General features: G+C 43.8%; 43 protein-coding genes and 2 tRNA genes (2 of these 45 running past the window's edge). 23 read left to right on the top strand and 22 right to left on the bottom strand.

The features are described from left to right. Together ade and EMP01_RS07820 are read left to right on the top strand one after the other, a co-directional pair. A protein-coding gene (gene ade, locus EMP01_RS07815; RefSeq protein ID WP_129020950.1) for an adenine deaminase crosses the window boundary here: on the top strand, positions 1-1,138 show its 3' portion. The gene continues 515 nt to the left of window position 1, outside the view; only the last 1,138 of its 1,653 coding nucleotides appear in the window; the start codon falls outside the window, past its left edge; its stop codon occupies positions 1,136-1,138. Between the two features lie 12 nt (positions 1,139-1,150). Next, on the top strand, positions 1,151-1,561 hold the full coding sequence (locus EMP01_RS07820; protein WP_129020951.1) for an energy transducer TonB: 411 nt from the start codon (positions 1,151-1,153) through the stop codon (positions 1,559-1,561). A 104-nt stretch (positions 1,562-1,665) separates the two neighbouring features. On the opposite strand, the gene EMP01_RS07825 is transcribed toward EMP01_RS07820, so the two are convergent. From EMP01_RS07825 to EMP01_RS07840, 4 genes are all read right to left on the bottom strand, one after another. Continuing rightward, on the bottom strand, positions 1,666-1,923 hold the full coding sequence (locus EMP01_RS07825) for a phosphopantetheine-binding protein (RefSeq protein WP_129020952.1): 258 nt from the start codon (positions 1,921-1,923) through the stop codon (positions 1,666-1,668). Positions 1,924-1,961: 38 nt separating this feature from the next. Beyond that, positions 1,962-4,340 (bottom strand): alpha-ketoacid dehydrogenase subunit alpha/beta, encoded by a 2,379-nt coding sequence (locus EMP01_RS07830; RefSeq protein WP_237559500.1) that lies wholly within the window; start codon positions 4,338-4,340, stop codon positions 1,962-1,964. 107 nt (positions 4,341-4,447) lie between these two features. Next, a complete protein-coding gene (locus EMP01_RS07835; RefSeq protein ID WP_129020954.1) occupies positions 4,448-5,737 on the bottom strand; it encodes an acetyl-CoA hydrolase/transferase family protein in 1,290 nt (429 codons plus the stop codon). 96 nt (positions 5,738-5,833) lie between these two features. After that, positions 5,834-11,134: a S8 family peptidase gene (locus EMP01_RS07840; RefSeq protein ID WP_161971256.1), complete on the bottom strand. Its 5,301-nt coding sequence runs from the start codon at positions 11,132-11,134 to the stop codon at positions 5,834-5,836. A gap of 179 nt (positions 11,135-11,313) precedes the next feature. Between EMP01_RS07840 and EMP01_RS07845 the strand changes: the two genes are divergently transcribed. Together EMP01_RS07845 and EMP01_RS07850 are read left to right on the top strand one after the other, a co-directional pair. Then, positions 11,314-11,784 (top strand): hypothetical protein, encoded by a 471-nt coding sequence (locus tag EMP01_RS07845; RefSeq protein WP_129020956.1) that lies wholly within the window; start codon positions 11,314-11,316, stop codon positions 11,782-11,784. A 55-nt stretch (positions 11,785-11,839) separates the two neighbouring features. Continuing rightward, positions 11,840-12,844, top strand: coding sequence for a tetratricopeptide repeat protein (locus EMP01_RS07850; protein WP_129020957.1), 1,005 nt, complete (start codon positions 11,840-11,842; stop codon positions 12,842-12,844). A 5-nt stretch (positions 12,845-12,849) separates the two neighbouring features. On the opposite strand, the gene EMP01_RS07855 is transcribed toward EMP01_RS07850, so the two are convergent. The 3 genes from EMP01_RS07855 to mltG are packed head-to-tail and all read right to left on the bottom strand — an operon-like array spanning position 12,850 to position 15,971. Next, a complete protein-coding gene (locus tag EMP01_RS07855; protein WP_129020958.1) occupies positions 12,850-13,458 on the bottom strand; it encodes a thermonuclease family protein in 609 nt (202 codons plus the stop codon). Positions 13,459-13,467: 9 nt separating this feature from the next. Next, positions 13,468-14,949 carry an FAD-binding oxidoreductase gene (locus EMP01_RS07860; protein ID WP_129020959.1) on the bottom strand — a complete coding sequence of 494 codons (1,482 nt, stop codon included), beginning with the start codon at positions 14,947-14,949 and terminating at the stop codon, positions 13,468-13,470. Between the two features lie 8 nt (positions 14,950-14,957). After that, positions 14,958-15,971 (bottom strand): endolytic transglycosylase MltG, encoded by a 1,014-nt coding sequence (gene mltG, locus EMP01_RS07865; protein WP_129020960.1) that lies wholly within the window; start codon positions 15,969-15,971, stop codon positions 14,958-14,960. Between the two features lie 207 nt (positions 15,972-16,178). Here mltG and EMP01_RS07870 point away from each other — a divergent pair, with 207 nt between their 5' ends. Further along, positions 16,179-16,739: a DUF4956 domain-containing protein gene (locus EMP01_RS07870; RefSeq protein WP_129020961.1), complete on the top strand. Its 561-nt coding sequence runs from the start codon at positions 16,179-16,181 to the stop codon at positions 16,737-16,739. A 4-nt stretch (positions 16,740-16,743) separates the two neighbouring features. Here the strand turns inward: EMP01_RS07870 and EMP01_RS07875 are convergent, their stop codons facing one another. Then, the gene (locus EMP01_RS07875; protein WP_161971257.1) at positions 16,744-18,555 is read right to left on the bottom strand and encodes a PEP/pyruvate-binding domain-containing protein; all 1,812 of its coding nucleotides are present in this window, start codon (positions 18,553-18,555) and stop codon (positions 16,744-16,746) included. Between the two features lie 238 nt (positions 18,556-18,793). Here EMP01_RS07875 and EMP01_RS07880 point away from each other — a divergent pair, with 238 nt between their 5' ends. After that, on the top strand, positions 18,794-19,285 hold the full coding sequence (locus EMP01_RS07880; RefSeq protein WP_129020963.1) for a DinB family protein: 492 nt from the start codon (positions 18,794-18,796) through the stop codon (positions 19,283-19,285). Between the two features lie 46 nt (positions 19,286-19,331). Here EMP01_RS07880 and EMP01_RS07885 read toward each other — a convergent pair whose 3' ends face one another. Beyond that, positions 19,332-20,300 (bottom strand): helix-turn-helix transcriptional regulator, encoded by a 969-nt coding sequence (locus EMP01_RS07885; RefSeq protein ID WP_129020964.1) that lies wholly within the window; start codon positions 20,298-20,300, stop codon positions 19,332-19,334. 97 nt (positions 20,301-20,397) lie between these two features. Here EMP01_RS07885 and EMP01_RS07890 point away from each other — a divergent pair, with 97 nt between their 5' ends. Further along, a complete protein-coding gene (locus EMP01_RS07890) occupies positions 20,398-20,877 on the top strand; it encodes a GyrI-like domain-containing protein (protein WP_161971259.1) in 480 nt (159 codons plus the stop codon). Between the two features lie 41 nt (positions 20,878-20,918). Here the strand turns inward: EMP01_RS07890 and gmk are convergent, their stop codons facing one another. The 4 genes from gmk to fmt form a co-directional block, all read right to left on the bottom strand. Then, on the bottom strand, positions 20,919-21,482 hold the full coding sequence (gmk, locus tag EMP01_RS07895) for a guanylate kinase (protein WP_129020966.1): 564 nt from the start codon (positions 21,480-21,482) through the stop codon (positions 20,919-20,921). Between the two features lie 20 nt (positions 21,483-21,502). Then, on the bottom strand, positions 21,503-22,057 hold the full coding sequence (locus EMP01_RS07900; RefSeq protein WP_129020967.1) for a TlpA family protein disulfide reductase: 555 nt from the start codon (positions 22,055-22,057) through the stop codon (positions 21,503-21,505). A 47-nt stretch (positions 22,058-22,104) separates the two neighbouring features. Then, positions 22,105-23,586, bottom strand: a complete 1,482-nt coding sequence (locus EMP01_RS07905) for a hypothetical protein (RefSeq protein WP_129020968.1) — start codon at positions 23,584-23,586, stop codon at positions 22,105-22,107. A 65-nt stretch (positions 23,587-23,651) separates the two neighbouring features. After that, the gene (gene fmt / locus EMP01_RS07910; RefSeq protein ID WP_129020969.1) at positions 23,652-24,578 is read right to left on the bottom strand and encodes a methionyl-tRNA formyltransferase; all 927 of its coding nucleotides are present in this window, start codon (positions 24,576-24,578) and stop codon (positions 23,652-23,654) included. 158 nt (positions 24,579-24,736) lie between these two features. Here fmt and EMP01_RS07915 point away from each other — a divergent pair, with 158 nt between their 5' ends. Continuing rightward, on the top strand, positions 24,737-26,305 hold the full coding sequence (locus EMP01_RS07915; protein ID WP_129020970.1) for an NAD(P)/FAD-dependent oxidoreductase: 1,569 nt from the start codon (positions 24,737-24,739) through the stop codon (positions 26,303-26,305). Positions 26,306-27,273: 968 nt separating this feature from the next. On the opposite strand, the gene EMP01_RS07920 is transcribed toward EMP01_RS07915, so the two are convergent. After that, positions 27,274-31,113: a trifunctional MMPL family transporter/lysophospholipid acyltransferase/class I SAM-dependent methyltransferase gene (locus EMP01_RS07920; protein WP_129020971.1), complete on the bottom strand. Its 3,840-nt coding sequence runs from the start codon at positions 31,111-31,113 to the stop codon at positions 27,274-27,276. Positions 31,114-31,260: 147 nt separating this feature from the next. Between EMP01_RS07920 and EMP01_RS07925 the strand changes: the two genes are divergently transcribed. The 4 genes from EMP01_RS07925 (at position 31,261) to EMP01_RS07940 (ending at position 37,384) form a co-directional block, all read left to right on the top strand. Then, positions 31,261-31,878: a deoxynucleoside kinase gene (locus tag EMP01_RS07925; protein ID WP_129020972.1), complete on the top strand. Its 618-nt coding sequence runs from the start codon at positions 31,261-31,263 to the stop codon at positions 31,876-31,878. A 106-nt stretch (positions 31,879-31,984) separates the two neighbouring features. After that, positions 31,985-34,114: a S46 family peptidase gene (locus EMP01_RS07930; protein WP_129020973.1), complete on the top strand. Its 2,130-nt coding sequence runs from the start codon at positions 31,985-31,987 to the stop codon at positions 34,112-34,114. Positions 34,115-34,194: 80 nt separating this feature from the next. After that, entirely contained in the window at positions 34,195-36,327 is a 2,133-nt protein-coding gene (locus tag EMP01_RS07935) for a S9 family peptidase (RefSeq protein WP_129020974.1), read from the top strand. Positions 36,328-36,697: 370 nt separating this feature from the next. Then, positions 36,698-37,384 carry a response regulator transcription factor gene (locus EMP01_RS07940; RefSeq protein ID WP_129020975.1) on the top strand — a complete coding sequence of 229 codons (687 nt, stop codon included), beginning with the start codon at positions 36,698-36,700 and terminating at the stop codon, positions 37,382-37,384. Between the two features lie 72 nt (positions 37,385-37,456). Here the strand turns inward: EMP01_RS07940 and EMP01_RS07945 are convergent, their stop codons facing one another. Further along, the gene (locus EMP01_RS07945; protein WP_129020976.1) at positions 37,457-39,097 is read right to left on the bottom strand and encodes an RICIN domain-containing protein; all 1,641 of its coding nucleotides are present in this window, start codon (positions 39,095-39,097) and stop codon (positions 37,457-37,459) included. A 397-nt stretch (positions 39,098-39,494) separates the two neighbouring features. On the opposite strand from EMP01_RS07945, the gene EMP01_RS07950 reads away from it, so the two are divergent. Further along, entirely contained in the window at positions 39,495-39,857 is a 363-nt protein-coding gene (locus EMP01_RS07950; protein ID WP_129020977.1) for a hypothetical protein, read from the top strand. Positions 39,858-39,987: 130 nt separating this feature from the next. On the opposite strand, the gene EMP01_RS07955 is transcribed toward EMP01_RS07950, so the two are convergent. After that, positions 39,988-42,498 (bottom strand): bifunctional UDP-N-acetylmuramoyl-tripeptide:D-alanyl-D-alanine ligase/alanine racemase, encoded by a 2,511-nt coding sequence (locus tag EMP01_RS07955; RefSeq protein WP_129020978.1) that lies wholly within the window; start codon positions 42,496-42,498, stop codon positions 39,988-39,990. Between the two features lie 186 nt (positions 42,499-42,684). Between EMP01_RS07955 and EMP01_RS07960 the strand changes: the two genes are divergently transcribed. The 5 genes from EMP01_RS07960 (at position 42,685) to EMP01_RS07980 (ending at position 46,379) form a co-directional block, all read left to right on the top strand. After that, entirely contained in the window at positions 42,685-43,437 is a 753-nt protein-coding gene (locus EMP01_RS07960) for a 5'-nucleotidase C-terminal domain-containing protein (RefSeq protein ID WP_161971260.1), read from the top strand. After that, positions 43,427-44,344, top strand: a complete 918-nt coding sequence (locus EMP01_RS07965) for a bifunctional metallophosphatase/5'-nucleotidase (protein ID WP_129020980.1) — start codon at positions 43,427-43,429, stop codon at positions 44,342-44,344. The genes EMP01_RS07960 and EMP01_RS07965 overlap by 11 nt, the downstream gene beginning before the upstream one ends. A 273-nt stretch (positions 44,345-44,617) precedes the next feature. Next, positions 44,618-46,090 carry a chromosomal replication initiator protein DnaA gene (dnaA, locus tag EMP01_RS07970; protein ID WP_129020981.1) on the top strand — a complete coding sequence of 491 codons (1,473 nt, stop codon included), beginning with the start codon at positions 44,618-44,620 and terminating at the stop codon, positions 46,088-46,090. Positions 46,091-46,187: 97 nt separating this feature from the next. Beyond that, positions 46,188-46,276, top strand: a tRNA-Ser gene (locus tag EMP01_RS07975). A gap of 29 nt (positions 46,277-46,305) precedes the next feature. Further along, a tRNA-Pro gene (locus EMP01_RS07980) sits at positions 46,306-46,379 on the top strand. A 300-nt stretch (positions 46,380-46,679) separates the two neighbouring features. Here the strand turns inward: EMP01_RS07980 and EMP01_RS07985 are convergent. Continuing rightward, the gene (locus EMP01_RS07985) at positions 46,680-47,186 is read right to left on the bottom strand and encodes a DUF2004 domain-containing protein (RefSeq protein ID WP_129020982.1); all 507 of its coding nucleotides are present in this window, start codon (positions 47,184-47,186) and stop codon (positions 46,680-46,682) included. 350 nt (positions 47,187-47,536) lie between these two features. On the opposite strand from EMP01_RS07985, the gene EMP01_RS15515 reads away from it, so the two are divergent. Then, a complete protein-coding gene (locus EMP01_RS15515; protein WP_161971262.1) occupies positions 47,537-47,680 on the top strand; it encodes a hypothetical protein in 144 nt (47 codons plus the stop codon). A 197-nt stretch (positions 47,681-47,877) separates the two neighbouring features. Here EMP01_RS15515 and EMP01_RS07990 read toward each other — a convergent pair whose 3' ends face one another. From EMP01_RS07990 to EMP01_RS08010, 5 genes are all read right to left on the bottom strand, one after another. After that, a complete protein-coding gene (locus EMP01_RS07990; protein ID WP_129020983.1) occupies positions 47,878-48,954 on the bottom strand; it encodes a cytochrome-c peroxidase in 1,077 nt (358 codons plus the stop codon). Beyond that, positions 48,947-49,921 carry a cytochrome-c peroxidase gene (locus tag EMP01_RS07995; RefSeq protein WP_202616025.1) on the bottom strand — a complete coding sequence of 325 codons (975 nt, stop codon included), beginning with the start codon at positions 49,919-49,921 and terminating at the stop codon, positions 48,947-48,949. The genes EMP01_RS07990 and EMP01_RS07995 overlap by 8 nt, the downstream gene beginning before the upstream one ends. Positions 49,922-49,985: 64 nt before the next feature. Continuing rightward, the gene (locus tag EMP01_RS08000) at positions 49,986-50,942 is read right to left on the bottom strand and encodes an MbnP family protein (protein WP_129020985.1); all 957 of its coding nucleotides are present in this window, start codon (positions 50,940-50,942) and stop codon (positions 49,986-49,988) included. Positions 50,943-51,089: 147 nt separating this feature from the next. Further along, the gene (locus tag EMP01_RS08005; RefSeq protein WP_129020986.1) at positions 51,090-51,431 is read right to left on the bottom strand and encodes a hypothetical protein; all 342 of its coding nucleotides are present in this window, start codon (positions 51,429-51,431) and stop codon (positions 51,090-51,092) included. A gap of 380 nt (positions 51,432-51,811) precedes the next feature. Continuing rightward, positions 51,812-52,393 carry a hypothetical protein gene (locus tag EMP01_RS08010; protein ID WP_129020987.1) on the bottom strand — a complete coding sequence of 194 codons (582 nt, stop codon included), beginning with the start codon at positions 52,391-52,393 and terminating at the stop codon, positions 51,812-51,814. A 1,306-nt stretch (positions 52,394-53,699) separates the two neighbouring features. Here EMP01_RS08010 and EMP01_RS08015 point away from each other — a divergent pair. The 4 genes from EMP01_RS08015 to EMP01_RS08030 form a co-directional block, all read left to right on the top strand. After that, positions 53,700-54,341, top strand: coding sequence for a response regulator transcription factor (locus EMP01_RS08015; RefSeq protein WP_129020988.1), 642 nt, complete (start codon positions 53,700-53,702; stop codon positions 54,339-54,341). Positions 54,342-54,595: 254 nt separating this feature from the next. Continuing rightward, positions 54,596-56,428, top strand: a complete 1,833-nt coding sequence (locus EMP01_RS08020) for a sensor histidine kinase (protein ID WP_161971263.1) — start codon at positions 54,596-54,598, stop codon at positions 56,426-56,428. Positions 56,429-56,437: 9 nt separating this feature from the next. Next, a complete protein-coding gene (locus EMP01_RS08025) occupies positions 56,438-57,073 on the top strand; it encodes a response regulator transcription factor (protein ID WP_129020990.1) in 636 nt (211 codons plus the stop codon). A 145-nt stretch (positions 57,074-57,218) separates the two neighbouring features. Beyond that, positions 57,219-57,671: the 5' portion of a TetR/AcrR family transcriptional regulator gene (locus tag EMP01_RS08030; protein ID WP_161971265.1), read on the top strand. The gene runs 105 nt beyond the window's last position; 453 of the gene's 558 nt are visible here — the first part of the coding sequence; its start codon is at positions 57,219-57,221; the stop codon falls past the right edge of the window.

The following is a 57,671-nucleotide window of genomic DNA, read 5'->3' on the forward strand; positions in this document are numbered from 1 at the left end:
TAAGCCGGTTGATGGTCATGCACCGCAGATGCCGGAAGATGATGTGATCCGCTATGCCGGAGCCGGTATCACTACCGACCATGAATGCACCACACTGGAAGAAGCTTTGTATAAGATAAAGCATGGAATGAAAATCCTGATCAGGGAGGGTAGTGCGGCTAAAAACTTTGAGGCACTGGTGCCTTTGTTTGCCACACATCCCGATCAGCTGATGTTCTGTAGTGATGATAAACATCCCGATGAACTGGTGAGGGGACATATCAATCAGCTGGTTGCCCGTGCGGTGGCCAAAGGATATGATGTGTATGATGTATTGTTTGCAGCCTGTATTGCCCCGGTAAGACATTATAAATTAGAAGTGGGGCAGTTGCGTCCAGGAGATCCGGCAGACTTTATCGTTGTGGAAGATCTGGTCGATTTTACCGTATTGCAAACTTATATTGATGGTCACCTGGTTGTAAAAGGGGGCATTAATTTCGAGAACGTGTATGTCCCCGAAATTATTAACCAGTTTAATTGTCTTCCTGTGGTGGCTTCAGATTTTGCAATCGAAGCCACAGAAGAAGCGCTGCAACCGGTGCAGGTAATCGAGGCCCTGGATGGCCAGCTGATCACCACTGCAGGTACCGCAAATCTACCCGTCAACAATGGCGTTATCTGTACCGATACGGTGCAGGATGTGCTGAAAATTGCTGTGGTAAACCGTTATGCCCCGGCCCCGCCGGCTATTGGTTTTATCCGCAATTTTGGATTAAAGGCCGGAGCTATTGCCTCTACTGTTGCGCATGACAGCCATAATATCGTCGTGGTCGGTGTAGATGATGAGGCCATTGCAGAGGTTGTCAATGCCTTGATTACAGTACAGGGCGGTATCGCCGTTACCGGTGGGGGGCGTACAGAAGTCATGCCTTTGCCGATTGCCGGACTGATTACCGATATGCAGGCCGATGCTGCAGCAGCTGCATATGTAAAGCTGGATGCAGCAGCCAAAGCCCTGGGCAGTACCCTGGCGGCACCCTTTATGACCTTGTCATTTATGGCGCTTCCCGTCATACCATCTTTAAAGATGACCGATAAAGGACTATTTAATGTAGATTCCTTTAACTTTACAACAGTGATAGAGTCTAAACAATTATAAACAGAAGAATTTATGTTAGATCGTAGCAAGTTGAAAAAAGTATTACTGATAGGTGCATTATTGCTCCCGGCTGTAGTGGCTACACAGACAATATATGCACAGTCCAAATCGGCTAAAAAAGACCTGGATCCGGAACCCGAATTTGTAGGTGGTAAACCAGAATTACAACGTTATATAGATGCAAACCTGCGCTATCCCGAAAAGGCTAAAACATCCCGGAAAGAAGGGGTGGTATACGTATCCTTCACGGTAAGTGAAACCGGCAAAATAGAAAATGCCAAGATCGTACGCAGCATTGGTATGGGTTGTGATGAAGAGGCTTTAAGACTGATCAATGAAATGCCGGTATGGACACCGGGTAAAGAAGACGGGGTGGTAAAAGCCTTACCTGTCGTGATTCCTATTGCATTCCGTTTACCCTAGAACGTTTGGGGTATTGAATAAACAACAAAGAAGCGCACCGTTACCGGTGCGCTTCTTTGTTGTAATGGTTGTATCGTACAACGCTTTTATAATAAATAACAAGATTATCCCTGTTGTTTAGACTGGATATATTCTGCCATAGATTGTACCGAACTCAGGATATTACGGCTCTCTTTAGGATCTTCCAGTTTGATGCCGTAGTTTCTTTCCAGCAATACGATCAGCTCCAGGGAGTCGATGCTGTCCAGGCCCAGACCATCACCAAATAAAGGTGCATTGTCGTCAATATCTTCAGGTTTCATATCCTGAAGGTTCAGCGATTCGATGATTTGCTGTTTTAATTTAAGCTTTAACTCTTCCATGTTGTGTTTTGGTATAATAAATAAGTTGATTAATAAAATTATTCAGCCATCATTTCCTCAATAGCCGCTGCGATTTCTTCTGCATTAGGTTTAGAGAAATAATCGCCATCCGTTGCATAAGCAGGGCGGTGCGCTTTTGCAGAAAGTGTGCGTGGCGCCACATCCAGCCATTTGTAACCACCTTGCAGCTCCATTACCTGCTGGAACATATAGGCGCTGGCACCTCCCGGTACATCCTCGTCAATGAAGATTATACGGTTGGTTTTTTCCAGAGACTTCACAATGGTATGTGTCGTGTCAAATGGCAGTAAAGTACGTACATCCACTACTTCACAGCTGATACCTTGCGGAGCCAGATACAGATCAATCGCTTCCTGGATCACTCTCAGTGTAGAACCATAAGAAACGATGGTAATGTCTTCCCCTTGCTGAATTACTTCAGGTATACCTAATGGAATGGTAAATTCGTTCAGGTTGTCCGGTTTGCGCTCTTTCAGACGGTAGCCGTTCAGACACTCGATCAATACTGCAGGCTCATCACTTTTCAGTAAGGTATTGTACATACCGGCAGCCTGTACCATGTTACGAGGCACACAAATATTAATACCTCTCAGGGCATTAATGATCATACCCATAGGAGAACCACTGTGCCAGATACCTTCCAGACGGTGTCCGCGGGTACGGATGATCAGCGGGCATTTTTGTCCACCTTTGGTACGGTATTGCAGTGTAGCCACATCATCACTTAAGGTCTGCAGACCATACAACAGGTAATCCAGGTACTGGATCTCTGCAATTGGTCTTAAACCACGCAGTGCCATACCTAATCCTTGTCCTACAATAGTAGCCTCACGGATACCGGTATCACTTACGCGCAGCGGGCCGTATTTTTCCTGTAAACCGGCAAAAGCCTGGTTTACGTCACCGATCTTACCTACATCCTCACCAAAGGCAAATACCGCAGGGTTAGTCGCTAATAAATTATCGAAATATTGGTTCAGTACTTCAAATCCGTTCAGCACCGGGCTGTTGTCAGAATAAGCTGCAGCAACTTCTTGCACATTGCTTACTGCATATTTAGACTGAGAGGTGAGGTGAGAATTGAATGTATCCTGTGCCTGTTTGCCCAGATCATCATAAAAATTACGCAGGTTACGTACCGCCTGGCTGTTTGTACCACCGGACAGTTTCAGTACACGTTGTACGGTACGGAATACATCTTTACGGATCGGTTCTTTAATGTTTTGTAATTCCTGTGCAAGTGCCGCGATCTGCTGCCCTTCAGCGTGACCTTCCATCACTACTTGCTGGATCAGCTGAGCACTTTGTGCAATCTGCGCTTTGATCGGTTCAATGAAATTGCTCCAGGCAGATTGTTTAGCGGTACGCGCTACATCTTTCGCTTTCTCTTCAATCGCAATCAGCTCCTCTTCGGTTCCGATAGCATTATCCAGGATAAACTGGCGCAGTTTGCGCACACAATCCATTTCCTTTTCCCATTCCAGGCGCTCTTTAGATTTGTAACGCTCGTGAGAGCCAGATGTAGAGTGGCCTTGCGGCTGTGTTACTTCCTGGATATGGAACAGGGCAGGAATATGATTTTCTCTTACGCGGGCAATACCTTCTTCAAAAGATTTTACCAGGCTGGCATAATCCCATCCTTTTACACGATATATTTCTACACCGCTTTCCAGTTTTTCATCATACTGGAAGCCGGCAGTAGCTTCAGATATTGAATTCTTAGTTGTCTGGTACTTACGTGGTACAGAAATGCCGTATCCGTCATCCCATACACAGATTGCCAGAGGTACTTTTAATACAGCAGCAGCATTCAGGGTCTCCCAGAAATGTCCTTCAGAAGTAGAGGCATCACCGATTGTACAGAAGCTGACTTCATTACCATTATTGGTGAATTTCTCAAAACCCTCTTTCAGGTTTTCGCTGTTGCGGTATAATTTAGAAGCAAAAGCCACACCCAGGGCACGCACCATTTGTCCTGCAGTAGGAGAAATGTCACTTGTTGAGTTAGGTTGCGCCATCAGGTTTTTCCACTCGCCGTTTTCATCCAGCCAGCGGGTAGCATAGTGACCATTCATCATGCGGCCTGCAGAAGAAGGTTCCAGTTCCGGATTCGGATTGGCGTATAACTGTGCAAAGAACTGCTCCACATCAGACATACCGGTTGCAAACATTAACGTCTGGTCGCGATAGTAGCCAGAACGGTAATCGCCCGGCTGGAATGTCTTGGCCAGAGCAATCTGCGCCAATTCTTTACCATCACCGAAAATGCCGAACTTGGCTTTTCCGGTCAATACTTCCTTTCTACCAATAAGACTGGCTTCACGGCTCATCACCGCCAACTCATAATCTTTTAATACTTCGCCTTTCATCTCATCAAACGAGATTTGAGCTTCCATGTCTTTGGTCTTGTTTTTTGTGGCCATATTATGTATCAAAAATAATGCGACAAATATACAGTTTTGTTTGTATACTGCCTTTGAGCTATGTAATTAATGGGTAAAAACTACAAAAATACTTTAAATCTCTCATATGCCTGTTGATGGAGCATAGCCCGGTCATCAGGGTGAGCGAGATCGATCAGGGCTTTGGCACGCTGGCGCAGATTCTTACCGAAAAGATTGGTGATCCCGTATTCTGTAACTACATACTGGATATGCCCGCGGGTAGTTACTACACCGGCACCCGGTTTCAGGGTAGGTACAATACGGGGCAAGCCTTTCTTCGTCCTGCTGTTTACGGCAATAATCGGTTTGCCACCTCTGCTCAGGGCTGCACCACGCATGAAGTCCATCTGGCCGCCGATACCGCTGTACTGATATGTACCGATACTGTCAGCACAAACCTGCCCGGTCAGGTCGATTTCTACACAGGAGTTGATCGCTACAACCTGATCGTTTTTAGCAATAATGGTTGGGTTATTGACATAATCTATATCCAGAAACGTCAGGCCTGGATTATCATCCAGGAAGTCATACAGTCTTTTGGTGCCCAGCGCAAAACTGGTCACAATACGGTTGGGATGCAGATTTTTGTAACGATTATCGATAACATCTTTTTCAAAAAGATCAATCACCCCGTCACTGAGCATTTCGGTATGCACACCCAGGTGTTTATGATTGCCCAGGTAGCTGAGTACCGCATCGGGAATGGTACCGATGCCCATTTGCAAAGTTGAACGATCCTCGATCAGCCCGGCTACATAAGCACCGATCTTACGGTCAATATCAGTAACCTTTGCCGAATAGTCAACTTCCGGTAGGGGCGCTTCGTGAAAGACCATTTTGCTAAAATAAGTATGGTGCACCAGGCCATCGCCATGGGTACGCGGCATCCTCGGATTAATGAGCCCGATTACCGCTTTAGCCGTATTTACCGCCGAGCGGGCCACGTCTATAGAGGTGCCTAAAGAACAATAGCCATGGCGGTCGGGTGGAGATACCTGAACGATGGCTACGTCTAAGGGGAGAATCTGGTTGTTGAAGAGGTCGGGAATGTCGCTGAGAAATACAGGCACAAAATCGGCATATCCCTCGTTTACAGCACTGCGTACTGGTTCCGATACAAAAAGGCTGTTTACATGAAACGATTCGCGGTATTCCGGTTTGTAGATCTCTACGCTCTTGCCTTGCTGTGTAATAGAAACCAGTTCTACATTACGCAAGCGGGGCGCTTCGTGTACTAATTCGTTCAAAAGGTAGGTTGGGGTGCAGGCACTACCGTGTATAAAGACACGGTCGCCACTCTGAATGAGTGATAATGCTTCTGCGGCTGAAACATAATTGTACGTACTCATATAAAAAGCAATGGTTAAAAAAGCAGGGCAAAGATAAGACTTATTGCCGGGCAATTTTAACCATTACTGTATTAGATCCCACTGGGAAACATTCGTTTATCTTGGATCGTAAACGATTTTATACTCCTGGGTCTGGCCACCGCTGTTCACCTTGATGATGTAGATGCCGGATGCGCCTCCCATGTTTTTAAGCGATATTTTTTCTGAGCTGTTGAAGTCAGACTGGTCTACCCATCCGGTACGGATACGCTGACCGATTACATTATATAATTCCCAGCTAAAGCCTGATTGCTGAGGGTTATACCATTTGAAAACGATATCACCATCATGCGTCGGGTTAGGGTACACCTCAAAGGTTACCGGCAAACCACTCCAGGTTACTTTCTTGACAATACTATAGAACACACTACCGTCAAAGCTGGTATACCTTACACGGTATAAAGCATATGGAGCATCCAGCACAGGAGTGTCCGTATAACTGTACTCATGTCCATTGACAGCAATGGCTGCCTCGGTATGTACCGTTCTGAACACACCGTCTTTACCGGCGCGCTGCACATTATAATGGAGTACATCGGTGTCCACCGTATTAGACCAGCGGATCTTCGCTGTACGCTCATCATTTTTAACCGCATCGAAGGTGAGCGTATTCAATGGTAGCGGGTTATTGCGGGTAATGCCACCATCATTAAACCAGTATTCACCTGCCTTGTCGGTACGGAATTGTGCATAATAGCCATTTGCATAAGGAATCCACAATACACTGTCCCGAGGTATGTAGCTGAATACACCGTTTGTATCATCGGCCAGGGTATGATTGAGTACCGCAGTATTATTGTCTGTATAGGTGGTGACACCCAGCTGGTACACTTCTTTTGGATGAGACGTGCAGGACGTACAGTTTGTGGCATTACGTACTACAGCCATCAGGGAATCCTTCACGAATAATTGCATCAGCACCGGAGCCGCTGGGGCGCTGGTCGTAACAAAGGCAAAGTTTCTCGGCAGGAAATACTGTTGTGCATCCGGGCTTATATAATCTGTATGCTTGTAAGACTGGAATTTTGCATTGGTAAATGATTGAGACAGCGGATCTATGTTGGCAGATATTTCTGTTGGTGTGCCGAATGCAGTATTCGCATTAAGCGTAACAACCGGTGCCGTAGCAAAGCTATCCTGGTCAAAAACAGTTTTCTGCAGGTCAAAAATATGTATGTCATCAATGGCCAGGCCTCCGAATTCCGCTCCCGGATCACTTTTTAATACCCATCTGAAGGTAATACTGCTGACTACCGGTAAGGGTATACTGGCAACAGTCCAGTAGTTATTGGTTGCAGTTGCCCAGATATTTTCCGTAGCATTGTCATACCAGTTATACCCTTGACCGCTGGCACCCAGTTTCTGCCAGTTCAGGCCACCGTTCGTAGAGTATTCCATATACCCGCGATCAAAAATCTCTGCACCGTTAGGAGCCTCAATTTCACGGAAGAAACTGAAACTGAGCATAGGATTGCTGAGACTGCTTAGATTAAAGCAGGGACTGTAGAGATAAGAAAACTCATTAGAATTATAAGCGCCGGTAAGGTTCGTTTTCCAGGCTTTCGTGCCATTTGCTGCATGCGTAATGCCGATTGCGTTTGGCGTACCATATGCCCAGGAGTTGTTCGTTCCTTCGCTGTAATAATAGCCATCATTAAGCTCAAACCCTTCCAGATAAGGGAAGCTGCTGATGACAGGCTGATTGTGTAGTTCAATATTGCTCAGCGTATCATTCAGGTGGTAATTGTCGCTGCTGTAGCTTACCCATACCTTAACCAGGTGCTTGCCCGGTGCAGAAAGGTTCATGGCCTGCGCAAAGTTATGCGTGATGGTATCTTTTGCGTTAATGCTTGCAATGGTCTCCGTCACGATAGATTGCTGATCTACCTGGTAGCTGATGCTGATCGTATTGATCGCATGATTGACCAGGTTCGCTACATCTACACTCAGCGGTACAGCATTACTCAACCCGCAGTTGAATTTTATAATATTATTGGCTTTGATCAGTGCGATATCATCCTGAACCTCGTACAATTTAAAATTATCCACCGTCAGACCATTTCCGTAACCAATACTACTGATCAGGGAGGTGTCTTTCTGCTGGATCATAATCTGTGTCGTGGCAGAGAATGTCTGTCCATTGGCCAGTAAAAGATCATTGATCGATAAAGAGCCATAATTCCGGTCAGTGCCTACATAGTTGGTGTCAAAAGGAGCGATGGTGATCCAGGAAGCCAGATCATTACCCCTGATCATTACTTTGTTATCACTGTAGAATTTTGGTTTGCCGTGCAGGACATAGTCAAAGTCAAACCGGATCTCATTATTGCTTATGTTATATGTAGACAGGTTGAAGGTGCCGGCCAGTGTATTAACACTGCTGGCGTTAATATCAGCCTTTTGATTTATTTTATTATCAAGGCTTATAGATTTGTTGCCGCCAATGGTAATATCTCCATCCACAAATGTGCGCATACGACCGTTGATACCACTGAGGTCAAAGTCGAAGCGGTCTGCATTTGGAATCGCAAAAACAGCCTGTGTACTTTCTGCAGGAGCAGCGGTTTCAAAACCCTCATTAAATGCCGTAGCCAGGTTCATCGGTGGGTTAGCAACATGTCTTACCACTACCGTTTGGGTATCATTCATTATCAAAGGATCGGTAAGGGCAAGATTGCGCACATAAGCATCAATAGTATAGCTGCCTGTAGCACTTAGGTTTAGTCCCGGTACAGACAAGATAGTATTGCCTCCTGCATTAATGGAGGTGCTAAAATTGTTGATTATCCAGGAACCACCATTTACACGGTAGCCCACCTGGTAGTTATTGGCGACTGCATTATCCATGTTTAATACGCGTACAGTAAGTGTATTGCCTATAGGATTTGAACTGAAGGCACGGGCACTTACAGGGCTTAAAATACGGGTCAGTGCAAGGTCTCCGTGGTTGGTGATATTGTTACAGTTGCCATCATTAGGCATTCTGTTCAGAGCCAGTGCACGGATACCTTTCGCTCCGTTAGCGCTCGCTGCAACAGATACCCAATAAGTACTGTCTACAGATAACCCGCTGAATGTATAACTGGTGCCAGCTGTAGAATCCACAACCGCCATTACAGGTCCAATTTTGCGGTACAGGTAATATTTACTTACACCACTGATCGCTGTCCAGTTAATGCTGATATTGCCAGGGCACTGATCTGTCGCTAAGGTTGCAACAGGGCGGGCAATTACGGCAAATGTTTCGGATACGGCACTACCTGCATTCTGGCTTACGCGTATTTTGCATAATCCGGAATTAATACCGGCTGGTACAGCCCATGTTACAAATCGCTTGTCATTCGTTGTACTGGCAATGCTGTTCCAGCTGCCGCCATTGTCCGTACTGTATTCTACAGTATAGTTTCCGGTGGCGGTTGGTGCAGCCCAGTGTACGTATATGGTTGATCCCGCTTCCACTTTTGTGCCGGGACCGGGATAGGTTACTTTAATATCATTGGTTACAAACTGGTATACCACACGGTAAGACTGGCTTCCTGTTGGCACATTAAAGCCTGTTACATTGATAGTGTAATTACCAGCGGCCGGATTGTTGATCACTACCTGCTCTACATTGTTCAGGTGGTCGGCACCCTCAACAGCAGTATCAGTCACATGCGCTGCTTCCGGGTTCAGTACCAGCGGAAATCGGGTGGGGCCGGATGGCGGACTCACATTCAGGTCCAGGTCATTGACCAGTGCTTTGGCATTGACAGGAGAGGCCGGTGCATCGTTCCAGTACAGCATGATTTTAAGCTGAGAAAGATTGGCCGGTACCGTAAGGGCATGATTTTGCTGCGCGGCATGTGCAACCGTTTGCGACATATAGCGGCTGTTATTAATAATCTCCAGGGCCTGGCCCACATCCATGCGGCCGAATCCGTAGCGGAAATCCGGTCCGGGATTGCCCAGATCAGTAGCGCTGTTCATCAATATGGCTTTAAGCAGATCACTTGGAGGATACTGCCCGCCATTCACTTGTTTGTATCGTTGTTGCAATAAAGCCGCTGCACCGGTCACGTTCGGACAAGCCATACTGGTGCCGGTCGACAGGCCGTAGCCATTATTGAATACGGTAGACATAATCTGTACACCGGTAGCGGTAATCTCTGGTTTCAGGCGGCCATCCTTTGCCGGGCCACGGCTGCTGCCTGCACTGAGGATGTCTCCATTCTTACCGGTATTGGCCACCACCAGGGTATTCTTCGCAGCCTGGTAAGAACCTCCAACCGTTGCATAGCTTTGGGGATATGCACCGCAGGTGAGCAAGCCATCATTTCCGGCTGCAAATATGTTCAATAGCTGGGGTGAATTTAAGGCCAGTTGATCCAGGTACTGAGACGCCGCATCATAGGTGCCTGCATAGCCACAGTTACCTACAATAGCTGCATAAGAGTTATTGGTCAGCTTCATATTGAAGTCCTGCTCATAGCGCGGGGCCTGGGTAATGATCTGGCTGAAAAAATTATCGACCAGTGTTGCCCTTGGAGCAAAACCCTGGTACGATTCATTTACAATACCACCGCCACCTACAGTCCCTGTAGTATGCAGTCCGTGAGAACTGCTCAGCATCGGGTTGTAGTTCTTTATGCGGTCATCATAGTCTATATGTGAAGGCTGGCTATCATCACCAACACCGACAGTAATGCCATCTCCCGTCAGGTTGAATCCTGTTGTATTCCGGGCCTGTTCTGCATCAGCGACGGCTATGGCACCATCATTGAGGCTTCTGTCCTCAAATTTGGGCTCTATAGTCAGTATCGCCGGAGTAGCGGCAAGTGTCGTTAGCTGGTTATAAGCAACGGAAACAATCCATTTGCGCTGGTTTTTCCAGTCCTGCTGAGGCAGTACGGTTGCAGATACTCTTTTCAGTACAGCATCGATATCTTTTATATCCTGTCCCGCAGCCAGTGTAAGAAAAACATTGACCTGTTCATTAGTGTTCTTACTAGCCAAGTACGGACTGATCTTGTCATCGGCTGCAACTACAGCCCAGTAATCAATCACATTCTTCAATGCACTCAGGTCCTTACTTTTGGTGACGATTGCTGAGAATGTATTATTGCCGATATATTCCTGCAATTGAATGCCGGATGCAGCAAGTTTCTCCCGCGAAGGCGGTTTCTTGAACTGGAGGTATAACTGCACCGTTTCTCCTGCTGGAGTAGCAGAAAATAATTTGTCCAGTCCGTTGCGTGCAGATTGTACCGATACGATTCTGTTGCGTAAAGATACCGGCTGCTGTGCTGTAGCCGTTATATAGCTACCCAGCAGGACTGCACTTAAAAGAAATAATCCGGGTTTTGTGTATATTTTCATGGCCATAGACCGTTCTTAATTTTAATAGTAAATATAATCTTTATATACGAATCGGGGCAGGATATGCGGTAAATATGTTATTGTATGATTAAAAAGATTATGGGTATTGCAATTCTTATTTCAAAATATTATATTTGTTAGGAGTATGTTTTTAATAATTACTTAAAATCATTTTATTTATGATATTTAATACTACCTCACGAATTAAATCAAAGTTTTCCCCTGACGCCATTAAAGATAAATTACTGGGACAAAGGGTGATGGTTCATCATTTAGATTTTGAAGTACTGGAGTCTAACGGTATGTTGAAAGTGATTCCTCATGCTGAAAATATAGACGGATTAAAAACATTACCTATTACCCACATCGAAATGCACCCCCAGACTGCAGAGACAACCATTACCATTAGCAGCAAACCCCGCAAGATTGATGTCGGCGGTTTGTACCTGATCTTAGCCTTTGTCTTGTTTATGTTTGCGGTAGCGGTATATTTCTGGAAGGCTTATCCCGATGAGACGTTTATCGTACCATTATCCCTGTTGGGTGTGGGTGTCATTATTTTCATTGTATTCATGATACGTATGCAATCAGGGTACTATGATTATGTACGTAAAATCAGACATTTTTTACAGAGTAAGGTGAATTCCTAAACAACTCTTTTTAAAAAGAAATAGAATTTGTTCTTTTGTAACTCAATTGCGTTACATGAGAAACATTTTCTATTTTTTTTTATGCCTGGTCGTATTGAGTTCCTGCGGGGATAATGATGATGCCGGCACACAGCAGCAACAGCAGCTACCGGCTGCACTGGTCAATCCGATGATAAGACCGCTGACAGAAGCCATAGCCGCAGATACGGGCAATGCAAAGCTATATTACCAGCGTAGCCTGGAACTGAATAAAATGGGGCAGGATAGCCTCACGCTGCAGGATCTGATGAAAGCAGTAGCATTGGCACCTGATAATATAGTGTACCGCGAATCGCTTACTTTTTTCCTGATTGATAAGAAGAAGGCTGCGCAGGCTATGGAGCAGGTAAAAATACTACAGCAGAAAAATCCGAAGAATGCAACCTATACCTTACTGGAAGCAGAAGCACATATGGCCGGTAATGAGTTGGCTAAGGCAGAAATAATCCTGAACGACCTGATGGCCCGTATGCCGGGAGAACCTGATGTATTGCTGGATGCATCGCGTCTGAAAGCTGCACAGAAAGATACTGCACAGGCAATTGATTATGCAAAAAAAGTCCTGGAAGTAACCCCTAACTTCTTTGACGGATTGTACCAGCTGGCCGATCTGTACAGCGCAACCGGCAATGCAGAAGCATTGAAGTGGTATGATAAAATTTACAGGCTGGATACTTTAAATCCTAACCCCCTGTATGATGCTGCTTTGTTCTATCAGCAAAAAGGCGATCTGACTGCCGCAAAAAAGTATTTTGTGAAAACAATTTATGTAGACAAAGACTTCACCGATGCATATATTCAATATGGTAAAATATTACTGACACAGGATTCCGTAAGCAAAGCTGAGCGCCAGTTTAACATTGCCATAGAGGTAGCACCTAACAGTGCGGAAGCATACTATCTGAAAGGACTGACGCTGTTGAAACAAAATAAGAAAGCGGAAGCGAAAAACCTGTTTAATCAGGCGCTGGTATTTAACCGCAACCATACCGCTGCACAGGCAGCTTTGAAAGAATTATAAGCCGGTTATTTATCGGCCTGGTACAGGCGCAGCGCCGGATTGTGCTCCTGCTGCATTTTACGGTATTCCGCATCTGAGATGCCTGCGCGCCTGTACTTTCTTACCACCCATGGTGGTGTAGGTTTGGGCTCAGCCCATAAGCCCTTCTTTGCAGTACGCGCCTGCGCTGCCAGATCAGCAAGATACTGTTCCTTGTTGTATTGAATATAATGCCAGGCAAGACCTGCATGAAGCATCAGCTCAGAAATATCAGTTTTTCTTCCTTCCTGCATAATATATACCCTGGCCACAAACCGATTGTACTGGTCCGTTTTGCGGATCTCGCAGCGGACAGACTGGTTCAGCAACAGATCTGCCAGGTATTGTTTGGCCACCTTGTAATAGGGCATCCCTTTTTCCGGAGCATCGATTCCGTCCAGTCGGATATGATATTGTTTTTTATCAGTAGTAAGTAGCGTAAAGGTATCGCCATCCGATACAGAAACCGATTTACCGGTATACACTTTCTTCTCCGGTGCCGGTTGTTGCTGTGTTTTGCGTTGTTGGGCAGGAACAGGTAAGGTCGCAAAAAGGCTGGTAATGCAGAGCAGGGAACTAATAAATCTTCGGGTCATGTTATGTTATCAGGGTAAGCTAATCGCTTGCGGGTACTGGAATATATTTTCAGGATCGTATTGTTGTTTTATTTTCTGCAAAGCAGCATAATTATCGCCATAGTAAGCCTGCTGCCAGTTTTTGAAATTAATATCCGGGTAGTTGCGGTACTGTGCCGTAATACCGGCATCCAGTATCATATCCTGTATCTCCTGGAAGGCTTTCAATAATGGCGCTTCACGCGCTGGTTGCTCCCAGTAAGCCTGCAGCTCGCTCAGGTAGGGCAGTGCGCGGTGCGGATAGCAGGATGCCTGCTCCATAGCAGTATTATTGATTGCGCCACCCAGTGTATTGATCTGGTAGATCAGCCCTTTGTTCTGTACCACTTTATTAAAGATACTTGTGGCTATCTGTTTAATGTCGTCAAAGTTGCGGTAAAGGCCAGCACTCGCATTTTTAAACAAGATAGGTCCCTTGCGGCCATAGTAGCGTTTCATGGCCAGTGGCAGGTTCTGGTCCATTGTTCGGCTTACACTATCTGCAATTGTAACAATAGGTTTAATCGCCGCCTCTAGCTGACTGTTCGAACCATACGTAGTAGCCAGTACTGTAAGGGTGCTGCCATTGAGTACAAAGGCAGAGAAAGCCTCCTGCGCCAGTGTTTCTGAAACGGTAAACCAGGTAGAAATTGCTTCTGTAAAACGTTCCGGTGTAAGGTTTCTGAATTTCAGCACAATACTGGTGAACGTTGCCGGCATAGGATGTGTTTTGAAGGTCAGTTTAGTGATCACCCCATAGTTTCCGTTACCACCGCCACGGCAGGCCCAGAGCAGTTTGTCATCTGCGGTATAGGATTTACCATCGCCGGCTACCATCTGCACTTTTTTAAGGCTGTCGCAGGTAAGGCCATATTTACGGCTGAAGAAGCCATAGCCGCCACCAAGTGTAAGCCCTGAGATACCTACAGTTCCACAGCTGCCGGAGGGTATCAGTTGTCTTTTGGCAAAGAGTGCCGCCTGTACTTCCTCCAGTACACAACCTGGTTCTATAGTCACCACATCATTCGCTTCCCAGGTCACTTTTTTCATCTGTGATACATTGATCACCATACCGCCGTCATTACCTGAAAAACCTTCAAAACTGTGCCCACCGCTCTTTACCGCCACTGGCATTTTTTGCTGTTTTGCATAATTTACGGCAAGGCTTACCCCTTTTTCTGTTTTACACAGGGCAATGTATTTAGGCATTTTTTTGACCCTTGCATTGAATGCTTTATTGAACACCGCATAATCCTTGTCCGAACGGGTGAGCAGGAGTACATCTGCCGGATCAGCCTTGGTCAGGTCTATGGTTTCTTCGCTCTTTTCTGGCAGCTTGCTGCCGGAAGGGTCGGGCTTTCCGGTTGTTTTGGTTTCGTTATTATTTCCGTTGCCGAAGCAGGAGATGAATGGCATAAAAGCAATGCCCAGTCCCATCATGCGGAGAAATTCTCTTTTGGTGTATGTTTTCATAAGGTATGCTATTTGATATTGTGTTCATCCAGCCAGGCACGATAACGGGCGGCATTCTGCTCCTGCTCTGCAAGGGTACGCGCAAACCAGTGGTAGCCCGGCTTTTGCGGATCAGCAACGAAATAGATGTAATCATGTTTTACCGGATTCAGTACCGCATCTATAGCCGATGGATTAGGCATACAGATCGGGCTGGGTGGTAAACCCCGGTTTAAATAAGTATTATATGGCGAAACGATCTTCAGGTCATTATAATAAACCCTTGAAATTTTAGTGCGGAAACCGGACTGCATTTTCTTGATAAAGATGATGGTAGGATCGGCATCCAGCTTCATGCCTATGCGCAGACGATTAAGGTAGAGCCCAGCCACTTTGGCCTGCTCATCTTCTTTTGAAGACTCCAGTTGTACTATAGATGCTAGGGTGATCACTTCTTCAGTACTCATGCCAGCAGCCTGTGCCTTAGCCTGGCGATCACTCGTCCAGAACTGGTCGAACTCTTTTTTCATTTTTTGTGCAAAATCAGCACCGGAAGTATTCCAATGAAAGTTGTACGTATTCGGCATGAAAAAGTGGAGCATAGAAGGCGTGTCTACCCCTTGCGTATAAGCTGCCGTAGCAATGCTCTCCACGATTTGAGCAGAATCAGCCTCCAGAAATGGGGCTACCTTTCCGGCCAGCTCATAAATACTGGCATAGTTGCCGATGCGTATAGCTATTTCATCCTGCTTGCCCTGCTTGATCATATTGACGATCTCGGCATTACTCATGCCTGGCTTCAGGGTATAGCGTCCAGGATAAAAATGCTGATCCAGCCCCTTCTGCCTGGCCACTTGTTTAAAGGTCGCATTACTTTTCAGTAAGGGTTGCACCGAATCCAGTATCTGCTCGAAGCGTGCACCGGTAGGAATAAACAGGTAACCTTTCTGTGCTACATTATTGGCATAACGCAGCATATAAAAATAGCCCCCTGCAGCCAGGGCGGCGACAGCAATAATGCCGATCAGGATTTTTTTCTTCATTGTAAAAATGTATCGGAAATACGATACTCAAAAATAAGGTAAAATAGTACGCATATGATAGCTGTTATAAATTTTAAACAGTCCTTTGGCAACTGATTTTATGCTATAGATGGCAGCAGGATAATTTTATATATACTGTTTGTTCTAAATGTTGCAGGAAAAAAGTAATATTACTACCGTATTTATTTTATCACCGAACATTTATTTATGGCAATCCAGGAAATTATTGAACGCTTTGCCCTGCTCCTCATTTCTATAGGGATCATTTATTTTTTTACCAACAGAAATCGTACGGTCAAGTTACATCCTATGGTAAATCTTCTCAGTATCTGCACTTTTTTTATGTGCTACGTATTTACACGTATAGAAGTAAGTGTAGGTATAGGTTTTGGTTTGTTTGCTATATTCTCTATACTGCGCTTTCGAACAGATTCTTTTTCTATTCAGACAACTATTTTCATTTTTGTATCTATTACCTTATCAATGCTAGATATTCTCCTGCCTCTGGACAGAATTATATTTCTTGCAGCAATCAATATGGTAATTGTTTTAGCATTTGTCGGACTTAATTATTTTGAGAAAAAAGATGAATCGTTTAACGATAAAAAATATGCAGATATTATTGTTGGGACAGAAGTATTTCTAGTCCTTGATGAAGAGGCTAAACGAGCATTTGTGCGCGAGAAAACGCACTTCCCATACTTTACCTATCACATCAAAACAATAGATCTAAAGGAAAATAAAGTAGTTGTAAGAGTGTCTTACTAATGAGCTAATCTACATAGGCTCTGACCTGTTTAATATAAAGTTCCCGATCGCTACCCTCTAGCTTAAACTCAATATCCAGAGGCATATTACGGTCGCACATATGATAGGTACGCCACAATCTGTTTATATGCTTTTCAATGAGTAGGGAAGTGTGATAAAGTTGTTGTATTTCCTTATCTTTTAGTATTGCCTTATGGTCATTAATACTAGAGGTTGAACGGTAATCAATACTCAGTTCATGACCCGGAATATTAAAGCTATGTACATAAAATTCATCGCAGGTTACTCCAGAATCGGGGGTGACAACAGAAGCCTCTCCTTTCTGCACGTTTACGGTAATACCCTGATATCGGTCCCGGTATAAATTACGGGTGATGAGAACGCCATTGGCCTGCTCATCAGGGAAAGAGCGGTGAATGAGTACTCCCATAGCGCAGCTCTGGTGATCAATATGGAATAGCTCCCTCTCGTAAAAAGCCCGCTCATTCCATAGGCTGGCCCAAACTTCCAGTATTGCGTTCTGAATTGTTTTGTCAGGATCGTTAAGCACTGCCGATTTAGAATCATACAAACCTGCCCCATTAAACCCTTTAAGGTCCTCAGCATTTGTAGAAGAGCGGAATTTGAAATGAGTAAACTGGCCCTGCTGACTGAGAATATGACTTATATTTTGTATCAAACTACTGTCAATAGCAGTTTGTTTTATGGCTTTTCTTAATTGTTTTAAGGCTTTAGCAATTTGCTCTGTAGAATCTACCGGAATCTGTAGCAAAGCGTCAATCTGCTTATCCAGATGGTTTTTCTGGATATGGTCTTTATAATAATAAAAAGGTATTGCATAGGCATGTTCAGGTGTCTTAAACCCCTTTACCCGCTTCTGAACTATTTTTAACAATGCAAGATTAGAAGCTTTTGAACCGATAATATCTGCCGGATGGCCGGGCAAAGGCATGTTTAGATCCACGATTTGTTGTACTGTGTAGTCCGGCTTTAACACGATCCTTGATACTGGTTGCTCGGGACTGACATTCTTTTGTGTTGCTTGCATTGTATACCCGTTTTCAGATACAATTAGCTCAACTTTCTGTCCTTCTAATGCTGTAAGTGCCGGTTTACTCCATGCAAGTTTATCTGCATACAAGGGTACATTCCGGTTTTTGGCCAGTAATACTAGATGGCTTAACGGTGTTTGTAATTCAGTTATAATAATACCCTTAACTCTTGGTAGTACTTCTGGAGTTGTATTGATCATAATAATTTCATCAGGGCGGGGTTGAAGTTTAGGATATTGCTTCAGATCATATTTTCTGAGTATCCCCACAGCTTTGCCTGTTTCCAGAGTTTGTTCTGTGATATTTTGGAACATGAAATCTGAATATACACAAGGGATTTTTAATTTGCCGTCTTCCTTGAGCTGAATAAGTCGAGGTGTATTTAAGTAGAATTTAAGCCGGTCTTTAAAAAAAGTATGTTGTGCTACTTGCTGGTAGAAGAATTGAATTAACTGGGTATTCATCTCGTCTATAGGTGCTAGCTCAAGAACCCAGTTGTCCTTCTCATTCAGATAGTTAAGGTTTCCCAGCAGCAGTATTCTTGTAGGTTCAGAGTTGTATGAGATGTCATTGAAGTAATTCAGATCGTCAGAAAAGTTCAATACATCATGACAGAAGTTGTGGTGATATTTATATAGTACGCTATTAAAGAAGTATAACTTTTTTTCTGTGTAATCATATACAATCTTTACGGATTTAATGTTGGTAAATTTGTCGGATAATGGCTTTCCTGCCAGTTTTAAAAATGTTTCTTTACTATCCAACTGATGTACATAATTCTTCTGCGCTCTGGCATTTATAATTAAGCTTAGAAAGAGGAACAATATGCATAGTAATCGCAGTCGCATTGTTTATGATAATAAGGTAAGGAACTAAGATAAGGCTAATTTCAGATACAGCCCAGCTTGTGAAATTAATTAATTTTTTGTCGTTTTTACTGCTGACATACCCTTGTCACAGGGCCATTCTACCTTTGTGTTGTAAACATTAAAACCAAATATTATGACACAGCAAACACTGACACAGCCGTCTGTAATCCTGACACCTGAAACATTATTAAAGCACTGGCAGGGACATCGTAACCTGACCCGCAGAGTGATCGAAAAATTCCCGGAACATGAATTATTCCACTTCTCTATCGGCGGCATGCGCACTTTTGCACAACTGGCTACAGAATTGTTGAGTATTGCCGGTCCTTCACTGCAAGCGATTGTAGCGAATGATGAAAATCCGTATACCGAGGAGCGATTTACCTGCAATACCAAAGAGGCTTTATTACAGAAATGGGATGAAGAAACGGAGGTGATCAATACTTATTACGCACAGATTCCTGCAGAGCGCTTCTCAGAAGTCTTTAACCTGTTTGGCCAGTACAAAAATGAGATCATTCAGAGCATCTTTTACTTCATCGATAACGAGAATCACCACAGAGGGCAGGGCTATGTATACCTGAGAGCCCTGAATATTGAACCACCATTCTTCTGGGAAAGATAAGCAGCAACATTTTTCAATACTATTTCACGCAAAAGTCGGGGTGTTTCTACGCCCCGGCTTTTGCGTGGCGTTGTTGAATATTATGTGTCAGGTTAAGCAGGTATGTATTCAGGATTTCAGGAGCAATGACGGTTGCTTTATCCGCAAACATCATCATCCATCGGGAAAAGTGCTGCTCTATATCACCGATCATAAAGGTCATCTCTATACCATCGGCCACTTCCCGCTGAGATACAAAGCCATAGTGCAGTTTGGCCTGGGCAATGTATTTGGCCGTATTGCGGTCCACCACAATAACCACCTTCTCTTTTTCACAGTCCGCATATTCCCTTCGATGCTCCTCCAGTTTGCCATGTTCCCGGCTGAAGGGCTGTTCGGTAATCTGCATAGACAAAATGCGATCGGTACGGAACTGGCGGTAATCTTCCCGCAACAGGCAATAGCCCAGAATATACCAGCTGCTGTATTCGTAGAAAATACCCACCGGCTCAATAACACGCTCAGTCTCGCTATCCGAAAATGCACGGTATTGCATGCGCAGTTGCTTTTGGCTCACGATGCACTCCAGTACCAGCTCCAGCGCATTGGGCACCGTGCTTGGTGCCTGATCTTTACGTGCATGTACCGCAATATTAGATGACACCCCTTCCAGCATTTCCTTTTGCGTACTGCGCAGTACCGATTTTATTTTAGTCATGGCCGATTCATAATGACGGCCAATGCCTTTATCACTGAGTTGCAGCATCAGCTTCTCGGCTGTCACAAAGCTCATCGCTTCCTCTCTGCTGAACATAACTGGTGGCAGACGATAACCCTCCATGATACTATACCCCAGCCCCGGTTCTCCGATCACCGGTACACCAGCTTTTTCCAGGGCCTGTATATCCCGGTAAATGGTACGCAGGCTCACATCAAAGCGCTCGGCCAGGTCACTGGCTTTTACAACTTTCTTGGACTGCAGCTGGATCAGTATCGTAATGATGCGGTTAAATTTCTTAAGGCTTTCGTCGTTCATAGAATCATGCAGATGAGTGAAAATGAATGCTGAAAATTACTTCTTTTTTGTCAATAGCCGGATAACGGTTACATTCGTCCGTAAAAATTATATGCTTATGGAACCCCAGGTTGTCATGCTGGAACCGATACGGATAGGAGGGTACAGTACACAAACATCTTACCTTGTCAATACCATTCCTCAACTGTGGGGACGATTTATGCCACAACGGAAGCAAATACAATTGCCGGCTGATGATAACCTGTATTCTGTTGCTGTTTATCCTGAAGATTTTTTTGAAGGCATGCAACCGGGTAAACTGTTTGAACGCAGAGCGGCAGTACGTATGAACGAAGCAACGGTATTGCTGCCGGATATGGATGAATGGACCATTACGGGTGGCTTGTATGCCGTTTTTCGGCATGTAGGTGCACATACCGATATGAGTACGATTGACTATATTTTCCGGGAATGGTTGCCGCAGAATGGTTTTTATGCGCTGGATGCAAGACCTCATTTCGAGATACTTGGTGCAAAATATAAACAGGGGGATCCTGCCTCGGAAGAAGATATTTATATCCCGGTAAGAAAAAAGTGAGGCACTGTAACAGTGCCTCACTTTTAGTATGTAATTAATTCTTAACTGTGCAGGAAATTTCCGATCAATCTGGAAACCTCTGCTACTGCATGTTCCAGCGTATCGTTGATGACGGAATGGTCAAAATACGGTGCGAAGGCCAACTCTGATGCTGCCTTTTCAACGCGCTCTTCAATAGCTTCCATAGGATCAGTACCTCTTGAAATCAAGCGTTTACGCAATTCTTCAACAGACGGTGCCTGTATGAAAATGGATAAAGCTTGCTGCTTGTATTGTTTTTTTACATTCACAGCACCCTGTACATCTATGTCAAATAAAGGTACGTGATCATCCTGCCAGATACGTTCCAGCTCTGATTTTAGCGTGCCGTAATACTTGCCAGCGTACACCATTTCATATTCAACAAATGCATCGTCTTTGATCTTTTGCTCGAACTCTGCTACCGTCAGGAAATAATAATCCTCACCATCCTTTTCGTTGCCCCTGGGACTGCGTGTACAGGCCGATATAGAGAAGCAGATCTGGGGGAAAGACTTCAGTACTTCTTTAATAATAGTAGACTTGCCCGATCCGGATGGGGCAGTAATAATTAAAATTTTACTCAAAATATAATATGCTTGTCAGTTTAGAAAATGCCCAGGAATTTCTTCTTTTTACGGGTAGATACTAGCTTTTCGATATCGGGAATGGCCTGGTCAGCTGTCAGGTAAGTGCCGATGATTTTGCCATTAGGGTCCAGCAGAAATGCCTGTGGAATAAATTGCACACCGTAGATATCGGCTGCTTCCGATTGCCAGGACTTCAGATCGCTGATGTGGTTTTTCCAGTACAGGCTATCTTTCGCGATAGCTGTGGTCCAGGCTTCTTTATTATTGTCCAGGGATACACTCAGAATATCAAATCCTTTCTTAGCTCCGGTAAAGTTCTTTTTAGAGTAGGTAGTGTAGAACTTAACCAGGCTTGGATTCGCTCTGCGGCATGGGCCACACCAGCTTGCCCAGAAATCTACCAGCACATAACGGCCTTTATTCAGCGATTTCAGGCTGAGGGTCTTGCCCTCAGGATTGCTGAAAGATAACTCAGGAGCCTGATCACCGACTTTTATTTTTTGGTTAGTGTACTGCGCCATCGCTGGTACTGTACTGAATAATAAGAAAGCACAAAGTAATTTTTTTATCATGATTGTATTTGTTTTCAGGGATTAAATATAATTACAAGTATAGGCTGTTATTCATAACAACCTATACTTGGTGGATTATTTCTTGGCGTTCCGTCCATATCCTGGCTGGCCATACCGGAGAAGGTAACACCCGCGCCTTTGGCCGGAGAACCGGTTTTTAAATGATAATCGTTGAAATGCAGGTTATTGGCATTGGTATTTTCAAACAAAGGATCCTGGTTCAGGAGCACACTCTGCTGTGTCACCCATGATGGCAAGGCTGCATTGCTCCTGATCAGGCAGTGGTCCAGGGTCACCTGTGCGGTGAAATCATTTACTTTATTAGGGAAGAACTCGTCCTCCATATTACCATAAACAATACAGTTACGTAAAGTCAGGAACAGGTTACCGCCAATATATTCATTGTTGCCCGTGCTGAGGAAGTTGAGTGCAACCATGCTGAAATGTTTGTCTGTAGCGGTGTTGATCCTGCTGGCAAATCCGGCAATGGTGCAACCGAAGAAGTCATAACGGCCACCTTGTATCAGGGCTACATTCTCTTTGGCACAGGCAAAGAACAGGTTGTTTTCCGATTTAATACTGGAAGCAAATGCCAGTAAGCCATAACCTCCAGAATTGCGTATGGTAGAATTGGTAATAGTCAGTTTCGGAGTGCCATTATTCACCGTATCAGGATCTACCTGCAAGCTGGCATCAGTAATCACATTTTCGCCCAGCATGGTGCTGGCTCCGCCATTTTTCAGCAGCAGGTAATTGATTGTATTGTTATAACTTGTTTTCAAGAGATTGATACCGCCCCATTCACCGCCAACGCCATTGACGAAATCCTCATCATCAAAATAAATCCTGCGGTCTATACGATCACCCTGGAATACTACGCTGTCGTTTTTAGTACCGTTTACCTTGAGCGTACCCTGTACAAAAAGACGCGAATCGGCATGCACATATACTCTTGTACCTGCATTGAGGGTGAGGGTATGTCCTTCTTCCACAAGAGCATTTTTAATGATCACATAAGGCCTGTTCTTTGTCCAGGTCTGCGTTTGCAGTACACTGTCGGTCACATAGATTGCATTCTGCCCGTAAGCCAGTACAGGTAAGGTAAAGTCCTGTCCGTTTACACGTGCCACGATACGGTCCTCTACGATAAACGGGTTGTCGGTATTGGTCGGGTCGATGAATACCGAAGCAAATACATACAGGCTGTCATTGCCTTCTATAGATACATCGGAAACCGATTTTCCGGATACCCCGTTTACATTCAGAAAATATGGAGAGGAACTGCCTCTGAACAGCCGTATAGATTCGATTTTCAGCCTTTCCTTCTCTTTATTGATAATCTTGATACTGCGGGTAGAGGTACCCATTGCCGTAAAGACGGTATCAAACAGCAGGGTATCCTGCGAGAATGCAATAGTGCCGCCATTGGTGCGGAAATTGTCCCTGCGGATACAGGAGCTATTGTACAACCAAAGCCATGCAGTGATGCAGAGCAGTAAAGGGAAACTATATTTTTTGATCAGCGACATGAATATTCAGGTAATATGTGATTTACTATTGATAAACGCAAATATAGGACTTCTAATTATGTATACTAAAACCGGTATCCCCTCAGAAAGTCCGCTACAGGCATCTTTTTCTTACCTTCGTACTGCACTTCAGTACAAGACAACCAACCGTCAGGTGTTGCAAATCTCAGGTAAGTCTTACCGTCGCTGTCTGTAGTACCCGGTGCAACCTCATGTACCGCCGTTTCTGCAGTAGCGCTGAAGATCTTCAGCTGCTTGTCGCCAAGCGTGGTAAATGCCGTCGGTACAGGTGCCAGTCCCCGGATCAGGTTATGAATAGCCATAACCGGTTGGTTCCAGTCAATGCGACAGGTTTCTTTGAATATTTTCGGGGCATGCGTCTCTTTATCTACCAGGTGCTGTGGCTGCTCCTTAATGCCGCCTTCCATCAATCCGTTAATCGTAGTGACCAGGAGTTGTGCACCGGCCTGCATTAATTTGTAATACATTGTTCCGAAATTATCTTCCGGTAAGATGGCTTCTTTATGTTGCAGCAGGATGTCTCCTGTATCAATCTCATGTTTCAGTTGGAAAGTCGTTACTCCGGTTTCTGTCTCTCCGTTGATGATAGCCCAGTTGATTGGTGCGGCACCACGGTAATAGGGCAATAAGGAGCCATGCACATTGATGGTGCCCATAGGAGGCATATTCCATACCGCTTCCGGCAACATGCGGAAGGCTACAATAACCTGCAGGTCTGCATTGTAGCTGCGTAATGCAGCAAGGAATTCAGGATTTTTCAGTCTTTCCGGCTGCAATACCGGAATGTCCTGGCTTACGGCATATTCTTTCACGGCTGATGCTTTCAGCTGCATGCCTCTGCCAGCCGGCTTGTCCGGTGCGGTAACAACAGCAACTACCCGGAATCCGTTTTCTACCAATGCCTGTAAAGAAGCTACGGCAAAATCCGGTGTGCCCAGGAAAACAATCTTTATTTGTTCCTTATTCAACATGTTGCGAAGTTACTGAAAATGAGGCAGAGCACACAGCAGCGCGCGTCTCTGAAGTAAAAAGTGAAAATCCAGGAGAGAAAAACGGGATTTGTGAGGCTGAAAAGTGGAGCTTATCTTGAAACCGTTGCCGATTGAAAGGATAATATTATTTTTGCAGGATGCCACAAAAAGTAGACATCAGGGTAAGCCCGCAAATGGCCCAGGACGAGGAGCAGTTTAAAAAAGCATTGGCACAGAAGCTTAATGTTGCCCCCCGTCGTATAAATGCATACCAGATCTTACGCCGTTCGATTGATGCGCGCAGCCGCAATATCGTGGTGCAGATGCAGGTCAATGTATTTGTAGAGGAGCCGTTTCAGGATGCTTATGCTTTTAGCCCGGCATTGCAGAAGGTAGAGCATGCCCGTCCGGTAATAGTCGCCGGAGCCGGACCTGCAGGCCTTTTTGCAGGATTACAATTAATAGAAAAGGGCCTGAGGCCGATCATAGTAGAACGGGGTAAAGATGTGCGTAACCGCCGCCGTGACCTTGCCGCTATGAATAAACAGGGAATCGTAAATCCCGAATCGAATTACTGTTTCGGTGAGGGTGGGGCCGGTACCTATAGTGACGGTAAGCTGTATACCCGTTCGAATAAACGAGGCAGCATTTACCGCAGCCTGCAGTGGTTTCACTACTTCGGTGCTACAGAGAAAATCCTGTACGAAGCCCATCCGCATATCGGTACCAACAAATTGCCGCATATCATCGTAGCCATGAGAGAGGCCATAGAAGCCTGTGGCGGACTGGTGTTGTTCGATACCAAAGTGACTGACCTGGTGCTGGAGGGAGATACACTGAAGGGGGTAATGGTTAATGAAAATGAACAGATCCTGGCCGATGCGCTGATACTGGCCACCGGACACTCTGCCCGTGATATATTTGAATTACTGCACCGTAAAAATATTAATATTGAAAGCAAGCCTTTCGCTTTAGGTGTGCGGATCGAGCACCAGCAGGCGCTGATCGACGCTACACAATATCATTGCCCGGTAGATCAGCCTCGGAGCGAATACCTGCCTCCTGCCTCCTATGGGCTCGTGAGCCAGGAGCTGGATCGTGGTGTGTTTTCGTTCTGTATGTGTCCCGGAGGTATTATAGCCCCGGCCAGTACGACAGAGGGTGAGCTGGTGGTGAACGGATGGTCTCCGTCCAAACGGGACGGGACTTTTGCCAACTCCGGTATGGTAGTAACTGTAGACGAGCAGGACTTTGCCCGTTACGGATTCACCGGACCACTGGCAGGTATGCAGTTTCAGCAAATGGTAGAGCGTAAAGCCTGGCAAGCCGGTGGCGGAAAGCTGGTGGCCCCTGCACAGCGCATGACTGATTTTGTACGCAATAAAGTGTCCAATACGCTGCTGGATTGCAGTTACCTTCCGGGTACCAACAGTGCCCTGATGAGTGAGATTCTGCCTGAAGAAGTATACAATTCTATGGCCAAGGCATTTGTCAGCTTCGGGAAAAAGATGAAAGGCTATTATACAGAAAATGCCATGATACTGGCTACAGAATCCCGTACCTCAAGCCCGGTGCGTATTCCAAGAAATGAGGATAGTCTGCAGCATCCACAGATCAAAGGATTATTTCCTTGTGCAGAAGGAGCTGGTTATGCCGGTGGTATTATCTCTGCTGCAATGGATGGAGAGAAGGTGGCCGGCAAGGTCTGGGAATATTACCAGGATTAAACTATTGAAGCAACATAAAACATTAGCGGCCCCAAACTTTGGGGCCGCTAATGTTTTTATACAACCATTGCGGACAAAAACGGAACATTGTATTCCGGTATGGAGAATGTGTTTCCGGAAAATGGAATATATAATAGTGTTTTGTTGTTGTAAGGGTCTGATTTTCAATTGTTATTTGTTTTGGCACGCTATTGGCATATATCATAATTGTAATCAGTAGTGAACTTTACAGATTTTAGTATAAGGGTTAATTATAGTTATAGTATGAAGTAATTTTTTTAGTATTCTTCTTTACAGAATCAGACGGAGCTGTATGATTTGTAACAAAATATTTTGGGAAAGACCATAACATAGAGGAGTAAATGCAAAAAGCGCCGGAGTGTCTACTCCGGCGTTTATTTTTTTGTACTGTCTGGGCTTCGTATTTCGGTTTTACCAGAACTTACTTAACTTATCCCGGTAAAGTCGGATGAAACTTGAGGATATTAGTGGCCCTTAAAAAAAACAGGCATAAATTATTTCTTTGTTTTTCAATTATAGTTATTTGCTACCTTTTGCCTTGATGCAAAAGGTACCGCCAAAAAATCAAGGCTGTATAAATCCCTGGCTAAAAATCAATGTGTCGGTCGGTCGCAAACCAGACTCGCTGCGCTCAGACAGTGGTTTCCGACTTTATCGACCGAGCCAATGATTTTCTTAACGCCGGATTTATAAGGCCATTTTGAGCGATCTGTACTTGTACGGATCGCTTGTTGTTTTCATCACAGCGATAGCCATTTTTGTTGGAGATGCGATCGTTGAGCACCGAACGCTTCACACGTTAAGCTCAAACGATCAGTGCACGCAACGATACAAAATGGTAGTGCTCTGGAATCGCATTTGATAAAAACAAAGGCATTTGTTGTCCTATTGTTGCCGGACAAAAGGACGAATAAAATAGTAGCCTACATGCGGATAGTCCGTAAATATTAATTGCTTTTTCTTAGTACAAAGATCAGGTTACTGGTACGTTTGGTATTATCAATCACCTGTACACTCATACCTTTTGCTACGGCCCATGCTTCGATAGATTGCTGGCTGAGGAAATGAAGTTCGTTCTGCGTTTTATTAAATCCGATAATCTGCGTAGAATATTTTTCAGTTTGTTCTGTTCCTTTATGTCGTTCCGACAGTTCTGTTACCCCGTCGCGGATGATCAGCATACCCTCCGCATTCAGTGCGGCATAGCAGCGATCCAGTAAGGCCTCTTGCTGTTCTGGTAACAGGTAGTGCAGTACATCACTGATGATAATGCCATCACAAGCATTCAGTGTATACTGGTTCAGGTCTGCATGCTCGAAGCGGATGCGTTCTGGGTCACGTTTGTAATTATGCTGCGCTGTTACGATTTTGTCCTCATCATAATCAACACCGGTAAATATTCTGTCATTGGCTGCCCAGTGCAGCATGTAGCTCATAAAACCATAGCCGCAGCCAAGGTCATAAAAGGTTCCGGTGCGAGGCAGTAAATTGTGAAATACCTCGTAATTGCCTTCCAGCTTGCTTTTAATGCGGCAGTACCATTCTACTACAGGTCCTTTGTAGGTATAACTTCGGATCAGCTGTTCACGGAAGTAAGACGGTGTTTCGTTTTTGATTTTTTCCTGTTCAAATTCGGCTTTGAAAAAACGAGAAATGCTTTTGCTGCGTTCTTTAACCGTTTCGCCCCAGCTTCGGTCTTCGTAACGGATAGGGGCCAGGCCCAGTACACGGCAGGTGCCATCTTTCAGCAGAAAATCACCTTTCTGCATGGAGTAATGCACTCCATGTAAAATGATCGGCACAATATCCAGTTTTAATTCCTCTGCAATGTAAAATGCTCCTTTATGGAAGCGGCCCATTTTATCCGTTTTTGAACGGGTGCCTTCGGGGAATACCACAATGCCGTAGCCCCTGTCAATAAGGCTTTGAAGCGGGGCAATACTCTCTTCGGCACCGTCTGCCACCGGGTAATACTCTGCCATACGCACCACTGCACCAAAAATAGGGGAGTGATAGGTCCATTTATTGGTCAGTAAAACCAGCTTAGGATGCAGCATGGTAGTGATCAGGATATCCAGGAAGGAGCTGTGGTTAGCGATATATACCGCAGGCTTGTCGAAATTGATATCCGGGTGAAAGCGAACAATTTTTGTGAGATTGGTCATGATATACATGACACTGCGGGTATATTTACTCAGGAATGCATGGAATACATATTTACCCCGGCGTTTACCTATAATGTTCAATTTGATCAGAAAGAAGCCGGAGATGCTCACAATAATACATCCCAGCACAAAATAAGAAAAGGAAAATACAGACTTGGCAAGGCTCCATAGCGTAAAAGGCATAAAGCCTTTATCAGCCCGCTTCTGGATCAGGAAATTGAACAGGAAAGGTTGTAATACCTGTGCAATAAATACCACACAGACCAGCCCGACTACAGAGATCAGCGCAATGGATTGCAGTGCCGGATGTTTTGCAAAAATCAGTGTGCCCAGTCCGGTAACGGTAGTGAGTACAGAGAGGTATACCGCAGAGCGGGCAGAACGGATATGGTTCTTGCCGGTACGGTATTTTTCCATAAGGCTGTCCATCATGAAAATGCTGTAATCATCTCCCAGACCGAAGAGCAGGGTAGCGATGATGATGTTGACAATATTGAAACTGATGCCCAGCAGCGACATGATGCCTAATATCCATACCCAGGAAATAGCCATAGGCAGGAAGGAGATCAGTGCCAGTTCTATACGTCCGTAAGCGATCAGCAGTGCCAGGAATACCAGGCTCCCGGAGATCAGCAGTATTTTATTAAAATCATTCTGGAGCAGATCCAGTAAGCGTTCTGAGACAGACTGACGATCGGTTACCGTAATGTTTTTCTGCTGCCCTAATGTTTGAAGTACTTCTTTCCGGTGTTCCGGTGCCACTTTAAGGGTAGCGATGGTAAAGTATTTACCATTATCCTCGGCATAAGAACTGGGTAATATGCTTTTGAAGAAGCTGATCGTTGTGGTATCAAAAGGCGTATAGGTTTGGGTAAGGGTTTGCTCCAGTCCGTCAAATGCATCTGCACTGAAGCCTGCATTTGCGCTTTCTGTGCGTACCGTTTCCGTAACGGCTTTTACTTTTTCCGGTGTCCAGTATGCCTGCCAGCGGGCAATGCGTTTTTGTTGCTCTGCTTCAGAAGGCAGTATACTTACAGGGTTAATTGTTTTGCGGATAGCGCCTTTTTGCGCCAGTTGCTGCAGACTATTTACCTGTGCTTCCAGGGTACGGGAAGAGGCCTCCGCTGTTGCTCCTTCTGCCACCAGGAATACCGAACTCAGAGCAAAGGCATTGTCTTTATTCAGCGATTCCTGAGCCGCCTGTAATTTCGGGCTCATATAGTTCAGCTTCATCAGGTCTCCGTCAAACTGTACTTTCTTGGCAAAGATCCATAAGACCGGTGTCAGCAGGATCACCAGTGCCAGTAACCATTTATTGCCTTCCGGACGCAGGTTGGCCAGCTTGTCAATCAGGTTTTCTTTGGGAGCAGTTGCCGGTTTTTCTTTAGGACTAAGGTGCGGCAGGAAGATGAGGGTAAATAAAGAGGCGCCTAACAGGCTGAATGCAGCAAATGTACCCAGGTCTTTCAGAAGAGGGGCATGTGCAAAGCGCAGGGCAAAGAAAGCGCCTATGGTGGTAATCGCACCCAGTGTCAGCGGGGCGGTCAGGCTTTTTACATTCTCTCTCCGGTCCGGATGCGTACGGGCATGGCTCATAAAGTGCACCGAGAAGTCGACGGCAATACCCAGTATAATGGCACCGGCACCAATCGCGATAATGGAAACCGTTCCCTGGATTAATGCTGTAGCCGCCAGTCCCAATAAGGCTCCGAAGGCTACCGGTATAATGATAATCAGCGGGGTACGCTTTCTGCGGAATACATAATAGGTGAGGGCGAGTAAGAGTATAATGGTAATGCTTAAAGTCAGTATCGTATCGCGCTGCATCTGGTCTGCATTGGCAGCGGCAACGGCCACACCCCCGAAATATTCGGTTTTAATACCCGGATGCTGTTGTTGGAAACCAGATATGATTTTATCCAGCTCCCGGATGAACTGTTTATTCTTTCCGGTTTCGCCTGAAGCATATCGGGGGGTAAGGAAGAACGTTAGTTTGCTTAAGGTACTATTAAATATATATCCGTTGTACAATTCGTAATTGGGATCAAAGCTCAGGGCCTGCATTTTGGCAAAGGCCAGGGGCATCATGCCTACAGGATCGGCAGCAATCCAGTTTTTGGCCACCATGCCGGCAGGGGAGAGCAGGAGTTTGTGTTGCTGGTCCAGGCTGCTGCGCAATTGTGCCGGTTGTGTAAGGCTGTCTATTCTTTTATAGTCCTCCTCTGTCAGGAACAGGGGCAGGTACTGCATGGCCAGGTCAGAAAATTGTTGCTCCTTGTTATCATCATTGCGGCTCTGGATGCTACTGATGTACTGCGGCTGTAATGCACTGAGTTTACTTTCCAATGCTTCCTGTAAGGCAATCAGGCTATCCGGGTTTTGCAGGCTTGTATCCGTAAAGTGCATGGTAAAGACCAGTTGCTCGCCGGTCTTTGTCTTATTCAGGATCTGGCTCATGGCCTCTATACGGGTATCATGAGGTATCATTTTATTTATATCATTCTCAAAACGAATGCGGCTGGCACCGAAACCAATGAGTGTAAAACAAAAGCACAGCAATATCCAGTAGGCGCTGCGGTGCTTCTGGAAGTAGTCGAAAATATGTAGAAAAATGTTTTGCATGATGTCAAGGCGGCAAAAATAATTGTATTATCTGAAATCAATAAGTATTGATGCTTAATAATTAAAATATGATAATGTGTACAACTATTTTTTTATCTGCTCGCCTGCTTTGTTACTTTTGTGCTCCAAAATTCGGAAAATTAAGAGATGTCGCATTATCGTTTTATTGCAGTTGAAGGGAATATAGGTTCGGGGAAAACGACACTGGCAAAACGCCTGGCCACACATTATAATGCCGAGCTGGTGCTGGAAACTTTTTCTGAAAATCCGTTTATCTCTTCCTTCTACGAAAATCAGGCACAATATGCATTGCCGGTTGAGCTGCACTTCCTGCTGGACCGATTTGAACAGTTACGTAAACTGGACGCAGACGCGCCGATGATTGTTGCAGATTACTTATATGGAAAATCCAATCTGTTTGCCGGAGTGACGCTAACGCAACACGAGATGGAATTGTTTAAACGGGTAATGGATAACCTCAAACCACCGGTAATGAAACCGGATCTGCTCATCTACCTCCATGCTTCTATCAGTAAATTAAAGCAGAACATACAGAAACGCGGACGTAGTTACGAACAGCATATCAGTACTGAATACCTGGAGAAGGTACAGAATGCCTACCAGCCTTTCCTGAAGCAACATTCTAAAGTCCTGATGGTGGAGATGAACAATGTTGATTTTGAAAGTGATGAACATTTTAACGAGCTGGTGCAGTTCCTCGAAAAGGATTACGATTTCGAACACCACTTTTTCACTGTTCAGTAAAAATATACTTATCCCCCTTTCTGGGGGATTTTTGTTTTAATGCTTTTATGCCTGCGAAAAGCGTTGTAAATTGCGTTGATTTCTATTTTAAATCTAATCAAGAATAATGAAGAAAATTTTATTATCCTTTGCCGCTGCCTGTACTTTGTTCAGTGCGCGAGCTGATGAGGGGATGTGGATCCCTATGCTGATCGGTAAAAATATCGATTCTATGAAAGCTAAGGGTTTCCGTCTGTCTGCTGAAGACGTATACAGCATTAACCAGGCCAGCCTGAAAGATGCCATTGTGCATTTCGGAGGCGGTTGTACCGGAGAGATTATCTCTGCGAGTGGTTTGCTGATCACTAACCACCACTGTGGTTATGGTAATATTGCTGACCTGAGTACTGTTGATAAAAACTACCTGGAAGACGGTTTCTGGGCTAAGTCTATGGATCAGGAATTACCAGCTGCAGGGCTGAGTGTGAAATTCCTGGTACGCATGGAAGATGTGACAGAGAAAGTTGTAGCTGCTCAGAAGAAAGCAAAGAAAACCGATAAAATCTTAGAAGATATCACTGCCGAAGCAAACGAAGGTGGTAAATATGCGTCACAAATCTCTTCTTACTTTGGCGGTAACCAATACTTCCTGCTGGTGTATGAAGTATTTACTGATGTGCGCCTGGTAGGTACCCCTCCTAAATCTTTAGGTAAATATGGTGGTGATACCGATAACTGGATGTGGCCTCGCCATACTGCGGATTTCTCTATGTTCCGTGTGTATGCCAACAAGGATAACAAACCAGCTAAATACTCTAAAGATAACGTTCCATACAAGCCTAAAAAATTCTTACCGGTAAATATCCAGGGTGTAGAAAATACAGACTATGCTATGGTTATGGGTTATCCTGGTCGTACGAACCGTTATGAAACTTCTTACGGTGTAGATATGTCGATCAATGAAGTGAACCCTTCTATCGTGGAGCTGCGTGATGCCCGTCTGGCTATTATGCGCAAATATATGCGTCAGGATAAAGCAATTAACCTGAAACTGGCTTCCAGCTATGCAAGCATTGCGAACTACTGGAAATATTATATCGGTCAGACAGAACAGCTTAAACGCCTGAATGTAATTGCAGACAAGCAAAAGAACGAAGCAGCATTCACCGAATGGGCTGCAAAAAACCGTCCGGGTTATAAAAATATCATGGCAGATTTCGGTAAGATCTATGCGGCTTACCGCCCTTACGCGAAACAAAACGTATACCTGTCAGAAGGTATTTCAGCTCCGGTACTGGCTAAGCTGGCTGCCAGAGCAAACAGCGTACTGAAGGTGATTGAAACCGGTAAAAAAGAAGACATTACTAAAGCGGTAAATGGTCTGAAATCTTACCGTAACAGCCTGATGGAAGATTATGTTGCTCAAGTTGACCAGGAGATCCTGGCTAAAACTATGGAGATGTATTATATGGAGATTCCTGCAAGCCAGCAGCCGACTATCTATAATTCGGTTATCTTCAAGAAATTTGACAGCAACAAGCCTGCTGAAGCATTCAAAAACTATGCGCAGTACCTGGCAGATAACACCATTTTACTGGACAACAAGAAATTTGATTTCTTCGTAACCAATCCGAATGCGGATGTGCTGAAAAATGATCCAGCTGTACAATACATGGGTAGCTTCATGGACAACCAAGATAAAAACTTTAAAGAGAAACTGGAAACATACCAACTGGCTAAAGCTAAACTTGCTAAAGATTATATCGATGGCCTGATGAAAATGCAACCAGAAAAAGCATGGTCTCCGGATGCGAACTCTACTATGCGTGTAACCTACGGTTCTGTTGGTGGTTATAACCCTCAGGATGCAGTTACCTATAATTACTATTCAACTATCGATGGTCTGATGGCTAAGTACAAACCAAATGACTATGAGTTTGACCTGCCTAAAGAATTTATCAATTTATACAATGATAAAAACTACGGTGAGTATGCGAATGCGAATGGTACAATCGTAACCTGTTTTATTACTAATAATGATATTACCGGTGGTAACAGCGGTAGTCCGGTGATCAACAAGAACGGAGAGCTGATCGGTCTGGCATTTGACGGTAACTGGGAAGCGATGAGCGGTGATATCGCTTTCGACAAACAATACAAAAGAACGATCGTTGTAGATTCACGTTTCGTACTGTTTATCATTGATAAACTGGGTGGCGCGAAAAACCTGATCGAAGAAATGCAGGTCGTAAAATAAGCTTGCAGCCATATACAATGCTACGATCATTATCGGTCGTAGCATTTTGTTTTTATCATTATTCAGAAAGATTTAGATACATGAAAAAATATTTATTACTCTTAAGTTTTGTCTCCGGAGCATTCAGTCTTTCGGCGCAGAACAAACAGTTCAGCATGAATGATGCTGTACTGGGCTTACGCACCAATCTTGCGGTAGAAAACCTGAGCCAGCTGAGCTGGTTGCCGAATGAAGATGCCTATGTATTTACCAAAAACAACCAGGTATTCAAAACGGCAGTGCCTTCTATGAAGGAGACACCCTGGATTTCTTTAAGCAGCTTTAACCAGCTGGTATTCGGGAAAGATAGTCTGCGTGCCATTCCGGCCATACACTGGGATAATGAAGTGCCTTATTTTCAGCTGAAAAACGATCTGTATTTCTTAGGTAATGCCAGCAATAATTTACTGGTAGAAAGACCTTTCTCTATCGATCGTGCAGCAGAAAACCTGAAAGTGAGCGGCCGTATGGTGGCGTATACTGTTGGTAATAACCTGCAGCTGGTAGATGCACAGAAGAACAAACACGTGATCACCAACGATGCGGAGACCGCACATATTAAGAACGGTCAGAGTGTACACCGTAATGAATTTGGTATCGATGGTGGTATCTTCATTTCGCCTAAGCAGAATTTTGTTGCTTTCTATCGTATGGATGAAAGCATGGTGAATGACTACCCGGTAATCAACTGGGCCGTTACACCTGCAAAAAATGAAAACATTAAATACCCGATGTCCGGTGGTAAATCACATGAGGTGACTATCGGCGTATATAATATTGCTACCCGTAAAACAGTATTCCTGAAAACCGGCACACCTAAGGACCAGTACCTGACTGCAGTAACCTGGAGTCCTGACGAGCAGTATATATATGTAGCTGTGCTGAACCGTGCGCAGAATCATATGTGGCTGAACCAGTATGATGCCCGTACCGGTGATCTGGTAAAAACATTATTTGAAGAAAAGAATGATAAGTATGTAGAACCGCAGCATCCGCTGACTTTTATCCCGGGTAAGAACAATGAGTTCCTGTGGTGGAGTGAGCGTGATGGTTTTGCCCATTTATACCGTTACAATACCAGCGGTAAATTACTGAATGCTGTTACTGCAGGATCATGGGTGGTGAATGAGTTGATCGGCTTCACTAAGTCTAATGAAGTGATCATCTCTTCAACAAAAGAGTCTGCAAAAGAAAAACATGCTTATGCCGTAAACCTGAGCACTGGTGCCATGAAGCGTCTGGACCAGGGTAAGGGTGTGCATACGGTAGACCTGAGCCAATCGGGTAGTTACCTGATCGACCGTTACAGTAATGCCACTACGCCGCGCAATATCAATGTAGTGCAAAGCAATGGTAAGCTGGTGAAGAACATTCTTACCGCTAAAGACCCACTGGTAAGCTACGAGCGCCCTAAGGTACAGGAAGTAACCCTGATGGCTGATGACGGTACACCGCTGTTTGGTAAACTGATCTACCCGACAAACTTTGATCCGGCTAAAAAATATCCGACAATTGTATATTTATATAACGGCCCGCACGTACAACTGATCACGGATAACTATCCGGCCAGCGGTAACCTGTGGTACGAATATATGGCACAGCGCGGCTACGTGATCTTCACTATGGATGGTCGCGGCAGTGGTAATCGTGGTCAGAAATTTGAGCAGGCTACCTTCCGTCAGTTAGGAACTGTAGAGATGAATGATCAGCTGGTGGGTGTAAACTACCTGAAAGGTTTATCATTTGTAGATGCTTCCCGTATGGGCGTGCATGGCTGGAGCTTCGGTGGCTTTATGACTACTTCTCTGATGCTGCGTCATCCGGGTGTGTTTAAGGTAGCTGTAGCCGGTGGTCCGGTAATCGACTGGAGCATGTATGAGATCATGTACACAGAGCGTTATATGGACACTCCTCAGGAAAATCCTAAAGGCTATGCAGATAATAATCTGCTTACTAAAGTAGAGAACCTAAAAGGCAAGTTATTGATGATTCATGGTGCGCAGGATGATGTAGTGGTATGGCAGCACTCTATGAAGTTTATCAAGGCTTGTGTAGATAAAAATGTACAGCTGGACTATTTCGTATACCCGGGTCACCCGCATAATGTTGGCGGTAAAGACAGGGTACACCTGATGCAGAAGATCGCTGATTATTTTGATGATTATCTGAAGTAATACAGGTTTTAATAAAAAGACAAAAGGTACACAATAGCTGTGTACCTTTTGTCTTTTTAGAGCGTGCTGTTGTGATTAAGATGATGGGCAATGTTGTCAATCGTAGTATTTCGTTAATGTTTTATGGCATATTTTTTTAGTGGTTTCGTTTGGATTTGTTACTGATTGCCGCTAAAAATATGTATTTTCATCACGGATTTGTGAGTCTTTTTTCGCTGTAGAATAGTTGATGAATGTAAGAAGATGATATGTAGTTGTGTATGTTTTAATCTGAGATATAATATCAGATCCAATGTTTACAATAACATAATATGAATTATTTGTTAAGAGTCTTTAATATTGCCGTACAATTTTAAAAATACAAATCCTGATGCTTCCAAAAGGTAAAATACTGGTTGTAGACGATGAACAACCCATTGTAGAATTCATTTGTTACAATTTAGAAAAAGCGGGTTACGAAGTATCCTCTTCTACCAACGGTAATGATGCGGTACGTGTGGCCAGACATTTTAATCCCGACCTGATCCTGCTCGATGTAATGATGCCGGGAAAAGACGGTTTTCAGACCATTAAAGAACTCAGACAGATCCCAAGCCTCGACAGTACTATCGTGATCTTCCTTACCGCGATGAGCGATGAGAAATCCGAGATCATGGGCCTGGAACTGGGTGCAGACGATTACATTACCAAACCGATCAAGCCTGACTTGCTGGTAACCCGTCTGAACATTGCCCTGCGTCGTGTAAAGAAAGATCGTGATGAAGAATCGGTGATCAGTTTCGGTGACCTGGTGATCAATAAAACCAAGTTTTCGGTTACGTATAAAGAAGAAGAAATCATCCTGGCTAAAAAAGAATTCGAATTACTGAACCTGCTGGCTTCCAAACCGGGCCGTGTGTTCCTGCGCAATGAGATACTGCAGAAAGTATGGGGTACAGATGTGATCGTAGGTGATCGTACGATTGACGTACACGTACGTAAGATCCGTCAGAAGATGGGTATAGACCTCATCACCACCGTAAAAGGAGTAGGGTACAAATTTGAAATGTCAGAATAGACAAAACGTTTTTACTATAAAAAAAAGTCCTGTACAAATAATGTACAGGACTTTTTCATGTTTAGGGTATGATTATTTTTTAATGAATTTAGCAGAAGACCTGCTTCCATTTTCGAAAATCACTTCTACATAATAGACACCGGCAGGCAAATGCTGTACCTCGATGTTCAGGGTACGATCACCGTTTATCATCGGTTGTGGTGTCTGCAATACGGCTGCACCCAGAGTATTGATGACAGATACCGATTTCGGTTCCGGTTTATTATTGCCCAGTGCAATGTGCAGCATATCTGTAACCGGTACAGGGTATACCGAAATAGAAGGCTGTGCTTCATTAGCTGACAGCAGGTTTGTTTTTGCAGAAATAGGATTATTTGTTCCGTCACTATTACGGATATACCATTTCTGGTTGTTATTTCCGTTGAATGTCCATTGTATGATCCGGGCACCATTTGCATAAGAGGCACCTTCTACATCCAGGTACTTTCCGGAGCGTACATTCTGAATGTAATAGGAATCATCTCCATCTCCAGTAGGCAGGATGCGGAACCGCTGAAACGCGTCGTTGACTCCATTGGATGGGGCATTGGTTTTTAAAGATGCTCCGTCATTGAGTGAACCGTTTTCTATAGACAGGTTTTCTTCAGCCATCTGGTGGGTAAATTTATAGTAACCTTGTTCATCGGTCTGAATATAGAATCGGTTAGCACTCCTGGTTTGGTCATTCGGATAAGGTGTACATCCGATACAGCCAAATGTGTATTCAGTGTTTAGCGGAGCGGTGCTCTGCAGTACGGCACAATAGCAGCCCCCATTACCTATGGTAAAACCTGAATGTTTATTGACCAGGTATTTGGCACCACTCAGGATTCTTTTCAGCTCGCTCAGTTCCATCCCGTTAACAAATTCGATATCTGTATTGTAAGCATCCACAGCGTTTTTCATGGTATTTCCATTGGCAGCTACGGACCATAGAGAAGATATTTTTGAAATAACACCTATTGGGTTATAATTACCCGGCAATGGAGGGTTTTGATCCGTATTGTACGAACTAATAACGACTCCTACGGACCGATGATGTTGATCAAAAACAGAAGATCCTGACGATCCACCTTTTAACCCTTGGTAGCCATTAGGGGTACTATTAAACAGGATGTGCATGTTCAGATCATTTTGGTATATGAACGGAGGCTGGTTATAGGTGCCTATTTTTTTTGTAGTAATCCCGGGGAAACCAATATTAGTACCGGATGTAGGCGCAATCTCTCTTCGGTCCCAACCGGAAAGATAGACATTGGGTATGGCAGAAATGTCTGATACGACTTCTGCCAGGGCAATGTCTAAGTTTCCCTGCGGGGCTCCTGCCTGAGGAGATCTGGCCACAACTTTAAGTGTGACGGGAATAGTTGTGGAACCGTTTGTGTTAGTACTACTGCATGTAGTATTTTCAACTCCAAAAGTTAAATTGCGGGAGACAGCTTGCCCTATCAGCTCATTAGGCATACAATGTCTCGCGGTTAGCAGGTATATTTTTCCATTTCCCCCATTTAATAGAGTAGCAGAACAATTGCCTTCTAAGGCTCTGAAAATTACAACAGATCTTTTTTCTTTTTGCCAATTTGCCCCTTCGGAACAGTTAATGTTTACTTCTTGTGCAAATGTCGTCAGAGAGCAGATGCCAAGCGCCATAGCGCTGATCATTTTTTTCATCATTTTTTTGATTTTAGTGAATAATATTTGATTGCTGCCTTGTGATATGTCACTAGGATTTCATAAGGTTTAAACAAATGTATAGGCTTGGAGATGGAATTATTGTGCCGGTGTGACTAACTTAAGTAGTGTTTTTTTAGGTGATAATTTTATCTGTTTTAGTTATGTAGTTGATAATTTGCACACTGTAATGCCTAGACAATGGTAAGGCAGATATTAATATATTTTATTATTTTATTTACATAAAATCACAGTATTCACAAAAACAGGAAAAAGTATTGTTTTTGACTAAAACATGCCAAGAGCTTATTAGTGATTATTGGAGTGATGTACACAATTTTGCTGGTTAAAATTTGATATTTATTGATTTTTTTATATATTTGTATGCAAAGTGTTCAACATGAAAAGAATGATTCTCCCTTTCGCCCTCTTGTTTGCTACAACCCTTAGCGTACAAGTATCCGCCCAGCAGGCAGGCAAAAACAGCCAGACTTACAACATTCATTACGCACAAGATGTGCCTTATGTTGAAGATCAGGTATCTAACCAGAAAATGGAACAGCTGGATCAGTACTTTAAGCAGTATGTTGTTGCTGCTAAAAAGAACGAAACCGCTAAGCTGGCCGATCTGAAAGCCAAGATCAGTACCTGGAAAACCGACAACCAGAGCTGGATCGCTGGCTTGAAAGAATTCGAGACCAAAAAAATTACTCAATGGCTGGAACAAGCCGATAAGTCATTAAGACTGTACGATCAGAAATAATAATTCTGTTTGTATGCCATAATCAGGAAGGCCCCGGAACATTTCCGGGGCCTTCCTGATTATGGATCTTTATAGTTTCGTTATTGCTGTCCACATGTACTATGTCCAGCGAGAGCTCAGTATTTTCTACTTACTCATTAGTGTACACCCTTTTTACCCTTTGAGACACAGAGGTCATGATCTCGTAAGGAATAGTATCGGCCCAGCCGGCCAGGCGGGTAACCGGTAGTCCGGTGCCGAATACCGTAACGGTATCGCCAACCTGCACATTAGGGATGCCTGTAATATCCAGCATGCACATATCCATGCAGATAGAGCCCAGTGTAGGGGCGAACTGTCCGTGAATGAGCATTCCCCCCTTGCCATTCCCGAAGTCCCGGAAATAGCCGTCTGCGTAGCCAATACGTACAGTTGCTACCGTACTGTCCTGGTTGACTTGTCCTCTGCGGCTGTACCCAACTGTTTCCCCGGCCTTTAAAGTGCGTATCTGTGCTACGGTAGTCTTAAGCGATCCGACAGGCTGTAAGAGGCTGCTGGTCGATGGATTGGGATCAATACCATACAAGCCGATCCCCAGGCGCACCATATCAAACTGCAAATCCGGGAATCGCGATATGGCTGAAGTATTGCATAAGTGTCGTATAGGTCGGTAAGGCAGTGCTTCCAGCAGGTAATCACTCATGCAGGTATATCGTTCTGCCTGTAGTTGTGTAAAGTCGTCAAAACGGGCCTCATCGCTGCCCGCCAGGTGACTGAATATGCTTTTAACCTCGACCTGCGGATGGTTCAGTAAGGTTTGTACCAGTTGGGGTAATTCGCTTTCATTAAAGCCCAGCCGGTGCATGCCCGTATCCAGCTTAATGTGTATCGGATAGGCTTCTGCATCTTTTTGTGCGGCAACCTTAATAAATTGTTCCAGTGATAGCTGGCTGAAGATTTCCGGCTCTATCTTCCAGGAGATCATCTGCTCATAAGAGGCTAGCTCGGGGCTCATGACCATAATGGGCATGGTAATGCCCGATTTACGCAGGGCAATGCCCTCGTCCAGGTAGGCCACCGTAAGGTAGTCTACGCCGGCATATTGCAGCAGGTTGGCAATCTCAAAGCTACCGGTTCCGTAGGAGAAGGCCTTGACCATCGTCATCAGTTTTACACCCGGTTGCAGCATATTCTGGTAGACCTTCAGGTTATGGTGCATGGCAGATAAATCCACTTCCATTACGGTCTGGTGTTTCTTCTCTTCCAGCATAGCTTCTATCTGCTCAAAAGCAAACTCACGCGCGCCTTTCAGCAGAATGGTCTCTTCATGAAACATAGCAGTATTACTTTTGTTCAGGAAGTCATCCGTATCGGTATAGAACTGTTGCTCCATGTCCGGGTAAGCGGCAAATGCTGCTTTATGTTCATTTAGTCGTGGTCCGATCCCGATCATGCGGTTAATGCCTTTTTGTTGTAACAGGGCCGCTACCTTTTCATAAAAGGTATGATAGTCTTTTTTTACCTGCAGGATATCGGATAGTATCAGCGTCTTGCGACCATGTTGCTGTTGCTGGTTAAGAAAGTCCAGGGCGATCTGCAAAGAGGTGTAGTCAGCGTTGTAAGAGTCATTGATCAGGGTACAGTTATTGATCCCCTCGACCAGTTGCAGGCGCATCGCTACCGGATGCAGCATTGGAATCAGCTGTGCTGCCCGTTCTGCGGCAATGCCCAGCTGCAGTAAAGTACACCAGCAATGAATAGCATCTTCTATATAAGCGCGGTCAGTATAGGGGATAGAGATCTGTAATTCCGTTCTCTGGTGTAAGGCTGTAATATGGGTTATATGGTCTTCTGTACGGGTATGGGTTATGCGGAGGGTTGCTTCTTTGTAATAAGACCAGGTAAATAGAGATAGAGGGTGGGTCTGGTGTCTTTGTGCTACCATTGCAGCCACCTCTGCATGTAGCTCATCATTGTCCGAACAATAGATCAGTACTTTGCTTTCGGCAAACAGCAATAACTTTTCGCGGATCTTTTCTGCCTTATTGCGGAAGTGTTCACTGTGCGCATCCCCAATATTGGTCAGCAGGCCAATCTCCGGACGTATCATCGCGGCCAAAGCAGCCATTTCTCCGGGTTCTGAGATGCCCGCCTCAAAGATGCCGATGGTATGCTCAGGCTGCATCATCCAGAGAGAAAGCGGTACCCCGATCTGCGAGTTATAACTCTTTGGACTGCGCACCGGTCCTGCATGCTGGTTATAAGGGGCACATTGAGATAATAATTCGTACAACCACTCTTTTACAATAGTCTTGCCATTGCTGCCTGTAATACCGATCAGCGGGTACTGGTATTGCATCCGGTTATAGTGTCCGATTGCCTGCAGTGCAACCAGTGTATCCGGTACTGTAATCCACACCGCATCCGGGAAGGAAGTAGTGTCTATCTGTGCATCCGATACCAGGAAGTGGCGTATGCCTTTTGCATAGGCATTGTCCATGTACTCATGTCCGTCTCTTTTATGCCCTTTTAATGCCACAAACAACGCATGTGCAGCATTAACAACCTTGCGGCTGTCAATGATCAGTTCCTGTATGTCTATATCCGTTTCGGAGTGTAGTGCAGGCAGGGACAGGGAGCGTATAATGGCGGAAAGTAACATGATGGTATTTTAAATGTAATGTATAATGTTCGGCTGTTCAAATATACGGAATGCCGCTATAGTAAACCAGCTTTTGGCCGGCCGGAATGCAAAGTTACGGTCTTGTTATTCCAAACAAAAAGTAAAAATTTTTTAATCCCTGTTAATATAAATTACTGCAATTTTACGATTATAAATAAGCAGATCATGCGCCAAAAAATCACACGTTTCCTGGGCCTGGCCGGAGTAGCGCTTATCGCTGCCTGCAGCCCGAAACAACAGTATCTGAATACCCAGCATCGGGCGGTAAATCTGACCATATCTGATACAATCCCTGCAGACACGGGCATGGTCAGGTTCCTGAGCCCTTACAAGCAAAAGATGGACAGTAATATGAACCAGGTGATTGGTTATTCAGATGTGAGCCTGACCAAGGCATTGCCCGAATGTAATATGGGCAATTTTGCAGCAGATGCACAGCTGGATGCAGCGCGAAAACTGCAGGATGGGGTAGAGGTTTCTGTAGTGAACTATGGTGGCTTACGCATTCCTTTTATCCCTAAAGGCGCGATTACCAAAGGCCGTATTTATGAGCTGATGCCCTTTGATAATATGGTAACTATACTGGAGGTGCCGGGCGATATATTGCTGCAGTTCTGCAACCATATGGCGAAGCGAAAAGGATGGCCGGTCAGCGGTATGACGTATGTAATCCGGAATGGGCAGGCAGAGCAGGTACTGGTACAGGGCAAATCTGTAAACCCGCACCTGGTCTATAAAGTAGCCGTTTCTGATTATATAGCCAATGGGGGCGATGATTGTGATTTTCTGAAATCCTGCAAGAAATATCCTTCATCCGTTTTCCTGAGAGATGCGCTTATGGATAAGGTGCGCTCGGGCGCCCTGAGAGGAAATACAATTTACCAGGACCTTCAAAACAGAGTACGCAATGCAGAATAGAAGAGATTTTATCAAGAAAGTGGCCATAGGCAGCGGCCTGCTGGCTACACAGAGCTTTCCTTTTGAGGCTTTGGCGGCGCAGGACATCAGCCTGACCATATTGCATACCAATGATACACATTCCCGCCTCGATCCTTTTCCGGAAGATGATCGCAATTATCCGGGGCAGGGTGGTATTGTAGCCCGCGCAACCGAGATCGCCCGCATTCGCAAAGAGCGGGAACATATACTACTGCTGGATGCCGGTGATATCTTTCAGGGCACGCCTTACTTTAATGAGTATAAAGGAGAGCCGGAGATAATGGCTATGAGTCGTATGGGCTATGATGCCAGCACCATGGGTAATCACGACTTTGATATAGGCCTGGAGGGTTTTGCAGCGCAATTGCCGCATGCAAACTTTCCCTTCCTGGTAGCCAATTATAATTTTAAGCATACCCTGCTGGAGGGCAAGGTAAAACCATATAAAGTATTTCGCCGGGGACCGTTGAAAATAGGGGTATTCGGATTGGGTATTCAGCTTCATGGCCTGGTAGCCAGGGAGAATTACGGAAAGGTGTGGTATAATGATCCTGTAGTGACTGCAAAAGAGGTAGTGCACCTGTTGAAAAATAAAGAAGGTTGTGATATGATCATATGCTTATCACACCTGGGTTACAGGTATGAAAGTGACAAAGTCAGCGACCATGTTTTAGCTGCAGAAACAACCGATATTGATCTCATTATCGGGGGGCATACGCATACCTTTTTGCCAGAGCCAGTAAGCCTGAAAAACAAGGTGGGCAAGGATGTGCTGGTCAACCAGGTAGGCTGGGCAGGACTCCGTTTAGGCAGGATAGATTTTGTTTTTAATCATAAGAATGAATTAAAAAACATGAAAGCCCACACTGTAATTCTGAGCAAATAAACAAGAGGAAAAAATTTTTTTTTTACACATTTTGTTTAGAATTTTGAATTCCTAAATGCAGAGAGATTCGACAACTCTTCCGTGAAGACCGGCCCTTGTAGTGAGGGGTAAGTAGCGAAACAATTTACTAGTTTTAGTAAGCCAATTAACTGTTCAGTATGCAACTTTTTTTAAAAGTAATAGTCATACTGACGTGGATTTGTCGCCTCTGTAAATTAGGAATAGCATTGAAGACATATTTTTCTGAATATCAGCAACCTCTATTATAACTAAATGAATCAACCTCAACCTACCGTTCAGCACGAGCACCTCGACCCTGCCATCGCTTGGGAGAGATGTTTGTCTATCATTGAAGATAATGTCAACAGAAGGGCTTATCAGACATGGTTCCTGCCGATCCGCGCGGTTGATTTAACCAATAATATCCTCACCATACAGGTGCCAAGCCAGTTCTTCTACGAATGGCTGGAAGAGCACTATGTTGAGTTGCTGGCCAAAACCATCAAAAGAGTCTTAGGCCGTTCCGGTCAGCTGGCGTACCGCATACAGATGGAGAACAACTCTCAGAAGCAACCGGCTACTATGCAACTGCCTGCAAGCAGTCATGCAAGACCGAGCAAAGAGAGCAATTATATAGACATGCCGCTGATGGTAGAGGATCCTTCCAAGATCAAGAATCCGTTTGCCATTCCGGGTATGAAGCGTATGCAGATTGATGCGCAGTTGAATGTAAACCTGGTCTTTGATAACTTTATCGAAGGGGAGTGTAACATTCTTTGCCGCAACTCCGGTCTGCGTGTCGCGCAAAAACCAGGCGAAACTTCATTCAATCCCCTGATGATCTTTGGTGGTACCGGTTGCGGTAAGACCCACCTGATGCAGGCTATTGGTAATGAAGTGCGCAAACAGCATCCGAACAAAACGGTGTTGTATGTAAGTGCCGAAAAATTTATCAATCAATATATCGAGCATTCCAAAAATCGTGAAGTAGGAGATTTTATTAATTTCTACCAACTGATCGACGTCTTGCTACTGGATGATATTCATATTTTCACCAATGCGCCTAAGGCACAGGATGCGCTGTTCGCGATCTTCAATCACCTGCACCAGAATGGTAAGCAGATTGTACTGACGAGCGATACGGCACCTAAAGACCTGGATGGCATGCAGGAGCGCCTGCTGAGTCGTTTCCGCTGGGGACTGACGGCAGAGATGATGCAACCCGATTTTGAAACGCGTAAGGCTATCCTTGAGGTGATCATGCGCAATGAGGGTACAGAGATCTCTGAAGAGGTAGCGCAGTATATTGCCTTCAATATTCAGAACAATATCCGTGACCTGAGAGGGGCCGTTATTTCCATCCTGGCACAGTCTACTTTACTGAAGAAAGATATAGACCTGGAGCTGGCAAAACGTGTGGTGAAAAACCTGATCAAAACGCCGGAAAAAGAAATTGGTATAGGAGATATCCAGAAGATGGTTTGTACCTATTTCAAGATCGATTATGATAAGCTGCAATCGAAGACCCGAACGGGTGATGTGGTGAACGCCAGACAGATTGCGATGTACCTGGCGAAGAAGTTTACCAAGTGTTCTTTAAAGACAATAGGAGACCATTTTGGTAAGCGCGACCACACTACAGTGATTCACTCTGTACAGAAAGTAGAAGACTTCCTGAAGACAGATGAAAAGTATCGCGAGTCATTCCTTGAAATCCAGCATAAAGTGCAGCTGGCGGCGATGTAGGAGAAAAAAAAGTTCAATAAAAATTTGTTTTTCTAAAAAGTAAAATATACCTTTGCACTCCTTTCGATAGCGAAAGAAACAAAGTTCTTAATGGTCTGGTGAGGTGGATGAGTGGCTGAAATCAGCAGTTTGCTAAACTGCCGTACGGGTCAAACTGTACCGGGGGTTCGAATCCCCCCCTCACCGCACTTTTGATTAAGATTGAAAGACCGGATAGGGAAGTAGCGCAGTCCGGTAGCGCACCTGGTTTGGGACCAGGGGGTCGCAGGTTCGAACCCTGTCTTCCCTACACAACAGGATAATTGATCATTTGCATCAGTTATCCTGTTTTTTTTGTCTTTATAAAATTCTGATATTGTACTTATTGCATCAAATATAGGGTTTACGTTTTCGGTTCGAACTACCCCTGAAATGCGATCATATATAATACCATTCGGAAATACAAGTTTTTGCAACCTCTCTTTTTGCTTAACATCTCCCAAATCCCATATGGTATTGAGTTTGACAGAAATTTCAATCGCTTTTTTATGGATTAGATTCGCTGCCCACACTCATACAATTATCTAAAAAATGCACTTTGTTAGGAATACTAACTTTCCATTGAAGTTGATAATACTGATCCATCAAGTTTTGTTTCACAAACAAGAATATATTGCGTTTTATCTGGATCAATAGTATAGTCAATGACCACTGTAGGTTCGTGCTCTGTATCCTCTATGTCAATACTAATACGAACGGGTCTTAATGCTTTTATCAATGCTGTTTTGAGATCGGTATCCGGATGGGAATATGCAAGTATTTCCTTTAATGTTTCATTGTTGAATTCCTGTAGATGATGATCGACATACATTTCAACACCTTCATCTGAACCATCTGCACTTGCATGCTCAATATAAAATTTAGGCTTTTTAAGGATATGCTCTATGTTGTTTAAAAAGATTTTAATTGCATCTAACTGCTCTAAATCTATAGTATCATCCAATAAGTTTAATTCCAGTTCAATCTGGTCATTACTTAATGTCATGTTGGCGTAATACTCGCTTTCCATGTTGTCAAAGTCTATTGTTCCGTAGTAGGGTAAGGTGTAGTTTTTCATTTTTGTTTATTTAATGATTAAAAATAGGTTATCTATTAAATGTCGCACCTTTTTTATTATTTATTTCTTGTTAATTACTAAGAGTGAGCATAATACTTGTTCTTTTTTATTTGTAGCTATCTGAATTACAGTGTATTTATATTTTCGAATATAGTAATTTGGTTCTTTATGGTCAGCAAATGTTCTGCTTTTAGTTGTTTGCAATTAGCTACTGCATTATGTTGCATGTTGCAATACTGCGTTACTGTTTGAAAAAATGAAATATATCTCTGTACCAATTGTGATATTTGATCACTGTGCATCATATATTGAATAGCTGTTTGGATATAGCTTAAAATTTACTTTTTCTAATGAAAAAAATAGAATGGTTTAAGGGGCAGTTAGCTGTTGCATTCCGCAATTATGAATTGAAATATAAATCCTTTAGTGAAGGAGATTTTGGTGCTTTGGATCAGGTGGAGTTTAATACAAAAAAAACGTGGAGGGATAATTGATTTCTGGAGTATGGGGTGGTTGGGCATTTTTTTTTACGATTATGCTGAAGAGAAAGTATTGCTGAATACTTTTTTAGAACCACACCAGCATGAAGCGCAGGAGAAGGCGATATGCAAATTGATGGAATTGATATAACATATTAAAGCCCCCACTAAGCATAGTGAGGGCTTTTTATGATAAATAAAATTACTGTTACTTAAAACGGACTGCTGTACTCAGGGTTAGTGGTCAGCTTGGTATCAGTTAGTGTCTTAAGAAAGGCCACCAGTGCAGCTTTGTCCGCAGCGGTTAACTGTAAACCATTGGGCAATTGCTGCAGGAAAGACGGGTCCAGGGTTGCAGAATTGGTTACCAGGTTATAGTGATCCACCACCTGCTCCAGGGTTTTGAAACGGCCGTCATGCATATACGGAGCGGTCAGTGCAATATTGCGTAAAGAAGGCACTTTAAACTTCGCACGATCATTGCTATTGTGCGTAACCTTTTCTCTTCCGAAATCTGTAATGGCACCATCAGCATCCAGGCCATTATTCATAAACTGATTATTCTCAAAATCAGCCCCGCTGTGGCAGTGTCGGCAGTCTGCACCGGATGCATTAGGGAAGCCCGGATTGTATTCTGTAAAGAACAGGAAGCGGCCACGCTCTTCTTCAGCCGTCAGTGTGGCTTTGCCCGCCAGAAAATCATCGTACTTGGAATTTTGGGAAACGATGGTCAGCATAAACTGTTCCAGGGCTTTAGACAGGAGCAGGGAATTGATATGCTCAGTGCCGAATGCTTTTTTGAACTGCTTGCGGTACGTCTCGCTGGCATTGAGCTTTGCCAGTACATTATCCAGGGTCTCATCCATTTCCAGTTCATCCTGTATCGGCATCAGCGACTGATCGCGCAGGAGATGCGCGCGGCCATCCCAGAAGAATTCATTGTTATGCCAGGCCATATTGAATACACTCATGGCCTGTCTCTTACCATGCAGTCCGCGTACCCCTATAGACAGGGTAGCCGTATCGGTAAAGGCAAACTGCTGCATATGGCAGGAAGCACAGGATATAGTATTGGTGCGGGAGAGGATCTTGTCGTAAAACAGCATCCGGCCCAGTTTTACGCCTTCTTTGGTCAGCGCATTGTCGGCAGGCAGGTTAGGCGGCGGAAAGTTTCCGTATGCCAGGGTATAGGGTTCATTTGCGGTATCATCTCTGTCTTTGGTACAGGCATTAACCGATACAATGAAGGCCGACAGAATGATGAACAGCAGTACTTTAAGCTTATTCATTTTTGAATTTTTTATTACGGATAAATGTGTAATCAGATAAGGATTTGAGGAAAGCGACCAGACTTGCTTTTTCCTGCGGACTAAGTTGCAGGGGCCTGATCAGCGCACTCTTATTGGAATGCGTGGCTCCTCCGGAATTATAATGCTCAATAACCGCTTCCAGGCTGCTGATGCTGCCATCATGCATATAAGGTGCTGTAAAGGCAATATTGCGCAGGGTAGGTACTTTGAATCGGGCGCGGTCACTTTCGAGATGGGTAAAACGCATACGGCCACTGTCACTGTACTGCTGATACAAACCATTATTCTCAAAACGATAGTTGGTAAAGTTGAAGTCACTATGACAGCCGGAACAGTTGGTCCTTTCAGAGAAAAACAATTGCATGCCCTGTAATTCCTCGGCAGACAATGCATTACTTTTCCCCTGGTAGTAATACTGGTCAAAACGGCTGTTGCCACTGATGAGGCTGCGCTCGAAACAAGCCAGCGCCCGGGTAATTACATAAGGATCTATACTGCGGCTATATGCTTCCTGTGCCATAGACTGGTAGGTAGCATCAGCAGAAAGTTTCTGTACAATATCCAGTATGGACGTATTGAATTCATTATGCTCCTGTATAGGCACCAGTACCTGCATTTCCAGCGTAGGTACCCCTCCTGCACGGGTGTAGGAGGTTTGGTAACCGACATTGGACAGGGTAGGTGCATTACTGGTTCCTGCGGCTTCATTCACCCCATTACTGAGGGCTACGGAATCGCTGAACGCCAGCGAAGCTTTATGACAGGAACCACAGCTGATGGTATTATTTACTGAGAGTGCTTTGTCATAAAACAGCCGTTTGCCCAGTTGCCAGCGGCTCATTGAAAAGGCATTGTCTGAAGGAATGTTCATCTGCGTAAAACCCTTGGGAATAGCCATCAGTGCCGGTTCCGGACCGACAGGTATAGACGTCTTACTACAGCTCACTGCAACAACAGTCAGCAAGAGGCCAGCACAAAATGTATATATAACAGACCGGGTATACATGTAATTATTCCAGTACTACTTTTTTACCCCATACCGGTTGCGATTCCTGGAACAATACCAGGAAATAAGTGCCGGAATATTTTCCGGAAAGCGTAATCTGGTCCTGGTGGGACAGTTTATTGCTTTCGATCACTCGGCCATTCAGGTCCATTAACTGGTAGCTACCGGCTTTAATATTGGCTTGTGTGTAGTTGATGCGGAACTGACCTTTACTCGGATTAGGATATACAGTAACACCTTTGTCGAGCGTCATATCATATAATGCAGTAGGGCTGCCAGCGGTAAATACATGATCTCTGAAGTTTTGAAGCACTGTCAGGTCAGCACCATTATGACCATGTTCTAATGGTCCCGTACTTACATTCACACCTTTCAGCGCCTGTGTATAATCTGCATCCAGGTAAATGTTGATATTATTACCACTGTTTACACCAGCTACGGTTACGGTCTGCTCAAAGTAATTGGCATTCCATAAGCCATGCAGCTCAAATACAGTATTGAAGCCGGTTCCGGTCTTGCCTTCAAGTGCTACAAAACGATAGCCGGCAGACCAACCCCAATGCATGGAAGGAGACTGGAAAGACAAAGGGCTCAACGCAGGTTGCAAAGACGGATCGGCATTATTGGCAGGGCTGTCCACACCAATAGAGAAGCGGATGCCCTCAATATTGGTAATATTGAAAGTGCCCAGCAGCTCGCTTACCGTATTGCTGCCTTTGGCCAGGATGTAACGGTCCGGAACGGCTGTGGTCATTCCCCCGTCATGGATCAGGGTGATTTTGGAAATATAATAATCAATACGGGTTATCTGAAACTGTTGATTAAGATCATTCTGTGCTGTCTGGTTAAAAGCAAAGCTATTGCTGCCCAGTTTGTGATTGATCTTTAAAGTGACATTTTTCTGAGCATTTCCAATCAGTGCGGTGCACAGGAAGCCCAGTATGAACAGTATATTTTTCATTTGAATAAGTGATATTTTATGTGAATATAGTACAATTATCTGCCTGTCTGCAAGGCAGTATATAACAGCGTCAACAACGTATGCTGTACCTTATGTAGCTTGATGATTAATGAGTACAGAGCACAATGTGGGCTGTACAGGTACTGTTTAGCCTATTTTAGGCGGTGTCCAGATAAAAGAATAATCTGAAGAAAGGAATGTGTAGGTAAACAGGTTGAAGTTGTTTACATAAACAGGTTTGTAACTGTAGGTTTTAAAAGCACTATTGGTGAGCACAATAAACTGGTGGGCATAAGGAGCACAATGGCAGGTCTTTCCGCAACCAGAACGGGAGCACTGATGGCAACGCTTGTATGGGGCTGCCTTTTTACAGCATGATTTTTCTTTCTTTGTCGTCTGCGTTGCAGATAGCGCTTTGACCGGATCTGATTTTGCCTGATGCTTACCACAGGCTTGCATTAAAGAAGGGACACATGATAATATGATCATGAACAGAAAATATAATATGTGTTTTCTTGCAGGCAATAGTTCCGTTTTTGCTTATTCTGTCAAAAATAAGTAAAAAATTACAGATTTTAATATACGCATATTTCATTTTGGTGTAAACCGCATGAACTTATTTGTCAAACCAGCGTAGCTATCGTTACACCTCAGGGTAAAAATAAAGGCAATCTTAGAAAAGATCGCCTCTTGAGCTGTAATGAAGAGATTGAGTTGAACTCAACGAGTTTTAAATAATTATCGATGGTTAACTCCATACAAAAGTAGAATATGTATTACAGTTAACGTCATCGTCGGAACAATCTTAAGTATGGTTTATCTGCTAAAAACACAGATCTTTCTTCAAAAAGTATGGGAAAAGTATTGTATTATACTGCTCGCCTGATTTCGAGTATGGGTGTCTCTTTTTTCGTAAGCCCATGGAAAGAGGAGATACAGGTATCGCCTATATTCAACTGATCAAACATTTTTTCATTGGCATATGAATGCCGGTATGCAATACCGATTACAGATCCCGATTTCCAATCAGTGTACATGCCAAGATCAATAATCAGGTATTGGGGTGTTTTATGAAGTATAACACCTTTGTACGATATTTTTCTGGCCAGCCGGGGTTTGGTGGGCTCACCCTTGTCAATAGACACACGGATACTCAGTGGTTTAGATGATAACTCGGCGATCTTTCCCCTGAATCTTTTCTGGGTAAGGTGTGGCGCTGCTGATTTCCAGAATGACCTCTTGTCATACTCCCAGGGCATATCCTCAATGGATATAAAACCATAAAGGCCACCAATCTTTACCTGGAAGCCGCTTTTGAGCGGAAGGTATCTGACGATGTTAAATGCTGTAAGCTTCTCACTGATTCTCGCTTCTTCGAGTTTATAATACAATTTTAATAATGCCCCGTCCAGGACTTTAGCTTTCTTTTCTGTTGAATTAATGGTAAGCATTTTCATGAAAATTATAAAAATCAACAATGTGTTTGACTTAATAAATACACAGTGTAGGTTGTAATGAGTAAGTCTCTAGTTTGGTTGTAGTATAGATTTTTGACGTATTTGAACAAAAGTATATCAATAAGGAGTACATCCTTAATTGGATAGGCAAAAACAGTACATAAGTTAGTTGCAGAATAGACTGTTTGAACCCTTTATTTTTCCTTTGTTCTTACGTAATGCAGTGTGGTATTATGTTTTGTTGATTTTGCATCCACTGTTGTGCTTACTTTTTAGTTCAGCTTATGGATGTTGGTATGGGAAAAAACAGTACAAAAGTTAGTGCCGTTCATGCAAACTTTTGCAGACTGCTGAATAGCTTTGTAATATCAGTAATAGTTAGTTCGTTACCCGACTTAAAGGGTATAATTTAGAGGAGATAGCAGTTCTTTTTAGGACTGCTTTTTTTTATGCCTGCACATTAAACCTATTGCTGGCTTATATTGTAGCGGGTTATGCACGCCAGTGCGTCCTATTGTTGTAGCGTAAAAGCTTGTGTAGCGGTATACTGCGTATAAGTGATTTCTTTACGGATTCTTCTGGGCAATATCTTTCTTGCATGTGTGGGGCACCAGTACAAAAGTATGGGGTATTTTCCGTTTTTGCAGAAAAGTATGGGTAGGGTATGGTTTTGGAAGAATAAACAGTACAAAAGTTAGGGGTAGTCCTAATCCATACACTATATAATGCTTCTATTTTTGTTGCCGGATGTTCATAATGGGATATGAATCCGGATTAGTCAGTTAATATAGCGGCCGTAAGGCCGCTATTATTATAGTGTAACACGTTTCTAATTAGATACATTTTAAAGTGCAGGCTAGTTGCAGGATGATCAGTTAAAGAAATAGTATTTACCATTATGTTTGTATAATTCAACTGAGATGTGTAATTTGAATACAGAAGGCTGTTTTGTTGAAATGGTTTTCCTGGCTTTGAGCAAAGGATCTGCAAACCTGCCTGCCATCTGATGGCACAAAGGAAGCTCTTTAATGTACAGCAATTTTTTTTAATATCAGAGATAAAGCGGTTCAGATTGATGAATCGCTTTTGTAGTTTTTTGGTGGCTTTAATTTATCTCTCAGTAGGGAATTTTTTTCTTATGTTCCATATGATTCATTTTAGCTACAGTGTTGGAATTGTGTTTATATTGCATAAATTTAGTTGCGTTTTGTATGCTTGTATTGTTATGATACACTTATGGGTAGAGCTCCTATATGGCATGACAGAGCGGTAATAATGTAAAATCAGTAATGAAGACTGTATGATAAATGTAGCAATTGTAGCTGTCAATGAGGCGAACCGGCTGCTCTTGGAAACCATTGCACAAAGTGACCCCGAGTTTAGTTATATCGGTTGCTTCAGCAATGAACAAGAGACCATTGAGATGATTGGATTGCAGCAGGTGAACGTTGTGCTTATTGACATTGATGTAATCGAGTCTGTGGGACTGGAAAGTATTGAGCGGATAAAGGCGGAATCTGAAGAGGTTAAGTTTATGGTGTGCTCCAGGTATAAATCAAATGAAAATTCACTGGAAGCCATTAAAGCCGGTGCGGATGCCTATTTCGTGCTGGAAAATAGTAAGGCTTATCAGTTTATTGATGCTATTAAGGACCTGCACGCAGGAGAAAGGCCCATAAGCAGCAGCATCGTTAAAAATATATGGGAATATCTGCATGATCAAACAGCAGATCAAAATGTAAAAGTTGTTGATTTTCAGCTTTCTAAGCGACAGATACAAATTATGGAATTGTTGCACGAGGGGCTGAATTATCGCGAGATGTCTAAACTCTTATTTATAAGTGTGTATACCCTCAAGTGGCATGTACATAATATATACCAGAAGCTAAATGTTTCCAACAGAACAGAGGCGATCAATGTTTATTTCAAGCGGAATAAGTAATTCCTGAATAGGCTATCAGTCCGTATTGCGCGGCAGCTGATGACATACATGGGTGCTTTGGTGCCTGAATGGCTTTGTGGTATGGAGCTTCACTGACTTTTCAGCTGTATCTTTGTGGTTGACCGATAATGCTTCAGGGAAAATATATGCGCAGCGGATTTTTACTTTTATTGATAAGTATCACAATGGCTTTCGGGAGCTGTCGTTCCTGTTCGCCACAGACAAGAATACTTGATCTTTCTTATAATGACTCCTTGGCTAAGGATTCCTTGGTCCGTAAAATATTTGAGATCAGGTATAATGAACCTGATCAAGTGCCTTCCCTCCTGGAGCAAGTCCGTAGAATAGAGCAAAAGTATGATCCTGCTATTGCAAACCAGAACTACTATAGCTCTCAGGTATTCCTGCTTTCGAATATTAAGAAAAATCCCGATTCGGCAAGAATGTTCCTCGATAGCCAATTTCTGATGCTTAAACGAGGGGAACTAGATGCTGATAATCTTAAAGCAAAAACCGCCTTCTCCAAAGCCATTTATTTCCAGGGAAGTGAGCGGTACGATTCTGCTGTTAATAATGCATTGTCTGCACTGGATCTATTGCAGCATACAACTGATTCTGCCCTGTTATACAACATATATGGTACCATCTCTGATCTGTACGCTTACCAGGGCAATCTGAAAAAGGCATCGGAATACTATAAATATTTTATCCGGCAGGCACTACAACTGAAGAATCCTGCAAGAGATGCTGTTATTCTTCTGAATGGTTACTGCAGGTTTGCAGAAGCCTCAGATTCCATTAAAAATATTGCGACCACCTACCTGTTTGCTGCAAAACATGCTGTGGATTCGCTGCACCTGGATGGTTTGAAACCCATTCTGTATACCAACCTGGCCAGTTATTATTACGATAAACAACAGAGCGATAGTGGTAGATTGTATGCACAATTATCCATAAAGGAGATGGAGGAGCATCCGTCACCGAATAATCAGCCAGAATTGTCCTGCCTCATGCTGATTAACCATTACATAAAACAGGATCAGACAGATAGTGCTGCGCTATTACTGCAGCAATTACTTACCTCTACAGATACGGCCAAATATTTCAGGCGGGACCTGAGAACCTATTACAAATACGCGTATTTACTGGCCAAGAAACAGCATCGCCTGGAGCATGCAGTAGCGTATCAGGAGCGATATGCTGCGCTGACAGATGAAATGCACCAGGCAGAGAATAATAAACTGCTGCTTGATTATGAAGCGAAGATGACATATATGGCCAACGAGCTGGAGATCAAATCGAAAGAATATGATATGAAGCGGCAGAAAAATTATGTTATTTTTTCTACCATTATCACCATTCTGATGTTTGGCTTTACCATTTCTATTCTTTACTATAAGAAAAAGAAAAGAGTGATCGAGCAACAGTACTGGATGCAGTTGCAAATGCGCCGCGATTCAGAATACCGTAACCGGCTTTGGGAAGAGCGTAACCGTATATCCAGGGAGATGCATGATGATCTGGGCTCTACGCTGACCTCTACATTAATGGCTGTGGAAATCGCAGAGCAGTTTCCGGAACAGAAAGAACATTTAAATATAGTCAAAGAACGCTCACAGAGCCTGCACCAGCAGATCAATGAAATTATCTGGAACCTGAATGTACAGAACGACAATCTGCGTAGTTTGAATCATTACATGATCAGGTTTGCAAAGAACTTTCTGGAACAGGCTGGTATTGAATTCATCTGGGAAGAGCAGGTTAGCGATGAAGATACCGTGATCCAATCATTTCAGCGCAGAGCATTATATCTTTCGTTTAAAGAGATCATTCATAATATTGTTAAGCATTCCATGGCTACAAAAGTTGTGCTGGAGATCAATTGTGCAGATAAAATGTATTATTTTGCTGTTAGTGATAATGGAATAGGATTAAAGAGGAAGAAGAATTCACCTGAAAGCAGTCATGGGTATGGAATGACCAATATTCACCGGAATATTTCAAACCTCTATGGTACTGTGAACTGGACCGATGGAGCAAATGGGATTGGGACCAGGGTGGAGGTTCGCATAGAAATGTTAACTTAGACTACACATATGATAAAAATTCTTATTGTCGAGGATCAGCCAGAACATCAGCAGTACTTTAAAAGCATTGTGCTGAGCAATGAAAAATTTAAGTATCTCGGTATTGTACGTAATGGAAAGGAAGCTGTTAAGGTAATCAAAGAGCAGCAACCTGATGTAGTTATAATGGACCTGGGCCTTCCGGATATTTCCGGTATTGAATGCATCCGGCAGCTGAAGCCTTTGGGGCTGGACACTAAATTTATGGTATGCACCATTAATGAAGAAGACGACAGCATATTTGAGGCACTGAAAGCCGGTGCGAATTCCTATATAGTCAAGAAGAGTAAACCTTACCAGATCATTGATGCCATCATGGAAGTTTTTGATGGAGAAATGCCTATAAGCAGTTGTATTGCTACCAAAATACTGAACTATATGCCTCAGTCCACCGAGGAAGAGGATAAGCCGGAGGAGGAAGTTTCCTATTCTATTACTTTGAAAGAAGCTGAATTACTGGAACTTCTGGCCAAAGGACATAGTTATAAAGAGATTTCTAATGAAATGACGATCAAGATAACGACGATCAAGTGGCATGTGTATAATATATACAAGAAGTTACAGGCCAAGAATCGTACAGAGGCGATTAATAAATACTTTAAATAGAACGTACTTATTCCGTACGGGATAGCACCACCGATAACAGAAAGAGCAGACCTTAGGTCTGCTCTTTCTGTTGGCTCAAGATTAGTATTCTTAAAATGTTGTGAATAAATTGGAATATTCATTCCAATTTGTATACCTTTGTCCTGTGGATAAGAAAGAACAAATTATCGTAGCAGCCATGAAACTGCTGGCTGAGCATGGCGCACAGGCTACGCCCATGTCAGCTATTGCAAAAGCAGCCGGTACCGGTATGGGCACCATCTATAATTATTTCGCCACCAAAGAAGAGCTGATCAATGCCATATACCTGTACATTAAAGGTTCGGAAATAAACCTGGTATCCAAAAGTATTGATGAAGCAACACCCTTAAAAACCCGCTTCCTGTTTTACTATACCGCATTTATCAATTTCTACCTGAAACATCCGGAGGGCTTTGCTTTCATGGATCAATTCCAGCATTCTCCATTGATACTGGACAGTACCAAAGAGCAAGGTAAAGCTGGGTTTATACCCGTTTTTGCCTTGATTGAACAGGGACAGAAAGAGGGTATTATCAAAAATATAGATATGGAAGCTATCCTGTATTTCCTGGCGGGC

Origin of the sequence: Edaphocola flava (genome assembly GCF_004118155.1) — a bacterium.
GTDB classification, from domain to species: domain Bacteria; phylum Bacteroidota; class Bacteroidia; order Chitinophagales; family Chitinophagaceae; genus Edaphocola; species Edaphocola flava.

What these genes read in the sequence shown, in the direction of transcription:
- EMP01_RS07820 (WP_129020951.1), top strand. Translation starts at nt 1,151, where the DNA reads ATGTTAGATCGTAGCAAGTTGAAAAAAGTATTACTGATAGGTGCATTA.
- EMP01_RS07825 (WP_129020952.1), bottom strand. Translation starts at nt 1,923, where the DNA reads ATGGAAGAGTTAAAGCTTAAATTAAAACAGCAAATCATCGAATCGCTG.
- EMP01_RS07830 (WP_237559500.1), bottom strand. Translation starts at nt 4,340, where the DNA reads ATGGAAGCTCAAATCTCGTTTGATGAGATGAAAGGCGAAGTATTAAAA.
- EMP01_RS07835 (WP_129020954.1), bottom strand. Translation starts at nt 5,737, where the DNA reads ATGAGTACGTACAATTATGTTTCAGCCGCAGAAGCATTATCACTCATT.
- EMP01_RS07840 (WP_161971256.1), bottom strand. Translation starts at nt 11,134, where the DNA reads ATGAAAATATACACAAAACCCGGATTATTTCTTTTAAGTGCAGTCCTG.
- EMP01_RS07845 (WP_129020956.1), top strand. Translation starts at nt 11,314, where the DNA reads ATGATATTTAATACTACCTCACGAATTAAATCAAAGTTTTCCCCTGAC.
- EMP01_RS07850 (WP_129020957.1), top strand. Translation starts at nt 11,840, where the DNA reads ATGAGAAACATTTTCTATTTTTTTTTATGCCTGGTCGTATTGAGTTCC.
- EMP01_RS07855 (WP_129020958.1), bottom strand. Translation starts at nt 13,458, where the DNA reads ATGACCCGAAGATTTATTAGTTCCCTGCTCTGCATTACCAGCCTTTTT.
- EMP01_RS07860 (WP_129020959.1), bottom strand. Translation starts at nt 14,949, where the DNA reads ATGAAAACATACACCAAAAGAGAATTTCTCCGCATGATGGGACTGGGC.
- mltG (WP_129020960.1), bottom strand. Translation starts at nt 15,971, where the DNA reads ATGAAGAAAAAAATCCTGATCGGCATTATTGCTGTCGCCGCCCTGGCT.
- EMP01_RS07870 (WP_129020961.1), top strand. Translation starts at nt 16,179, where the DNA reads ATGGCAATCCAGGAAATTATTGAACGCTTTGCCCTGCTCCTCATTTCT.
- EMP01_RS07880 (WP_129020963.1), top strand. Translation starts at nt 18,794, where the DNA reads ATGACACAGCAAACACTGACACAGCCGTCTGTAATCCTGACACCTGAA.
- EMP01_RS07885 (WP_129020964.1), bottom strand. Translation starts at nt 20,300, where the DNA reads ATGAACGACGAAAGCCTTAAGAAATTTAACCGCATCATTACGATACTG.
- EMP01_RS07890 (WP_161971259.1), top strand. Translation starts at nt 20,398, where the DNA reads ATGGAACCCCAGGTTGTCATGCTGGAACCGATACGGATAGGAGGGTAC.
- EMP01_RS07900 (WP_129020967.1), bottom strand. Translation starts at nt 22,057, where the DNA reads ATGATAAAAAAATTACTTTGTGCTTTCTTATTATTCAGTACAGTACCA.
- EMP01_RS07905 (WP_129020968.1), bottom strand. Translation starts at nt 23,586, where the DNA reads ATGTCGCTGATCAAAAAATATAGTTTCCCTTTACTGCTCTGCATCACT.
- fmt (WP_129020969.1), bottom strand. Translation starts at nt 24,578, where the DNA reads ATGTTGAATAAGGAACAAATAAAGATTGTTTTCCTGGGCACACCGGAT.
- EMP01_RS07915 (WP_129020970.1), top strand. Translation starts at nt 24,737, where the DNA reads ATGCCACAAAAAGTAGACATCAGGGTAAGCCCGCAAATGGCCCAGGAC.
- EMP01_RS07920 (WP_129020971.1), bottom strand. Translation starts at nt 31,113, where the DNA reads ATGCAAAACATTTTTCTACATATTTTCGACTACTTCCAGAAGCACCGC.
- EMP01_RS07925 (WP_129020972.1), top strand. Translation starts at nt 31,261, where the DNA reads ATGTCGCATTATCGTTTTATTGCAGTTGAAGGGAATATAGGTTCGGGG.
- EMP01_RS07930 (WP_129020973.1), top strand. Translation starts at nt 31,985, where the DNA reads ATGAAGAAAATTTTATTATCCTTTGCCGCTGCCTGTACTTTGTTCAGT.
- EMP01_RS07935 (WP_129020974.1), top strand. Translation starts at nt 34,195, where the DNA reads ATGAAAAAATATTTATTACTCTTAAGTTTTGTCTCCGGAGCATTCAGT.
- EMP01_RS07940 (WP_129020975.1), top strand. Translation starts at nt 36,698, where the DNA reads ATGCTTCCAAAAGGTAAAATACTGGTTGTAGACGATGAACAACCCATT.
- EMP01_RS07945 (WP_129020976.1), bottom strand. Translation starts at nt 39,097, where the DNA reads ATGATGAAAAAAATGATCAGCGCTATGGCGCTTGGCATCTGCTCTCTG.
- EMP01_RS07950 (WP_129020977.1), top strand. Translation starts at nt 39,495, where the DNA reads ATGAAAAGAATGATTCTCCCTTTCGCCCTCTTGTTTGCTACAACCCTT.
- EMP01_RS07955 (WP_129020978.1), bottom strand. Translation starts at nt 42,498, where the DNA reads ATGTTACTTTCCGCCATTATACGCTCCCTGTCCCTGCCTGCACTACAC.
- EMP01_RS07960 (WP_161971260.1), top strand. Translation starts at nt 42,685, where the DNA reads ATGCGCCAAAAAATCACACGTTTCCTGGGCCTGGCCGGAGTAGCGCTT.
- EMP01_RS07965 (WP_129020980.1), top strand. Translation starts at nt 43,427, where the DNA reads ATGCAGAATAGAAGAGATTTTATCAAGAAAGTGGCCATAGGCAGCGGC.
- dnaA (WP_129020981.1), top strand. Translation starts at nt 44,618, where the DNA reads ATGAATCAACCTCAACCTACCGTTCAGCACGAGCACCTCGACCCTGCC.
- EMP01_RS07985 (WP_129020982.1), bottom strand. Translation starts at nt 47,186, where the DNA reads ATGAAAAACTACACCTTACCCTACTACGGAACAATAGACTTTGACAAC.
- EMP01_RS15515 (WP_161971262.1), top strand. Translation starts at nt 47,537, where the DNA reads ATGAAAAAAATAGAATGGTTTAAGGGGCAGTTAGCTGTTGCATTCCGC.
- EMP01_RS07990 (WP_129020983.1), bottom strand. Translation starts at nt 48,954, where the DNA reads ATGAATAAGCTTAAAGTACTGCTGTTCATCATTCTGTCGGCCTTCATT.
- EMP01_RS08000 (WP_129020985.1), bottom strand. Translation starts at nt 50,942, where the DNA reads ATGAAAAATATACTGTTCATACTGGGCTTCCTGTGCACCGCACTGATT.
- EMP01_RS08005 (WP_129020986.1), bottom strand. Translation starts at nt 51,431, where the DNA reads ATGATCATATTATCATGTGTCCCTTCTTTAATGCAAGCCTGTGGTAAG.
- EMP01_RS08010 (WP_129020987.1), bottom strand. Translation starts at nt 52,393, where the DNA reads ATGCTTACCATTAATTCAACAGAAAAGAAAGCTAAAGTCCTGGACGGG.
- EMP01_RS08015 (WP_129020988.1), top strand. Translation starts at nt 53,700, where the DNA reads ATGATAAATGTAGCAATTGTAGCTGTCAATGAGGCGAACCGGCTGCTC.
- EMP01_RS08025 (WP_129020990.1), top strand. Translation starts at nt 56,438, where the DNA reads ATGATAAAAATTCTTATTGTCGAGGATCAGCCAGAACATCAGCAGTAC.